Annotated in this window: 46 protein-coding genes, 1 pseudogene and 1 riboswitch (2 of these 48 only partly in view); of the genes and pseudogenes, 17 read left to right on the forward strand and 30 right to left on the reverse strand. The window is 71.5% G+C overall.

Translation table 11 applies throughout. The features are described from left to right. The 3 genes in view from IAG44_RS09775 to IAG44_RS09785 are tightly spaced (at most 16 nt apart) and all read right to left on the reverse strand, a layout consistent with a single transcriptional unit that may run on beyond the window. A protein-coding gene (locus tag IAG44_RS09775; protein WP_187746742.1) for an LLM class flavin-dependent oxidoreductase crosses the window boundary here: on the reverse strand, positions 1–514 show its 5' portion. Its footprint begins 347 nt before the window's first position; only the first 514 of its 861 coding nucleotides appear in the window; the start codon lies at positions 512–514; the stop codon falls past the left edge of the window. Positions 515–530: 16 nt separating this feature from the next. After that, positions 531–1,529, reverse strand: a complete 999-nt coding sequence (locus IAG44_RS09780; protein WP_187746743.1) for a methyltransferase — start codon at positions 1,527–1,529, stop codon at positions 531–533. Further along, entirely contained in the window at positions 1,526–2,929 is a 1,404-nt protein-coding gene (locus IAG44_RS09785) for an NAD(P)/FAD-dependent oxidoreductase (RefSeq protein ID WP_187746744.1), read from the reverse strand. Before IAG44_RS09785 ends, IAG44_RS09780 begins: the two co-directional genes overlap by 4 nt. A gap of 1,124 nt (positions 2,930–4,053) precedes the next feature. On the opposite strand from IAG44_RS09785, the gene IAG44_RS09790 reads away from it, so the two are divergent. Continuing rightward, complete coding sequence (locus IAG44_RS09790; protein WP_187746745.1) at positions 4,054–4,590, forward strand: VOC family protein; 537 nt, start codon at positions 4,054–4,056, stop codon at positions 4,588–4,590. Positions 4,591–4,659: 69 nt separating this feature from the next. On the opposite strand, the gene IAG44_RS09795 is transcribed toward IAG44_RS09790, so the two are convergent. Beyond that, a complete protein-coding gene (locus IAG44_RS09795; protein ID WP_187746746.1) occupies positions 4,660–5,853 on the reverse strand; it encodes an FAD-dependent monooxygenase in 1,194 nt (397 codons plus the stop codon). Positions 5,854–6,054: 201 nt separating this feature from the next. Beyond that, on the reverse strand, positions 6,055–7,638 hold the full coding sequence (locus IAG44_RS09800; RefSeq protein WP_187746747.1) for a multicopper oxidase family protein: 1,584 nt from the start codon (positions 7,636–7,638) through the stop codon (positions 6,055–6,057). Positions 7,639–7,884: 246 nt separating this feature from the next. Here IAG44_RS09800 and IAG44_RS09805 point away from each other — a divergent pair, with 246 nt between their 5' ends. Both IAG44_RS09805 and IAG44_RS09810 read left to right on the forward strand, forming a co-directional pair. Then, the gene (locus tag IAG44_RS09805) at positions 7,885–8,568 is read left to right on the forward strand and encodes an SDR family NAD(P)-dependent oxidoreductase (protein ID WP_187746748.1); all 684 of its coding nucleotides are present in this window, start codon (positions 7,885–7,887) and stop codon (positions 8,566–8,568) included. Between the two features lie 84 nt (positions 8,569–8,652). Then, positions 8,653–10,821 carry an MMPL family transporter gene (locus IAG44_RS09810; protein WP_187746749.1) on the forward strand — a complete coding sequence of 723 codons (2,169 nt, stop codon included), beginning with the start codon at positions 8,653–8,655 and terminating at the stop codon, positions 10,819–10,821. 60 nt (positions 10,822–10,881) lie between these two features. Here the strand turns inward: IAG44_RS09810 and IAG44_RS09815 are convergent, their stop codons facing one another. Continuing rightward, a complete protein-coding gene (locus tag IAG44_RS09815) occupies positions 10,882–12,072 on the reverse strand; it encodes a cytochrome P450 (RefSeq protein WP_187746750.1) in 1,191 nt (396 codons plus the stop codon). A 133-nt stretch (positions 12,073–12,205) separates the two neighbouring features. On the opposite strand from IAG44_RS09815, the gene IAG44_RS09820 reads away from it, so the two are divergent. Together IAG44_RS09820 and IAG44_RS09825 are read left to right on the forward strand one after the other, a co-directional pair. After that, a complete protein-coding gene (locus tag IAG44_RS09820; RefSeq protein ID WP_187746751.1) occupies positions 12,206–12,985 on the forward strand; it encodes an SDR family oxidoreductase in 780 nt (259 codons plus the stop codon). A 24-nt stretch (positions 12,986–13,009) separates the two neighbouring features. Then, positions 13,010–14,746: an asparagine synthetase B family protein gene (locus IAG44_RS09825; RefSeq protein WP_187746752.1), complete on the forward strand. Its 1,737-nt coding sequence runs from the start codon at positions 13,010–13,012 to the stop codon at positions 14,744–14,746. 47 nt (positions 14,747–14,793) lie between these two features. On the opposite strand, the gene IAG44_RS09830 is transcribed toward IAG44_RS09825, so the two are convergent. Then, a complete protein-coding gene (locus IAG44_RS09830; protein ID WP_187746753.1) occupies positions 14,794–15,108 on the reverse strand; it encodes an antibiotic biosynthesis monooxygenase family protein in 315 nt (104 codons plus the stop codon). A 161-nt stretch (positions 15,109–15,269) separates the two neighbouring features. On the opposite strand from IAG44_RS09830, the gene IAG44_RS09835 reads away from it, so the two are divergent. Further along, a complete protein-coding gene (locus tag IAG44_RS09835) occupies positions 15,270–16,769 on the forward strand; it encodes a peptide MFS transporter (protein ID WP_187746754.1) in 1,500 nt (499 codons plus the stop codon). A gap of 149 nt (positions 16,770–16,918) precedes the next feature. Then, on the forward strand, positions 16,919–20,296 hold the full coding sequence (locus IAG44_RS09840; RefSeq protein WP_187746755.1) for a type ISP restriction/modification enzyme: 3,378 nt from the start codon (positions 16,919–16,921) through the stop codon (positions 20,294–20,296). 39 nt (positions 20,297–20,335) lie between these two features. Here IAG44_RS09840 and IAG44_RS09845 read toward each other — a convergent pair whose 3' ends face one another. Together IAG44_RS09845 and IAG44_RS09850 are read right to left on the reverse strand one after the other, a co-directional pair. Further along, positions 20,336–21,688: a class I SAM-dependent RNA methyltransferase gene (locus IAG44_RS09845; RefSeq protein ID WP_187746756.1), complete on the reverse strand. Its 1,353-nt coding sequence runs from the start codon at positions 21,686–21,688 to the stop codon at positions 20,336–20,338. A gap of 338 nt (positions 21,689–22,026) precedes the next feature. Continuing rightward, positions 22,027–24,084 (reverse strand): APC family permease, encoded by a 2,058-nt coding sequence (locus IAG44_RS09850; RefSeq protein ID WP_187746757.1) that lies wholly within the window; start codon positions 24,082–24,084, stop codon positions 22,027–22,029. 333 nt (positions 24,085–24,417) lie between these two features. Here IAG44_RS09850 and IAG44_RS09855 point away from each other — a divergent pair, with 333 nt between their 5' ends. Then, positions 24,418–25,089, forward strand: coding sequence for a potassium channel family protein (locus IAG44_RS09855; RefSeq protein WP_055722519.1), 672 nt, complete (start codon positions 24,418–24,420; stop codon positions 25,087–25,089). Beyond that, positions 25,086–25,763: a potassium channel family protein gene (locus IAG44_RS09860; RefSeq protein WP_187746758.1), complete on the forward strand. Its 678-nt coding sequence runs from the start codon at positions 25,086–25,088 to the stop codon at positions 25,761–25,763. The genes IAG44_RS09855 and IAG44_RS09860 overlap by 4 nt, the downstream gene beginning before the upstream one ends. A gap of 205 nt (positions 25,764–25,968) precedes the next feature. Here the strand turns inward: IAG44_RS09860 and IAG44_RS09865 are convergent, their stop codons facing one another. The 6 genes from IAG44_RS09865 to dut form a co-directional block, all read right to left on the reverse strand. Continuing rightward, positions 25,969–26,691, reverse strand: coding sequence for a DUF3159 domain-containing protein (locus IAG44_RS09865; RefSeq protein ID WP_187746759.1), 723 nt, complete (start codon positions 26,689–26,691; stop codon positions 25,969–25,971). Positions 26,692–26,694: 3 nt separating this feature from the next. Further along, entirely contained in the window at positions 26,695–27,093 is a 399-nt protein-coding gene (locus IAG44_RS09870; RefSeq protein WP_187746760.1) for an OB-fold nucleic acid binding domain-containing protein, read from the reverse strand. A 41-nt stretch (positions 27,094–27,134) separates the two neighbouring features. Continuing rightward, the gene (locus tag IAG44_RS09875) at positions 27,135–27,848 is read right to left on the reverse strand and encodes a response regulator (protein WP_425508517.1); all 714 of its coding nucleotides are present in this window, start codon (positions 27,846–27,848) and stop codon (positions 27,135–27,137) included. Then, on the reverse strand, positions 27,848–30,469 hold the full coding sequence (locus IAG44_RS09880) for a sensor histidine kinase (RefSeq protein WP_187746762.1): 2,622 nt from the start codon (positions 30,467–30,469) through the stop codon (positions 27,848–27,850). The genes IAG44_RS09875 and IAG44_RS09880 overlap by 1 nt, the downstream gene beginning before the upstream one ends. Before the next feature lie 347 nt (positions 30,470–30,816). Beyond that, positions 30,817–31,587: a DUF3710 domain-containing protein gene (locus tag IAG44_RS09885; RefSeq protein ID WP_187746763.1), complete on the reverse strand. Its 771-nt coding sequence runs from the start codon at positions 31,585–31,587 to the stop codon at positions 30,817–30,819. Position 31,588: 1 nt separating this feature from the next. Continuing rightward, positions 31,589–32,146, reverse strand: a complete 558-nt coding sequence (dut, locus tag IAG44_RS09890) for a dUTP diphosphatase (RefSeq protein ID WP_187746764.1) — start codon at positions 32,144–32,146, stop codon at positions 31,589–31,591. Positions 32,147–32,558: 412 nt separating this feature from the next. On the opposite strand from dut, the gene IAG44_RS09895 reads away from it, so the two are divergent. Beyond that, positions 32,559–33,023: a DUF3093 domain-containing protein gene (locus IAG44_RS09895; RefSeq protein WP_187746765.1), complete on the forward strand. Its 465-nt coding sequence runs from the start codon at positions 32,559–32,561 to the stop codon at positions 33,021–33,023. A gap of 4 nt (positions 33,024–33,027) precedes the next feature. On the opposite strand, the gene IAG44_RS09900 is transcribed toward IAG44_RS09895, so the two are convergent. The 4 genes from IAG44_RS09900 to IAG44_RS09915 all read right to left on the reverse strand — a co-directional run bounded on the left by IAG44_RS09900 (position 33,028) and on the right by IAG44_RS09915 (position 36,583). Further along, entirely contained in the window at positions 33,028–33,957 is a 930-nt protein-coding gene (locus IAG44_RS09900; protein ID WP_187746766.1) for a hypothetical protein, read from the reverse strand. A gap of 13 nt (positions 33,958–33,970) precedes the next feature. Beyond that, positions 33,971–34,267: a DUF4193 domain-containing protein gene (locus IAG44_RS09905; protein ID WP_043504706.1), complete on the reverse strand. Its 297-nt coding sequence runs from the start codon at positions 34,265–34,267 to the stop codon at positions 33,971–33,973. Between the two features lie 396 nt (positions 34,268–34,663). Further along, entirely contained in the window at positions 34,664–35,860 is a 1,197-nt protein-coding gene (locus IAG44_RS09910; protein ID WP_246563973.1) for a sensor histidine kinase, read from the reverse strand. A 69-nt stretch (positions 35,861–35,929) separates the two neighbouring features. Then, positions 35,930–36,583 carry a response regulator transcription factor gene (locus IAG44_RS09915; protein WP_010353034.1) on the reverse strand — a complete coding sequence of 218 codons (654 nt, stop codon included), beginning with the start codon at positions 36,581–36,583 and terminating at the stop codon, positions 35,930–35,932. 445 nt (positions 36,584–37,028) lie between these two features. Between IAG44_RS09915 and IAG44_RS09920 the strand changes: the two genes are divergently transcribed. Beyond that, entirely contained in the window at positions 37,029–37,193 is a 165-nt protein-coding gene (locus IAG44_RS09920; RefSeq protein ID WP_187746768.1) for a hypothetical protein, read from the forward strand. 106 nt (positions 37,194–37,299) lie between these two features. Here the strand turns inward: IAG44_RS09920 and IAG44_RS09925 are convergent, their stop codons facing one another. Together IAG44_RS09925 and IAG44_RS09930 are read right to left on the reverse strand one after the other, a co-directional pair. Next, positions 37,300–38,121, reverse strand: coding sequence for an inositol monophosphatase family protein (locus IAG44_RS09925; RefSeq protein ID WP_187746769.1), 822 nt, complete (start codon positions 38,119–38,121; stop codon positions 37,300–37,302). An 8-nt stretch (positions 38,122–38,129) separates the two neighbouring features. Continuing rightward, positions 38,130–39,257 carry a ferrochelatase gene (locus IAG44_RS09930; RefSeq protein ID WP_187746770.1) on the reverse strand — a complete coding sequence of 376 codons (1,128 nt, stop codon included), beginning with the start codon at positions 39,255–39,257 and terminating at the stop codon, positions 38,130–38,132. A gap of 295 nt (positions 39,258–39,552) precedes the next feature. Between IAG44_RS09930 and IAG44_RS09935 the strand changes: the two genes are divergently transcribed. From IAG44_RS09935 to sepH, 3 genes are all read left to right on the forward strand, one after another. Then, positions 39,553–40,794 carry an MFS transporter gene (locus tag IAG44_RS09935; protein WP_187746771.1) on the forward strand — a complete coding sequence of 414 codons (1,242 nt, stop codon included), beginning with the start codon at positions 39,553–39,555 and terminating at the stop codon, positions 40,792–40,794. Further along, the gene (locus IAG44_RS09940; protein WP_187746772.1) at positions 40,754–42,073 is read left to right on the forward strand and encodes a D-arabinono-1,4-lactone oxidase; all 1,320 of its coding nucleotides are present in this window, start codon (positions 40,754–40,756) and stop codon (positions 42,071–42,073) included. Before IAG44_RS09935 ends, IAG44_RS09940 begins: the two co-directional genes overlap by 41 nt. A gap of 419 nt (positions 42,074–42,492) precedes the next feature. Beyond that, a complete protein-coding gene (gene sepH, locus IAG44_RS09945) occupies positions 42,493–43,512 on the forward strand; it encodes a septation protein SepH (protein ID WP_187746773.1) in 1,020 nt (339 codons plus the stop codon). Between the two features lie 243 nt (positions 43,513–43,755). Here sepH and IAG44_RS09950 read toward each other — a convergent pair whose 3' ends face one another. Next, positions 43,756–44,604, reverse strand: a complete 849-nt coding sequence (locus IAG44_RS09950) for a sulfurtransferase (RefSeq protein ID WP_187746774.1) — start codon at positions 44,602–44,604, stop codon at positions 43,756–43,758. Between the two features lie 272 nt (positions 44,605–44,876). On the opposite strand from IAG44_RS09950, the gene IAG44_RS09955 reads away from it, so the two are divergent. Next, a complete protein-coding gene (locus IAG44_RS09955) occupies positions 44,877–45,701 on the forward strand; it encodes a VOC family protein (protein WP_187746775.1) in 825 nt (274 codons plus the stop codon). A gap of 74 nt (positions 45,702–45,775) precedes the next feature. Further along, positions 45,776–46,228, forward strand: a pseudogene (locus IAG44_RS09960) (DUF4352 domain-containing protein); the annotation flags it as partial. 40 nt (positions 46,229–46,268) lie between these two features. Here the strand turns inward: IAG44_RS09960 and IAG44_RS09965 are convergent. From IAG44_RS09965 to IAG44_RS09980, 4 genes are all read right to left on the reverse strand, one after another. Further along, positions 46,269–46,916: a thymidine kinase gene (locus IAG44_RS09965; protein ID WP_187746776.1), complete on the reverse strand. Its 648-nt coding sequence runs from the start codon at positions 46,914–46,916 to the stop codon at positions 46,269–46,271. 61 nt (positions 46,917–46,977) lie between these two features. Next, complete coding sequence (locus IAG44_RS09970; RefSeq protein ID WP_187746777.1) at positions 46,978–48,156, reverse strand: alkaline phosphatase family protein; 1,179 nt, start codon at positions 48,154–48,156, stop codon at positions 46,978–46,980. Further along, positions 48,156–48,746 (reverse strand): DUF5998 family protein, encoded by a 591-nt coding sequence (locus tag IAG44_RS09975; protein WP_187752602.1) that lies wholly within the window; start codon positions 48,744–48,746, stop codon positions 48,156–48,158. Before IAG44_RS09975 ends, IAG44_RS09970 begins: the two co-directional genes overlap by 1 nt. Before the next feature lie 52 nt (positions 48,747–48,798). Beyond that, positions 48,799–51,894 (reverse strand): bifunctional acetate--CoA ligase family protein/GNAT family N-acetyltransferase, encoded by a 3,096-nt coding sequence (locus tag IAG44_RS09980; RefSeq protein WP_187746778.1) that lies wholly within the window; start codon positions 51,892–51,894, stop codon positions 48,799–48,801. A gap of 187 nt (positions 51,895–52,081) precedes the next feature. Between IAG44_RS09980 and IAG44_RS09985 the strand changes: the two genes are divergently transcribed. Then, on the forward strand, positions 52,082–52,363 hold the full coding sequence (locus IAG44_RS09985) for an HPr family phosphocarrier protein (RefSeq protein ID WP_187746779.1): 282 nt from the start codon (positions 52,082–52,084) through the stop codon (positions 52,361–52,363). Positions 52,364–52,577: 214 nt separating this feature from the next. Here the strand turns inward: IAG44_RS09985 and IAG44_RS09990 are convergent, their stop codons facing one another. From IAG44_RS09990 to IAG44_RS10005, 4 genes are all read right to left on the reverse strand, one after another. Then, a complete protein-coding gene (locus IAG44_RS09990; RefSeq protein WP_187746780.1) occupies positions 52,578–53,261 on the reverse strand; it encodes a GntR family transcriptional regulator in 684 nt (227 codons plus the stop codon). 193 nt (positions 53,262–53,454) lie between these two features. After that, the gene (locus IAG44_RS09995; RefSeq protein ID WP_187746781.1) at positions 53,455–54,207 is read right to left on the reverse strand and encodes a M23 family metallopeptidase; all 753 of its coding nucleotides are present in this window, start codon (positions 54,205–54,207) and stop codon (positions 53,455–53,457) included. A 14-nt stretch (positions 54,208–54,221) separates the two neighbouring features. Beyond that, a riboswitch (cyclic di-AMP (ydaO/yuaA leader) is annotated at positions 54,222–54,368 on the reverse strand. A 342-nt stretch (positions 54,369–54,710) separates the two neighbouring features. Continuing rightward, positions 54,711–56,099, reverse strand: a complete 1,389-nt coding sequence (locus IAG44_RS10000; protein ID WP_187746782.1) for a M16 family metallopeptidase — start codon at positions 56,097–56,099, stop codon at positions 54,711–54,713. After that, positions 56,096–57,212, reverse strand: partial view of a M16 family metallopeptidase gene (locus tag IAG44_RS10005; protein WP_187746783.1) — the 3' portion only. Its footprint extends 278 nt past the window's final position; 1,117 of the gene's 1,395 nt are visible here — the last part of the coding sequence; the start codon falls outside the window, past its right edge; it ends in the stop codon at positions 56,096–56,098. Before IAG44_RS10005 ends, IAG44_RS10000 begins: the two co-directional genes overlap by 4 nt.

The following is a 57,212-nucleotide window of genomic DNA, read 5'->3' on the forward strand; positions in this document are numbered from 1 at the left end:
CGTCGGCGTGGCGGGCGGCGCGGGCCATCGCGGCCGGGGTGTGCCCGCCCACGATCAGCTCGGGACGGCCGTCCTCGGCGAAGGCGGGGCCGATGCCGGGGACGGGGCCGCGGCCCGCCCAGGTCTCCTTCAGCTCGGCGATGATGCCGTCCAGGCGGCGGCCCCGGTCGCCGTAGGACGCCCCGGTGGCCCGGAAGTCGTCGTCCCGGCCGCCGGCGGCGACGCCCAGGGTGAGCCGGCCGCCGGAGAGGGCGTGGACGGTGGCCGCCTGCTTGGCGAGCACCGCCGTGCCCGGCCGGTAGGCGGCGATGAGGATGCTGGACGTGAGACGGATGCGCTCGGTCACCGCGGCGGCGGCGGCGAGCGAGGTCAGCGACTCGTAGTTGTCGTACACGAGCCGGTCGAGCACGCCGAGGCTCGCGAAACCCAGGTTCTCGGCCTCGCGGGCCCAGCCGGTGAGCCGGGCGCCGGTGACGTCCGGGACGGTGGTGGGCAGGCCCACTCCGGTCTCCATGGCGGCCTCCCTTCGCCTAGGCGGGTTTACGGGCGACGAGGAGCGTGTTGCCCAGCAGCAGCGGATGCCGGGTGACGTCGGTGAACCCGGCCACCCGCATCCACTGCTCGCAGTCACCGGGGTGGTAGCCGGCGCCGGCCGGGGTCATCACCAGCATGTGCAGGCTGGACACCAGCGCGGGCAGGTGCGGTTCGTCGCCCGGCATCGGGTCGTACACCAGCAGCGCGCCGCCGGGCGCGACGGCCTCGTACGCCTTCCCCACCAGCGTCTTGCGCTCGTCGACGGAGAAGTCCGCGAGGACGTGGCCGATGACGACGACGTCGGCGGGCGGCAGCGGGTCGGCGAAGAAGTCGCCGCCGGTGAACTCCAGGCGCCCCTCGACACCGAGCGCCTTGGCGTGCTCGGCGCACGGCTCGGCGTTCTGCGGACGGTCGAAGACGCGGGCGGTGAGGTGCGGCCGGGCCTGGAGGACGAGCCCGGCGAGGTTGCCGCGCGCGCCGCCGACGTCGGTGAGGGTGGCGTACCCGGTGAGGTCGAGGGCGTCGAGGAGCTGCGGGACGAGGGGTGCGCTGAGGGCGTCCTGCATCGCGAGGAACGTCTGGCGGGCGCGGGGGTCGTCGAGCATCGCCTCGAAGTCGCCCTCGGCCTGCGGTTTTCCGGTGCGCAGGGCCTCGGTGAGGCGGCCCCAGGCGGGGTAGAGGACGTAGTTCGCGCCGTCCAGGAAACCGCCCCGGAAGTTCTCGCCGCGCACCAAATAGCCTTGCGCGAGCGGGCTGTTGCGGTAGCGGCCCTCCGTCTTCTCCAGGAGGCCGAGGGCGACCAGGGCGTCGAAGAAGTCGGTGGCGGCGCGGGCGTGCAGGCCGGTCGCCGCGCGCAGCTCCTCCGTCTCGGCGCTGCCCTCGACGGTCTGCGCGAGGGCGGTGAAGACGCCGAGTTCCACGGCGCTCAGGAGGAGCTTGGAGACGGTGAAGCTGTGGGCGAGTCCGCTGATCTTGGTGAGGTCGTCGGGGGTCATCGGCCCTGGGTCCCTTCGGCGCGGCGCAGGCCCAGTTTCGGGCCGAAGGTGAGGTAGAGGCCGCCGACCGCGTTGGCCGGATTCATCGGGGCCTGCTTCTGCTCGTGCACCTTGTTGAGGTTGGCGAGCGGGTTGGGGTCGCCGCTCTCGGCGCCGTTGAGGTGGGCGTGGACGCTGGCGTAGACGTCCTGCGCGTCGTCCATGTCGGCGATGCCGGTGACGATGCGGTTGAACGCCTCCTGGAGGTTCAGGCTGTCGCGCTGGCTCTGGGTGAGGCGCTGGGCGTTGTAGAAGTGGTGCTCCTTGCCCCGGTAGCTCTCGTAGAACACGGAGACGAGGACCAGGAGACGTTCGTAGGCGTGCCGGTAGACGGTCTGGTAGAAGTCCCACGCCTCGTCCTCCTCTACCTCGCCGCGTAGGACGCTGCCGAGGGCCGCGGCGCTCAACATGCCGCTGTAGGTGGCGAGGTGGACGCCGGTGGAGAGCAGGGGGTCCAGGAAGCAGGCGGCGTCGCCGCTGAGGAGGTAGCCGGGGCCGCAGAACGCGTCGGCGGTGTACGAGTAGTCCTGCTCGACCTTCATGCCGGCGACCTGTTCGGCGCCCTCCAGCATTCCGGCGACCTGCGGGCACTCGGTGATGACCTTGTCGTACACCTCCTGGATGCCGCCCTGGAGGCGCTTCTTCTCGTTGAAGATGTCCCGGCCGGTGACCAGGCCGACGCTCGTCGTCCCGTCGTGCAGCGGGATCACCCAGAACCAGCCGTCGGGCGCGGAGCACACGGCGATCGCGCCGTCCGGGCCCCGGTCCAGGCGCTTGACGCCCTTCCAGTACGTCCACGCGGCGACGTTCTGGAACACCTCGTGGTACGTGCGGTTCTTCTGCTGCCGGGCGGCGATCAGGCCGGTGCGGCCGGAGGCGTCGATGACGTAGTCGAACGAGATCCGTCCGCTGCGCGAGGGGTCCTTGGTACCGGCCCAGCTCGCGGCGACGGGCCGCCCGTCCTCGAAGTGCACCTCCTTGACGGTGGTCTCCTCGACGACGGTCACGCCCAGCTCGGCCGCGTGGCGCAGCAGTATCTCGTCGAACTCCGAGCGGACGACCTGCCAGGCGTTGGTGCCGTCGGCGCCGAGCCCGTTGAAGTTCACTTCCCACTCCTCGGGCCCCCAGAAGAAGTACGCGCCCCCCTTCGGCTGGAACCCGTGCCGGTTGACCTTGTCCCAGACCCCCAGGTGCTCCAGGATCGGCCGGCACGACGGCAGGATCGACTCCCCGATGTGATAGCGCGGGAACTTCTCCCGCTCCACCAACGTGACCTCGAACCCCTCCTTCGCCAACAGCCCAGCCGCCGTCGACCCGGCGGGCCCTCCCCCGATGACCAGGATCTGCGTGGACTCGCGCATGAGTTCTCCCATCCCTACGTCCCCCAGGACGCGCTAGCGGGCCGAATTACCGTCCGCCACCGTGAGGGGCCTCTCTGGAAAGGGAGTTGAACCCCACTCAACGCTCCGCGCGGGGCCGAGCCCTTGGAGAAGTCGACGCGCACACCTATTCCGCACAGCACCAGCCGCACAGGGGGCAGGGCCAGGCGCGGCATGCGGAGCGGGCGGATTCGAGGGGCCCGGGGTCCACAGCGCCAGCCGCACGGGGGGCGTGCCCTCGGAGATGGGCAACTCGCACACCTATTCCACACAGCGCCAGTCACACGGGTGCAGACCACCATCACGGCCCACGCCGCCACGACGACCGACACCCACGCCACCAAGCCCCCGGCCCACCGGGTTCGACGCCCCGCGTACTCAACACCCCGGCCCACAAAGCACTCACCACCCCCCGGCCCCTCAACCACTCCACACCGGCCCATCCGGCCCGGCACACTCGGCCCCCGCCACAAGACTCAACCCCCAGCGGCCCCACGCCTCAACCCCCCGACACCTCCGGCGACTTCCCGGCCGCCCCACTCGCCAAAACCCCCACCCCTCCCCCACACACGCCGCCCTCCGCTCCTCAACACCCCCTCCCATCCCGCGACTTGGCGCACCCAACACCTCCCCACGCCCCACCGCGAGTCGCCTCTCCTCAACGCGCCCTCCAGCCCCACGGCTTCGCCCCCCGGCCCGCCAGGTTCGACACCCGGCGTGCTCAACACCCGGACCCTCGAAGCACTCGCCCCCACCACTCCACACCTGCCCGCCCGGCCCGCCCGGCCCGCCGCAAGGCTCAGCCCCAGTAGCCCCACGTCTCAACCCCCCGGCGCCTTCCCGGCCGGCCCGCTCGCCAGAACCCCCGCCCCTCCCCACGCGCGCCGCCCCCGCTCCTCAACACCCCCTCCCGCCCCACGACTTCGCGCCCCCGTCCCCCCGTCCGCTCCCCATCCCCGCCCGCGCACCACCCCCGCGGCCCCGCCCATTCGACCCCCCGTTCCCCCACCCCCTCGTTCGAGTGGTGTGCGAGGCTCGCCCGAGCGGGAATCGGCCAGGGTCTGGCTCAATCGTGCTCTGCACATCACGAGTACGAGGAGTGACCGATGAGGACGTCGTCGAACGCGCGAAGATGGGCCGCGAGCACGGGGGTCGCCGCGCTGCTGCTGGTGGGGCTGAACGGTGTGGGGAACGCGATGGCGGAGCCGGAGGCGGGGCAGACCGCGCCGGTGGCCGCAGCCGCGCCGGCCCGTTTCGGTCAGCCGAACCTCTACACCAGCGACGTCGACAAGATGCTGGACTTCTACAACAAGGCCCTGGGTTTCCAGGTGGACTTCCGGTTCCCGGCGGCGGGGACCGCGGCGTTCGGAACGGTCTCCAAGGGGAGCGCCTACTACATCACTTTCACGTCGTTCGACACGATCAAGCAGAACACCCCGCTGAAGCACATCGGCAAGTCCACGCAGAAGCAGTCGGACGTGGCCGTGCTCGTCGCGGACGTGGACGCCGCCTTCGCCACGGCGAAGAACGCGGGCGCGAAGGTGCTGATGGCTCCCAAGGACCAGCCCTGGGGCGAGCGCCAGGCGTACGTGGCCGACCCCGAGGGCAACCTCGTGCAGATCTCCACGCACTCCGACCACTGACGGCGTAAGAAAAACACCGGGAACCGGCAGGGCACGGCCCCTGCCGGTTCCCGTGGGCCGCCGCCCGGATCAGCGGGCGGCGGCCACGGCGTTCTCGGCCACCTTCTCCTCCCAGGAGACCCGGTAGGAGTACACGGGGATGGTCGCCTTGACGCCGAGCTTGAGGAAGAACGGCAGCACCAGGTCCCGCACGGCCCGCGCGAGCCCGTTGGGCGCGGCCTTCTGGTTCCCCGTCCTCCGCCCTTCCTTGATGATCTTCTCGACCCGGTCCTGCCGGATCGCCTGGAACGCGGCGAACGCCCGCTGCGGCGTCGGCAGATCCCGCAGGCACTTGGCCAGCACGATCGCGTCCTCCATGGCCATCGACGCCCCCTGCCCGACGTGCGGCGAGGTCGCGTGCGCCGCGTCGCCGACGAGACAGACCTTGCCCCGGTGCCACACCGGCAGCGTCAGCATGTCGTAGATGGGGTAGCCGATGATCCCCTCCGGCGTGGAGTCGATGATCGCCGACACCGGGTGGTGGTCACGCTTGTGCCGCTCCAGGAGCCGGGACTTCCACACGTCGTGCGGCGTGCGCTCGGTCTCGCCCCGGGCCGGCTCGACGGGCTCGTGGTAGTTCTCGAACCAGTAGACCTCCCCGCCGGGGATGGTCTGGTAACCGAAGAAGCCCTTGTAGCAGAAGGACATCCGCATCACGCCGTCCGCCGGCGCCGCGTCCCGCGAGCGGGTGTAGCCGGCGGTGCCGATCACCCCGGTGTACTCGGGGTGGGGGGCGTCGGGCATGACGGTGTAGCGGGTCTTGGAGTGGATGCCGTCGCAGCCGATGAGGATGTCCGCCTCGGCGGTGGACCCGTCGGCGAACCGGATCAGCACGCCGTCCGGCGTCTCCACGACCGTCTCGAAGAACTTGCCGTACTCGACCCGGATGCCGTGCCGCACGGCCGCCTCGCGCAGCCCCTTGTTGAGCAGGCCGCGCTTGAGGAGCAGGGTCTCGGCGGGGTTCTCGCCGAGCTTCTTGCCGTGGTGGTTGAGGAAGGCGGTGCTGGTGGTCAGGGCGCCGTACTGCTCGACGTCCTCCCGGATGCCGAGGGTGTCGAGGACGGCGAGGCCGTTGGGCGCGAGGTTGAGGAAGGCGCCCGCGTCGTCACGGGGTTCGGCGCTGCCTTCGTAGATGACGGCCTCGATGCCGGCCTTCCGCAGGAAAAGGGCCAGAACCGGTCCGGCGATACCGCAGCCGATGAGGGCCGCACTCCTGGTGTTCATCGCAGTGTTCCTCCTGGAACCTGGGCAACATTCGCGTCGGTGACACGCCTCTGGCGTTCCCCTTGAAGGTCGATCTTCTTGACGTTCAAGGCACTCCTTTATCTTGAGGGTCGAGAATCTTGAATGTCAAGTGAAGACTTCACTGGATGAAAAACGCCGCACCCAGGTCTCCCTGGATGCGGCGTCCGACGCCCCGGCCGGTCAGTGGTGCGACGCTTCGATGCTGCGCGGGGCACTGCCTTCCGTGCCCGGCTTCACGACCGTGAACTGCCCCATCATCCCCACGTCCTCGTGGCGCAGGATGTGGCAGTGGAACATGTACGGCGTCTTCGGGTCGGTGTACGGCGGCAGCGTGACCGCGAGCCGCATGGTCCCGCCCGGCGGCACCCGCACCGTGTCCTTGGGCCCCCGCAGCCAGGCGTCCGGCTTCTTCCCGTCGTAGTCGATGACGTTGAACGTGAGCCCGTGGACGTGGAAGTTGTGGACGACCTCCGCGTCCCCGCTCACCTCCCAGATCTCGGTCTTCCCGGCCGGGCAGACCTCGTCGATCCGGCTCATGTCCATGCCCTTGCCGTTGATCACGGTGCTGTTGAAGTCGAACGTCCGCACCCGCGCGTCCGCCGGCACCGCGATGGCGGCCTGCGCCCCGCGCAGCCGTCCGGGCAGCGGCGCCGACGCGGCGAGCCGGCTCTTGGCCCGCACCTCGATCATGTCGAAGGTGTCCTCCCCGCCCCCGAACCGCTTCGTCGGGAACGACAGCCCGAGCTCCGGCGGATAGCTGCGCAGGACGACCTTCTCCCCGGGCTTGAACGCGACGACGATCTCGGCGCGTTCCCCCGGCGACAGCTGCAACCGGCGCAGCGGCAGCGGCTGTTCGAGCAGCCCGTTCTCCTGGGCGACGAGGTGGAACTCGCGGCTGTCGGTGAACGCCAGGTTGTAGGAGCGGGCGTTGGACCCGTTCAGCAGCCGGAACCGGACGAGCGAGGTGGACACCTCGACGTGGGGGTTGTAGGTGCCGTTGACGAGGATCTTGTCGCCGAGGACGCCGGGGCTGCCGACCCCGGCGAGGCTCTGGAGGAAGGACGCGCCGCGCAGGTCGATGGAGCCGTCGTCGTCGAAGGCGCGGTCCTGGAGGATCAGCGGGATGTCGTCCACGCCGTAGTCGCGCGGGAGTCCGGCCCGGTCCGCCTCGTCGTCCTCGACGATGAACAGGCCGGCCACGCCGCGTGAGACGTGGTCGGCGGTGTTCTGGTGGGGGTGGGGGTGGTACCAGAGGGTCGAGGCGGGCTGGGCGATCTCCCACTGGGGGTTCCAGGTCTCGCCGGGGCGGACCATCTGGTGCGGGCCGCCGTCCATCTCGGCGGGCAGGTGCATGCCGTGCCAGTGGAGGGTCGTCGACTCGGGGAGCTTGTTGGTGAGGGAGACGGAGATCTTCTGGCCCCGGCGCACCCGGAGCGTGGGGCCGAGGAAGGCGCCGTTGACGCCCCAGGTCGGGGTCTTCTTGCCGGGCAGCAGTTCGCTCTCGCCGGTCTGGGCGGTGAGTTCGAAGACCCGGCGTCCCGAGCCGTCGTCCTTGCCCTCCAGGAGCGGGGGGACGCGCACCTTGTTCTCGAAGGAGAGGTCGCCGACGTTGCTGAGCTTGCGGCCCCGGTAGGCGACGGCGAAGTTGGCGGCGTAGGCGCCCGCGCCGAGCACGCCGATGCCGAGCAGGCCCCCGGTGAACAGCAGGATCCTGCGGCGGATGGTCCTGGGCCGCTTCGCGGGCGCCCCACCGCCGGGCTCCATGGCCGTACCGCTCTCCTCACTTCCCCTGTGAGGGTCGGTCGTGGAGCTTTTTTTACCAGTCATTGGGGAATTATGGGCGCGCCCACCGGAGCGCCGCCGGGGTCTTGCTCGATTCCTGCTCGATCGAGTACCCCGCGAACCGGTGAACCCGCACGTCAGACACGTGTCTTGAGGTTCGAGAGATTTTCCAGCAGACGACCGCATGCTGGGCGGCAGCCCGTGCCCACGCCCGGATCAGGAGTCGATATGCCCCCTTTCCGCACCGCTCTCGTGACCGGAGCGAACCGGGGTCTCGGCCTCGCGGTGGCCGCCGATCTGTACGCCCGGGGTCACCGGGTGCTGCTCGCGGCCCGTGACGCCGGCGCCGCCGCCGAGGCCGCCGGGAAGCTGGGCGAGCGGGCCGTGCCGCTCACCCTCGACGTCACCGACCAGGCGTCCGTGGACCGCGCTCTCGCCGACGCCGGCGCCGTCGACGTGCTCGTCAACAACGCGGGCGTGCAGCTCGACTGGGGCGAGGCGCCGTCCACGATCGCCCTGGACCGGGTACGGGAGACGCTGGACGTCAACCTCCTGGGCGCCTGGCGGATGGCGCAGGCGCTGCTGCCGGGCATGGTCGCGCGCGGGTGGGGAAGAGTCGTCAACGTCTCCAGCGGTGCCGCCTCCTTCGCGTACGGTCCGGCCGCGCAGTGCCCGGCGTACTCGGCGTCCAAGACGGCGCTGAACGCGCTGACGGTGATGCTGGCCAAGGAGACCGAGGGGACCGGGGTGCTGGTGAACTCCGTGAACCCGGGGCTGGTCAGGACCCGGATGCGGCCGGACGCGCCGCAGACGCCCGAGGACGCCGCGCGGCGGATCGCGGACGCCGCGACGCTGCCCGGTGACGGCCCGTCAGGGGCGTTCCTGCGGGGGGACGGCACGATGCCGTGGTGAATCTAGCGTGACTGTACGCGGACACTAGCGGCGTGTGCGTCCATGGCTCCCCTCATTTCTTCCACAAGGGGAATCACCACCACCATGTCTACTCGTCCACCCGAGGCCGCCTCCGCCGTCCGGCCAGGTCAGGCCGGTTTTTTCTCCCGGATCGCGGGGTTCGCCAACCGGCACCGATGGACCGCGCTGATCCTGTGGCTCGTCGTGCTCGTCGGCGTCTGGGCCGGCGCCTCGCAGGCGGGCGACCGCTACCGGGACGACTACTCGCTGCCCGGCACCGAGACCCAGCGGGCCCTGGAGATCCTGAAGGAACACGGCGCCGGGAACGCCTGGAACACCGTCGACATCGTCCTGCACGACAAGGACGGGCTGAGCGGTGAGGCCACCCGGAGCGTGGTCGCCGGAATGCTGAAGGAGGTCTCCGGGCTCCCCGGCGTCGTCGGGGTGCGCAGCCCCTACGACGACCGGTCCGCGCTCTCGGCGGACGGGACCGTCGCCTACGCGACCGTCGAACTGGACCGGCCCGCCGAGAACGTGCCGGTCGCCCAGAGCGAGAAGATCCTCGACACCGCGCGGGAGATCCAGAAGGACGGGCTCCAGGTCGAGCTGGGCGGGGAGGCCGCGCGCAAGCTCGGCGCGAACCAGGGCAGCGGGGCCGAGGGCGCCGGGATCTTCGCGGCGCTGCTGATCCTGCTGTTCATGTTCGGGACGGTGATCGCCGCGAGCCTGCCGGTCATCACCGCCGTGTTCGCGGTCGGGGCGACGCTCGGGATCATCGTGCTCGCCTCCCACACGTTCACCATCGCCAGCTACTCGCCGTACGTGATGTCGCTGGTCGGGCTCGGGGTCGGGATCGACTACGCGCTGCTGATCTTCGCGCGGTACCGGGCCGAACTCGTCAAGGACGTCGCGCCCGAGGAGGCCGAGCGGCGGGCGCTGGAGGGGGCCGGGCGGACCGTGCTGTTCGCCGGGTGCACCGTCATCATCGCGCTCCTCGGACTCGTCGCCCTCGGGCTCGGTTCGCTGCGCGGGATGGCGCTCGCGGTGGCGCTGACCGTCCTGCTGACGATGCTGGCCTCACTGACCCTGCTGCCCTCGCTGCTCGCGATCTTCGGGAAGCGGTTCGCGCGGCAGTTCAGCGCGCGGGCCCACAAGCGGGCCGCCCAGGGCAAGCCCGAGGAGGGGGCCCGGTGGCGGGCCTGGAGCGAGGCCGTCCAGCGGCGCCCCTGGGCCGCGCTGCTCCTGCCCGTCGTCGCGCTCGGCGCGCTCGCCGTGCCGGCGGCGGACCTGCGGCTCGGGCTCGCGGACGCCGGGAACGACCCCGACGGCACGACCAGCCGCGTCGCCTACGACCTCCTCGCGAAGGGGTTCGGGCCCGGCGTCAACGGGCCGCTGGTGATCGTGACCGAGGGCGACGACGCGGTGAAGGCGGCCGGGGCCGCCGCGGGCACCCTCCGGGACACGCCGGGGATCGCGCTGGTCAACGGGCCGATCCCGACCGAGGACGGCAAGGCCGCGATGCTGCTCGCCGTCCCGAGGACGGCGCCGCAGGACACGGCGACGACGGAACTGGTCCACCATCTCCGGGACGACGTGCTGCCGGGGGTCTCCCGGCAGACCCAGGCGAAGTACCTGGTCGGCGGGGCCACGGGCTCGGTCATCGACTTCTCCGACACGATCGGCGGAAAACTCCCCCTCTTCGTGGCGATCGTGATCGGCCTCTCCGTCCTCCTCCTGATGATGGTCTTCCGCTCGGTCCTCATCCCCCTCAAGGCCGCCGTCCTCAACCTCCTCAGCGTCGGCGCGGCCCTCGGCGCCGTCTCCCTCGTCTTCCAGCACGGCTGGTTCGGCGCCGAGGCCGGCCCCATCGAGGCGTTCATCCCCACGATGATCTTCGCCATCGTCTTCGGGCTCTCCATGGACTACGAGATCTTCCTCGTCTCCCGCATGCGCGAGGAATGGCTGCGCACCCAGGACGCCGGCCGCGCCGTCCGCGAGGGCCTGGCCCACACCGGCGCCGTCGTCACCGCCGCCGGCGCCGTCATGATCGTCGTCTTCGGCGGCTTCATGCTCAGCCCCGACCGCATGCTCCGCCAGTTCGGCTTCGGCCTCGCCGTCGCCATCCTCATCGACGCCGTCATCATCCGCTCCCTCATCCTCCCCGCCACCATGCGCCTCCTGGGCCCCCGAGCCTGGTGGCTCCCCGCCCCCCTAGCCCGCGCCCTCCCCGAGGTCCGCGTGGAATCCCCCTGACCAGGAGCCGTGCCCGGCGGCCCCTGACAGCCCCCGGGCACGGCCCCTCTCACAGCGCCGTCACCACTCCACCGGCAGCGACAGCAGCCCCCGGGACACCGGATGGTCCTTCCAGCGGATGCGGTGTTCGGGGATCGCCAGGCGGAGGGTGGGGATCCTGCGCAGGAGGGTCGCGAGGGTGACCTGGAGTTCCATGCGGGCCATCTGGGCGCCGAGGCAGCGGTGGATGCCGTAGCCGAAGGCGAGGTGGGGGTTGGGGGTGCGGGAGATGTCGAGCTGGGCGGGGGTGGGGAAGACGGCGGGGTCGTGGTTGGCGGAGCCGATCGCGGGGACGACCGCTTCGCCCGCGTGGATGGTGACGCCGCCGAGGGTGACGTCCGAGAGCGCGACCCGGGGCAGCGCCCCGCTGATCGCGGAGGGGTTGTAGCGCAGCAGTTCCTCGACGGCGTCCGGGATCAACTCGGGCCGCTCCCGCAGGAGATCGAGTTGGCCGGGGTTGAGGAGCAGCGTGAGGACACCGCTGGAGATGGCGTTGACGGTGCTCAGATACCCGGCGGTGACCAGCAGGAACGCGAACCCGACGAGCTCTCTCTCGGTGAGTTTCCCGCCCTCCCGCTCGGCGACCAGCGCCCCCAGCAGATCGTCCGAGGGCCGGGCCCGGCGCAGCGCGATCATCCCGGAGACGTACTCCTCCAGAGACCCGCGCGCGGCCTTGATCTCGTCCTGCGAATGCCTCGTCATGCTGAACGCGGTGTCGGTCCAGGCGCACAGCTGCGGACTGTCCTGCGCGGGCACCCCCAGCAGCTCCAGCACCAGCATGAGCGGCACGGGCAAGGCGAGCCCCGGCACGAGGTCGCCCGGCGGCCCCGCCGCCACGAGCGTGTCGAGCAGCGAGTCCGCGAGCGCCTGCGTCCAGGGCCGCAGCCGTTCCACCCGCCGGTTCGTGAAGTGCTTCACCGCGAGTCTGCGCAGCCGCGCGTGATCGGGCCCGTCCATCCCGAGCAGCACATCGGGCCCGGGATTGGACGCGCCCATCCGCGGCGCACCCGGCGCCTCGGCGGCGGCGCGGCTGAACCGCTCGTCGTTCAGCACGAGTTGGACATCGTCGTACCGCGTGACCAGCCACGCCTCGTCGCCGGTGGCCAGCACCACCCGCGCGACCGGCGCCTCCTTGCGCAGCAGCGCGAGTTCACGGGGCTGGGCGATGCCCGAGGGGAAGGCGAAGGGGAAGTCCAGTGGTTGTCCAGGCATCACGGCCTGTTCTCCTCCGTCGTGGGGGTTCCGGTCGAGCAGTGGACCACGCCCCGCTTCACATCGGCTCAAGAACCGTCGCGTTCGAGCAGCCCTCCACCACCCGTCGGGCGCTGTTGCCGACGATGCCCGTATGACTGTCATCGTGATCACCGGCGGCAGCCGGGGCATCGGACTGGGCCTCGCGCACGCGTTCGCCTCCCGCGGCTGCCACGTCGTGATCTGCGGCCGCGACGAGACGTCCGTGACGGCCGCCGCCGAGCAGAGCGGCGCCCTCGGCGTCCCCGCCGACGTCACCTCCCGCGCCGACGTCCGCCGCCTGTGGGACACCGCCACCGAGCGCTTCGGCCGCGTCGACCACTGGATCAACAACGCCGGCATCGCACTGGCCCCGCGCCTCCTGCACGACATCCCGGAGGACGACGTCCGCCGCCTAGTCGACGTCAACCTGGTCGGCGCGATCAACGGCTGCGCCGTCGCCGTCGAGCGGATGCTCGATCAGGGCGGCGGGTTCGTGTGGAACATGGTCGGCTTCGGCAGCAACGGCCGTGTCTCGCGCGGCATGGCGCCGTACGGGTCGACGAAGCGGGCCCTGGCGTACCTGCACGACACGCTGACCCTGGAGGCGAAGGGCACGCCGGTGCGGATCGGCCTGCTCTCCCCCGGCCTCGTCGTCACGGAACTCGTCGCCGGCAACGACCTCCGCTCCGACCTGCGGGGCCGCCGCCAGCAGGTGTACTACGAGGTCCTGTCGGACCCGCTGGACGTCGTCGCCCCCTGGCTCGCCACCCGCGTCCTGTCGGCGACCAGGAACGGCACCCGCGCGGAACGCCTCACCGGCCCCAAGGCGTGCGGACGCCTGGCGACGGCACTGCTGCGGGGCCGACTGCATCCGGCGCTGCGGGCGACCTGAACTTTCGAGACCTAGGGAGATCCCGTGTCAGAACTCGCAGGCTGGGTCGATTTCGAGCGGACGCTCCCCGAGGGGCGGGAGGCCGTCGTCGCGATGACCCGCGCCCTGCGCGCCGGGGACGCGGGCGGCGGACGGCTGTGGGGAGGTCCGGGCGCCGTCCTCGGCGTGCGGTCCGGCGTCGATCCCGCCGTGGAGGGCGACAGCCTCGGCACCGTCGCCGCCGTCGCCTTCGCCGGCCAGTGCGACAACCGCGCCGAACTCCCCCGCGCCGGCACCGACGCGCAGGCGGTCCTGCTGTCGTGGCTCGCCACGGGCCCGGCCGGCGCCGACCGCCCGCGCGGCTCGTACGCGTTCGCGGTGTGGGAGCCGCGCGCGGCCGAACTCACCCTGGTCCGCGACCGGTTGGGCACCCGCCCGCTGTACTGGGCGCGCACCCCGACCGGCGTGGTCTTCGCCTCCCGCCCCGACGCCCTCTTCGCCCACCCGGAGCTGCGCCCCCGCCTCGACGCGGACGCCCTGCGCACCGTCCTCGCCGGCATCAACGTCCCCGGCCGGACCGTGTTCGGGGACGTGTACGAGGTCCCGCCGGGCCACCTCGTCCGCTTCACCGCCGCCGGCCACACCGTCCACCGCTACTGGCGCCCGGAGGCCGCCGAGCACTCCGACGACGTGGCCACCACCGCCGTCCGCGTCCGCGAACTGCTCGCCGGCGCCGTCGCGGAGCACACCGGACGGGCGGGCACCCGGGTCGGCAGTCTCATGTCCGGGGGGCTGGACTCCAGCGCGCTGGCCGCGCTGCTCGCGGCGGGGGCGGAGGGGCCGGTGCCGACGTTCGCCGTCGACTACCAGGGGTACGAGGAGAACTTCCGCCCGCACATCGTGCGCCCCCAGCCGGACAGCCCCTTCGTCCGCGACATGGCCGCGCACCTCGGCTCCGACCACACGGACGTCGTCCTCACCACCGGCGACCTCACCCGCCCCGAGCTGTGGACGCACCTGGTCACGGAACTGGACCAGCCGCGCCTGTTCGCGGACACCGAGCCGTCCATGGCGCGGCTGTACGCGGCGGTGGGCGGCCGGGTCGACACGCTGCTCAGCGGCGAGGGCGCGGACGAACTCTTCGGCGGCTTCCCCTGGTTCCACCATCCGCGCTGGGCGCAGGCGCCCGACTTCCCGTGGACGCCGACGACGGACGAACTGGTCGGCACCCTGTTCGCGCCGGCGATGAAGGAGCTGGAGGTGCGGACGTTCCGCGCCGACCACTACGCGACCGCGCTCGCGGAGATCCCCGGGCTGCCCGGCGAGGATCCGCTGGAGCGCCGGATGCGCGAGGTGGTCTACCTCTTCACGACCCGTTTCCTGCCCGAACAGCTCGACCGCGCGCACCGCTTCGGCGCCGCCGCCGGCCTCGACGTCCGCCTCCCCTTCTGCGACCACCGCCTCGTCCAGTACGCCCTGAACATCCCCTGGTCGACGAAGACGTCGGACGGCTGGGAGAAGAGCACCCTGCGCGCGGCGGTCGCCGACCTCCTGCCGGCGTCGGTCCTCCAGCGCCGCAAGTCCGGCTACCCGATGACCCACGACGACGGCTACGACGCCACGCTCCGCACGCGCCTGGCCGCGCTGCCGGCGGACGCGCCGGTCCGTCCGCTGCTGGATCCGGCGGCGCTGCACGCGCCTCGGTTGAGCCGGACGGAGCTGGAGCTGGCGTTGAAGGTGAACGGGTGGTTGGAGAGGTACGGGTTGACGCTGCCGGGGTGACCCCCCAAGGGGCGCGTACCTTGCGGCACGCGCCCCTCCGCGCTCCCCTACCCCGCGCTCAGCACGCACACCGTCTGACTCAGCCGCATCTCCCCGCCCCGCCGGTACGGCTGGAGCCGGCGCCGGTTCTCCACATGCTCCTCGCTGTGCTCGAACCGGTGGAAACTCGCCGCGTCGACCCAGTCGGTGACGACGTAGTAGACGTCCTCCTCGTCGACGGCCCGCGCCAGCGCCTGCCCGAGGTTGCCGGCCTGCGCGGCGATTCCCCGCCCCACCTCCTCCCACACCTTCTCGAACTCGGCGCCCCGCCCGGGGACGGTCTCCATGCGCAGCATCACACGGAAGGGAAGCGAATCCGGCATCTGAACTACCTCCGAGACGGCCCGGGTCGGCAAAGGGAGCCCAGTCTCGGCACGCCTCCTCGACGTCCGCTCGAAGCCCCGCCCTTCGAGCCGTCCTCCAGAGCCTTTGGACAAGCGTTCGGCACCCTCGGCTCCCCCGAACCGTCCCCTTTGGAGGAGCCATGACCGCCCCGGCCAAGCCCCCCGCCCTCCAGCCGGCCGAAGGCACCGGCAGACGCGGCCCCCTCGGCTGGCCCCGCTGGTTCACCACCCTGTTCGGGACCGACATATGGGAGCGGTTCAGCTTCTACGGCATGACGGCGATCCTCGTCCTGTACGCGACGGAGGACACCGCGGACGGCGGCCTCGGCCTGTCGAACGACGACGCGACGCTGCTGTTCGGCCTCTACATGGCGTCGGTGTTCCTGTGCTCGGTGCCGGGCGGCTGGCTGGGCGACCGCCTGTTCGGCTCGTCGCGGGCGGTCCTGTACGGCGGTGTCCTGATCGGTATGGGGCACGTGTCGATGGCCGTGCCCGGCCGGTTCCTCTTCTACCCCGGTCTGCTGCTGATCGCGGCCGGCACCGGGCTCCTGAAGCCGAACATGGCCAACCTGCTGAGCGCGTTCTACGCCCCGCGGGACCGGGCCGGCCGCGACGCCGGGTTCGCGATCTTCTACATGAGCGTGCAGGTCAGCGCGCTGGCCGCGCCGGTGATCGTCGGCGCGGTGGGTGAGACGGTCGACTGGCACCTCGGCTTCGGCCTGGCCGCCGTCGGCATGGCGCTGGGCCTCGTGCAGTACACGCGCGGCATGCGTCACTTCGGCGGCACGGGCAGCGCCCCCGACCGCGCGGCGACCCCGGCCCAGCGTGCCCGCGTCCTGCGCCGGAGCGGTGCGGCGGCCGTCGTCCTCGCGCTGGTCTACGGCACGGACGCGGCGCTGGGCACCTTCGAGATCGTCCACGTCATGGGGCTGATCGGCGTGCTGACGGTCGTCGTCCCGGCCGTCTTCTTCTGGCGTCTGCTGCGCGATCCGGTCCTGACGGACGCCGAGCGCGTCCGGGTGAGGACGTACATCTGGCTCTTCCTGGCCTCCGCGCTCTTCTGGGCGATGTTCCTCCAGGGCGGCTCGGTGTTCTCCCTGTTCGCGAAGGAGTCCACCGACCGCGCGGTCCTCGGTTTCACCGTCCCCACGAGCTGGTTCCAGTCCGCGACCCCCCTCTTCGTCCTGGCCACGGCCCCGCTCTTCGCCGCCCTCTGGCGCCGGGCCGGCGACCGCGTCAACACGGCCGTCAAGTTCGGCATCGGCATGATCAGCACGGCGCTGGCCTTCATGGTCATGTCCGCGGCGGCCTGGCAGGCGTCCGCCTCCGACACCGGCCTGGTCTCCCCCTGGTGGCTGGTCGCGGCCTTCCTCCTCCTAGCGGCCGGCGAGGTCGCCTTCGCCCCCGTCGGCATGAGCGCCACCACCGCCATCGCCCCCGCCACCTTCGTCAGCCAGATGGTCGGCCTCTTCTGGCTCGCCGGAGCCCTCGGCGGCGGCCTCGGCGGCAACGCCCTCAAAGCCTCCGGCTCCTCCTCCCCCTCCCCCGCCTACTTCCTCACCCTCGCCCTCATCACCCTCACCACCGGCACCACCCTCATCCTGTCTCGCCGCCCTTTGGGCCACCGCTTGGGCGTCTGACCGGGGCTCACACTCCAACTCTCCTCCGCACACGGACCTTTGACCAGATGTCGTCAATCGACCTACATTCGCTGGCGTTTACCACTTAGTTTGTCATGGGCATTCTGTATAGGTCTGATCGTCGGCGTAGGTGCGACCTTGGGGGGCCGATGGCAAGAGGGGACGCCTGGGCGGCAAAGGGCACGACCGGATCAGTCGCGGATCTCGTCGCCCGGTTCGGCGAGGAGGTCAGGGCCAAGCTTCAAGGTCCCGCAGGGGCGGTCAGCAGCAAGGAGGACAGCCTGACCGCGCCGGTGGAGCAATTACTGCGCGGCATGGCCTCGCGGCAACGTCTCAAGCTCATCGCCCACGGCCAGAGTCGCGTCAAGGAACTCAAGATCCGGCCCGACTTCGCCATCTCCTGCGGCGGCAGGACCATCGGGCACGTCGAACTGAAGCCACCAGGAGCGGGTGCCGATCCGGAGCAGTGGTCGGTGAGAAGCCACAACCGGAGGCAATGGGAGAAGATCAAGGCCCTGCACAACGTGCTCTACACCGACGGGTACCAGTGGGCTGTCTACCGTTTCGGCGTACAGGTCGGCCCGACTGGAGTCCTGGTCGGGGACCTTGAATCCGGCAGCCGGCGACTCGCCGTCGCGGACACCGGTTTCGAGCGTGCCCTTACGCACTTTTTCCTGCCCGCCCCCATCGTCCACGGCAGCATCGCCGAACTGGTCAAGCGCATCGCGAAAATCTGCGCTCTGCTGCGCGATGAGGTCACCGAACGTCTCACCCGCGAAGAGCACGGGGAAGCCGACGCCGCGTTCGCGATCCTGGCCGACAACTGGAAGGACCTGCTCTTTCCTGATGCCCGCCCGGAGGAATTCGCGGACCAATACAGCCAGACATTGACCTTTGCCACGCTGCTGGCTCGCCTTGAGCACATTGACCTGAGCAGGCTCACGCTCCCCGAGGTCGCGATCCGGCTGGGCAAACGACATTCGTTGATGGGCAAGGCGCTGGCCGTGCTGACGGATGACGCCCTCGACGACCTGCGGGGCGTCATCGACCCGTTGATCGACGTCATATCGGCCGTCGACCCCGAGATGTTCAAGGACGAGACCGGAGACGCCTACCTTCACTTGTACGAGGGGTTTCTGACCGCCTACGACCCGGAACTGCGACGCCGGACGGGTACGTACTACACGGCCGGCGAAGTCGTCCGCTTCATGGTCCGCTTCACCGACGAGGTGCTGCGTGACCGACTCGGTCAGGAGGACGGATACGGAAGCGAGGACGTCACCGTCGTCGATCCGGCCATGGGCACCGGGACCTTCCTCATCAACATCATCGACCACGTCGCCAAGTCCCTGTCGCTGAAGTACGGCGGGACGCTCAAGTCCGGGCTGCTCCAGGAGCTCGCGGGCCGGCTGGTCGGGCTGGAGAAACAGACCGGGCCGTACGCGGTCGCGGAACTCCGGGTGCACCACGCCTTCCGGTCCCACGACGCCGACGTCACGCGCCGCCCGCCGAGGCTTCTGGTGGCCGACACGCTCGACGATCCCGCCGTCGAGCATCACCTGGGCTTCATGTACGAGGCGATCGCTCGCCACCGCCGCATGGCGAACAAGATCAAGGCGGACGAAAAGGTCATGGTGGTCATCGGCAATCCGCCCTACCTGCGGGGCGCACGGCAGTCAGGGGTCGGACGCTGGGTCACCGAGGGCAACCCGAACGACAAGGGCGCGATCCTCGCCCGCTTCCACCCGGAGGACAACGGACGCGTCGGTTACGCCCTCGACAACCTCTACGTCTACTTCTGGGCGTGGTCCACCTGGAAGGTCTTCGACCAGTTGACCGTCTCGGGAGCGCCGAAGGCCCCCAGCGGGATCGTCGCCCTCATCACCAACTCCGGATACCTGGACAGCGACGGCGCGGCCGGCATGCGCCACTACCTGCGCGAGGCCGCCGACGAGGGCTGGGTCATCGGCCTCTCCCCCGAAGGCGCCTACTCCGACCCGCGTACTCGTGTCTTCCAGGACGTCAAGCGGGAGATCTGCATCGCCGTCTTCGTCCGCCACGGCGCCCCGAACGCGGGTACACCGGCGCGGGTCTGGCGCCTCGATGTCCCCGCGGGCACGCGCGAGGAGAAGTTCGACTGGCTGGAAGGGCTTGGCCTCGACGGCCATCGCGGAGGGACCTCCTGGCAGCTCTGCCCCACACAGTGGACCGCGCCCTTTCACATCACGTCCGACTCCGAGTGGTCGGCCATGCCACCGGTGGACGCCCTGCTGCCCTGGACCAGCTCCGGCAACAAGAACAACCGCAGCTGGCCCGTCTCACCCAGCCGGGACGTTCTGAAGGCCCGGTGGCGCAGGCTCGTCCAAGCCCCGGCGGAGGACAAGGCCGCACTGCTGAAATCCACCCGGGACCGCCGTCCCGACAAACCAGAACCACCACTGCCCGGCCAGCGGGAAAGAAGCACCCTCGCTGCGGAGCAGGAGACGGTACCGGTCATCGTTCCCTACGGCCGGATGACGTTCGACAGGCAGTACATCATCGCGGACCGGCGAGTGATCGACTTTCCACGACCGGCCTTGTGGTTCGCCCACAACGACCGACGCCAGATCTACCTCTCCGAGCTGCATACGGAGTCGGGACGCATCGGCCCGGCCGTCGGGTTCACCGCTCTCCTTCCCGACATGCACCACTTCAAAGGCACCGAAGGTGGACGCGTCGCCCCTCTCTACCGCCACCCCCACCTGGCAGAACCGAACGTGACCCCTGGCCTGCTGCGGCTGCTCACCGAGACGCACGGCGTGACAGTCACCGCCGAGGACCTCTTCGCGTACATCGCGGGAACAGCCGGCCACAGCGGGTACACCCGCCGCTTCGCCGCGAACCTCGCCGAGCGGGGTGCCCGGATCCCTATGACGCGCGACCCGGCTCTTTGGGCGGAGGTCGTGGAAGTGGGCAGGCGCACGGTGTGGATCCACACGTACGGCCGGCGCTTCGCCTCCCACCACGGCAGTTCGCCCGGCACGCCCCCCAGGCTTCCCCCGGAGGAACGACCGGAATGCGTCGTCGCGATCGGAGAGGACGACGGGTTACCCGAGGCCATCTCCTACGACACGTCCACGCGGACCCTCACCGTGGGCACGGGCCGCATACGTCCGGTGGCGCCGGAGGTCTGGGACTACCGGATCGGCGGAGTGCAGGTGATCCGCAAGTGGTTCGGCTTCCGCAAGCGCAGGCCGGACGTGGAACGGCAGACCCCGTTGAACGAGATCCTGCCCCCGGCCTGGCCCGCCCGGTGGACCGTCGACCTGCTCGACCTCATCAACGCACTCGGGCTCCTCGTGGCCCTCGAACCCCGACAGGCCCGGCTGCTGGATGCCGTGAGCAGCGGCCCGCTCATCACCGTCGACGACTTACGGGGCGAGGGCATCCTGCCCGTGCCTGCCTACGCGATCAGGGAACCGAAACCGCCACGGAAGTCTCGACGCACCCCTGGTCCGGGTCAGGAGAGTTTCGACTTTCCTGACTGACGCCCACGACGTCGAGGGAAGCCGTACGCCATAGGCGCCCTACTTCACCGGCTCCAGAATCGCCACGCATTCGACGTGGTGGGTCATCGGAAACAGATCGAACGCCCGAAGCGTCCGCACCCGATACCCCCCCTCCCGGAAGTACCCCAGATCCCGAGCCAGCGCAGCAGGATCGCAGGCGACGTAAGCGATCCGCCGAGCCCCGAGGGAGGCGAGGTGCTGGACGGTGGAGCGCCCGGCGCCCGCGCGGGGCGGGTCGAGGACGATGAGGTCGACCTCGGTGATGCCGGTGCGAGGCAGGACGGAGTCGACCTTGCCCTGCTCGATGCGGACACGGGGGAACCCGGCGAGATTGTGCCGCGCGTCCTCGACGGCCCGCTTGCCGGACTCGATGCCGAGGACGGCGCCGGCCTCGCCGAGCCGGTCCGCGAGGGCGCCCGCGAAGAGCCCCACCCCGCAGTACAGGTCGAGCGCCATCTCGCCCTTGCGCGGCAGCAGCCCCTGCATGACCGCGAGGACGAGCGTGTCGGCCGCCTTGGGGTGAACCTGCCAGAAACCGCCGCTGCCGACCCGGTGCGTACGCCCGTCCGCACGCTCGCGGACGAAGGCCCGCCCGTGGACACGGTGCACACCCCCGTCCCGCTCCTCGACGCGCATGACGGAGACGGGCTTGTCGAGTTCGACGAGGGGCAGGCGGGCGCCGGGACGGGGCGTGAGGATGACCTGCCGGTCCTGGGAACCGGTCGCGGCGATCGCCTCGACGGACTCCATCCCGGCCCAGTCCCGCTTCTCGACGCCGAGTTCGCTGACCCCCGGCGCCGCGATCATGCAGTGGTCGACGACCTCGACCTCGTGGGACCGGTGCCGGCGCAGACCGGCGTTGCCGTCCGCGTCGACGGCGTACTGCACCCGCGTCCGCCACTGCGGGACCTCGCCCGCGGGCAGCTTGTCACCCTCGGCCGGCATGACCGTGCCGTCCCAGCCGACGTCCTCGGGGGTGAGCCCGGCGAGGCGCAGCAGCTGCTCGGCGATGACCTCGCCCTTCATGCGCCGCTGGGCGCCGGGCTTGGCGTGCTGCCAGTCGCAGCCCCCGCACTTCCCGGGCCCGGCGAAGGGGCACGGCGCCTCGACCCGGTCCTTGGACGCCGTCCGGATCTCGACGGCGTCGGCGCGCAGGAACCGTGCACCCTCCTCGCCCTCGGTGACCCGCGCGAGCACCCGCTCACCGGGCAGCGCGTGCCGGACGAACAGCACCTGGCCCTCGTCCGTGCGCGCGATGCAGTGCCCACCGTGGGCGACGGGGCCGATCTCGACCTCGTACTCACGGCCGACGAGCGAGACCCGCTCGTCGAGAGACTTCCCCGCCTGCTGTTTCTTCGGTTCTGCCTGCATGGCGGGGTGACTCCAGATCGGGGAGGTGAGGGGGCGCGGCGGCCTGCGGACCGCCGTACGACGACAGCCGTCCAGTCTAGGCCCTCGGCCAGGAAGCGACGACCGCCGCCGCACGGGAAGCCGACCGCCGTACGAGGCGCCCGGCCCGGTACCTGAAGCCCATCGCCATACGAGGAGCCCAGCCCGGTACGGGAAACCCACCGCCGCACGAGGAGCCCAGCCCGGTACGGGAAACCCACCGCCGCACGAGGAGCCCAGCCCGGTACGGGAAACCCACCGCCGCACGAGGAGCCCAGCCCGGTACGGGAAACCGCGCCCGCTCCCCTCCCCCGCCCCCGCTACTCGCCGCCCCCGCTAGTCTCCCGCGTCCGCTCAGGCGCCCCCGCCGGCCCCCGCCGCACAGCCCCCGGCGCGTTCCACTCCTGCCGCCGCCGGGCCCGCTGCTTGGCCGCCTCGGAGGACTGGAGCTGGTAGGGGACGGAGGTGACCATGATCCCCGGCGTGAACAGCAGCCGCCCCTTGAGGCGCAGCGCGCTCTGGTTGTGCAGCAGATGCTCGTACCAGTGCCCGACGACGTACTCGGGGATGATCACCGACACCGCGTCGCGCGGCGACTCCCGCCGCAGACTCTTGACGTACTCGATGACCGGCCGCGTGACCTCGCGGTAGGGCGAGTCGAGGACCTTGAGCGGCACATCGATCCCGCGCCGCTCCCACTCCTCGCGCAGCGCCTTCGTCTCGACGGGATCGACGTTGACGGTCAGCGCCTCCAGCGTGTCGGAGCGCATGAGCTTCGCGAAGGCCAGCGCCCGCAGCGTCGGCCGGTGGATCTTGGAGATGAGCAGCACGGAGTGCACCCGCGACGGCCGCACGCTGTCGTCGCTGGGCCCCTCGCTCGCCGCCAGCTCCGCCGCGACCCCGTCGTAGTGGCGCCGGATCGCCGTCATCGTCGCGAAGAAGATGACCATCCCGAGCAGCGCGACCCACGCGCCGTGGGTGAACTTCGTGACGAGGACGACGACGAGGACGAGCCCGGTGAAGAACGCGCCGAACGCGTTGATCGCCCGCGAGCGGACCATGTGCCGGCGCTTGGCCGGGTCGCTCTCGGTCGCGAGGTGGCGGTTCCAGTGCCGGACCATGCCGGTCTGGCTGAGCGTGAAGGAGACGAACACGCCGACGATGTAGAGCTGGATGAGGCGCGTGGAGTCGGCGCCGTAGATCCACACGAGGAGCATCGCGGCGCCCGCCAGCAGCACGATGCCGTTGGAGAACGCGAGCCGGTCGCCGCGGGTGTGCAGCTGACGCGGCAGGTAGCGGTCCTGCGCGAGGATCGAGCCGAGCACGGGGAAGCCGTTGTACGCGGTGTTCGCCGCGAGGAACAGCACGAGCGCGGTGGCCGCCGCGAGCACCACGAACAGGAAGCTGCCCTTGCCGAACACGGCCTCGGCGACCTGCGTGATCACCGGGTTCTGCACGTACCCGGCCCCGACCTCGACCCCGTTCTTCAGCAGGTCCGTCGCCGGGTGCTCCGCCATGCGGACGTCCGTGGCGAGCGCGAGGACGATGATCCCGCAGAACATCGTCACCGCCAGCAGGCCCATCGCGCTGAGCGTGGTGGCCGCGTTCCTCGACTTCGGCTTGCGGAAGGCGGGAACGCCGTTGGAGATCGCCTCGACGCCGGTCAGCGCGGCGCAGCCGGAGGAGAACGCCCGCAGCAGCAGGAACACCAGCGCGAACCCGGCGAGCCCCTGGTGCTCGGCCTTGATCTCGTACTGCGCGGTCGGCGCCCGCATGCTGTCGTCCAGCACGAGCCCCCGGAACGCGCCCCACGCGATCATGATGAAGACACCCGCGACGAACACGTACGTCGGGATCGCGAAGAGCTTCCCGGACTCCTTCACGCCGCGCAGGTTCATCAGCGTCAGCAGGACGATGACGGCGACGGCGCACGCCGTCTTGTGCTCGACGACGAACGGGATCGCCGAGCCCAGGTTCTCGATGCCGGAGGAGATGGAGACGGCGACGGTCAGGACGTAGTCGACGAGCAGCGCGCTCGCGACGGTCAGGCCCGCCTTGGGCCCGAGGTTGGTGGTCGCCACCTCGTAGTCGCCGCCGCCGCTCGGGTACGCGTGGACGTTCTGCCGGTAGGAGGCCACCACCGTGAACATCAGGACGACGACCGCGACGGCGATCCAGGGCGAGAAGTGGTACGCCGACACGCCCGCGATGGACAGGACCAGCAGCACCTCCCCGGGCGCATACGCCACGGAGGACAGCGGGTCGGAAGCGAAGACAGGGAGGGCGATGCGCTTCGGCAGGAGCGTTTCCCCAAGCCGATCACTGCGCAGAGCGCGCCCGATCAGGATCCGTTTGGGCACGTCGGTCAGTTTGGACACAACAGAGAATCGTAAGCCTTCGAACAGGCAGCCGCCCACCTCCCGGGCTCACCTTCATCACACGGCCACATGGAACCCTCCGCTCCGTCGCCGGGATGCCGATCTGGGGAAGGGCGCCCGAGTCCCCCTCCCGCGAGGCCGCCGCCGAGAGGGGCTACGTTGGAGGTGGGCAATCGACGGCAGCCCCCGGCCCTCGGCCGGCGGATTCCCGGGCATGATGTTTGCCTGGCGATCGCAATCAGGCCGCGACGCACCGCCCGAAGAGCCGAGAGAGGGACATGAGAACGACAGCGACGCAGGTCACCGTGCCTGTGGGGAGCGTGGTGTAGGGCCATGCACATCGTCATCATGGGCTGCGGCCGGGTGGGCTCCGCCCTCGCGCAGACCCTGGAGCGCCAGGGGCACACCGTCGCGGTGATCGACCAGGACCCGACCGCGTTCCGGCGCCTCGGCTCCTCCTTCGGCGGGCGCCGGGTCACCGGCATCGGCTTCGACCAGGACACCCTGCGCGAGGCGGGCATCGAGGAGGCGGGCGCCTTCGCCGCCGTCTCCAGCGGTGACAACTCCAACATCATCGCCGCGCGGGTGGCCCGCGAGATGTTCGGCGTGGAGAACGTCGCGGCGCGGATCTACGACCCCCGCCGCGCCGAGGTCTACCAGCGGCTGGGCATCCCGACGGTCGCCACGGTCCGCTGGACCGCCGACCAGATGCTGCGCCGGCTGCTGCCGTCCGGGGCCGAGCCGCTGTGGCGCGACCCCACCGGCGGGGTCCAGCTCGCCGAGGTGCACACCTCGCCGTCCTGGATCGGCCACAAGATCAGCACGCTCCAGGAGGAGACCGGGGTCCGTGTGGCCTTCCTCACCCGCCTGGGCGAGGCGATCCTCCCCACCTCCCAGACGGTCCTCCAGGAAGGCGACCTCGTCCACGTCATGATGCGCACCGACGAGGTCGAGAAGGTCGAGGCCGTGTTCGCCGAAGGTCCCCAGGAAGGCGGTCACCGATGAGGGTCGCCATCGCCGGAGCCGGCGCCGTGGGCCGCTCGATCGCGGGCGAGCTGCTGGAGAACGGCCACGAGGTGCTGCTCGTGGACAAGGCCCCCACCGCGATCTCGGTGGAACGGGTCCCCCAGGCCGAATGGCTCCTCGCCGACGCCTGCGAGATCACGTCCCTGGACGAGGCCGCGCTCCAGCGCTGCAACGTCGTGATCGCCGCGACGGGCGACGACAAGGTCAACCTGGTCGTGTCGCTGCTGGCCAAGACGGAGTACGGCGTTCCCCGGGTGGTGGCCCGGGTGAACAACCCCAAGAACGAATGGCTCTTCAACGAGTCCTGGGGCGTCGACGTAGCCGTCTCCACCCCCCGCCTCATGTCGGCCCTCGTCGAGGAGGCCGTCTCGGTGGGCGACCTCGTCCGTCTCCTGCGCTTCAGCCACGGCGACGCCAACCTCGTCGAGCTGACCCTCCCCGAGGAGTCGGCCCTGGCCGGCACGCAGGTGGGCGACGTCGAGTGGCCCGAGGACACGTCCCTCGTCACCATCATCCGCGGCACCCGAGTCCTCACCCCCACTCCGGAAGACTCCCTCGAACCCGGCGACGAACTCCTGTTCGTGGCAGCCCCGGCAAGAGAGGAACAGCTGGAGGACCTGTTGTCGGTCCGGAGGGAAGAGACGGACGCGTAAGGGTCTTGATGAGAGAAGTTGGGCCCCCTGCACATGCAGGGGGCCCAACTTCTTTTTGCTTTTAGCTTTTAGGGGCGCGGGGAACTGCGCGAACAACCACAGCGATCCCGCACCCGCCCCACAACCGACAAACCCCCCACAGTAGGCGAGGGGGGTCCGGGGGCACATCCCCGGGGTCGGGAAGGGAAGGGGCGGCGGGGGCGACCTACTCGCCCCCCCGAGCGGCAGCTTTCCGCTCAGCCTCAGCCTTCTCCTCCGCCTCCATCTCCGCGAACACATCAATAGGCGCCGGAGCCTTCGCAAGGAACACCCACGTCAACCACACCGCCAACAGGAACGGCGGAATCTTCAACGCGATGAGCACCCACCCCAACTGCGTGGTGTCCGCCCACCAGTACAGCGGAAACAGAATCGCGCACTTGGCGAGCAGAATGAGCCCCCAGGCCCAACTCGCCTTGGCGTACGCCTTCTTGCGCCCAGGATTCCGCGTCCGCCAGGACAGGTTCTCCTTGAACACGGGCCCGAGCATGAGCCCGATCAACGGCACCCCGCACAACGTCGTGACGATGTACGCGAGCGACAGCCCCAGCGTGTAGAGCATCCCCGGCAGATAGAAGTCCTTCGCATTGCCGGTCATCATCGCGAAGACGACCCCGAAGGCGACCCCGAACACCCCGCTGAACGCGTGCTTGACCGTCCCCCGCCTGGCCAGCCGCACCACGACCAGCACGATGGACACGGCCAGCGCGGCGATCGCCGACATGTGGAGATCTTGGTTGATCGTGTAGATCGTGACGAACAGCAGACCGGGCACAACCGTCTCGACCATGCCCCGCACACCGCCGAACGCCTCGAACAGCGCGGCCTCGGTCACCGCCCGAGCGTCCCGCGCCTGCGCTTCTTCGGTCGGCTTGTCGAGCGACGTCACCGGCTACTCCCTACCGAGGGGTCTCAGTTCGTACTTCGGATTGAACAGCACGCGCCGCCCCCGGCTCATCGACACCCTGCCGGACGCGATGAGCCGGCGTCCAGGCTCTATGCCGACGATGGAGCGCCGCCCCAGCCACACCACGTCCAACGCGGCGGATCCGTCGAACAGTTCCGCCTCCAGTGCCGGAACCCCGGCCCGCGGGCGCAGAGTGACCGTGCGCAACGTACCAGTAACCGTCACTATCTGCCGATCCTGGCAGTCCCCGATCCGCGTACACCCGGCGGTCTCGGCATCCTCCCGCAGCTCCTCGGACTCCAGGTCCTCCTGCGACGAGGAAAGCCGGTCGAGCATACGCCGGAACCGGCCCACCGGCTTCTCGGAATGCGGCACAGCACTCATACCTGAAAGCGTACCGGCCCCCACCGACACACCTCGCCCCCTCACCTCTCGAACCGGTATCCCATCCCCGGCTCCGTGATGAAGTGCCGAGGGTGCGCCGGGTCCCCCTCCAGCTTCCTGCGCAACTGCGCCATGTACACCCGCAGATAGTTCGTCTCCGTCCCGTACGACGGCCCCCACACCTCCTGCAACAACTGCCGCTGGCTGACCAGCCGCCCGGTGTTGCGCACCAGCACCTCCAGCAGATGCCACTCGGTGGGCGTGAGCCGTACGTCCTTGCCGCCGCGGTTGACCTTCTTCGCCGCGAGGTCGACGGTGAACCCCTCCGTCTCGACCAGCACCTCCCCCTCCCCCGGCCCCACCGGCTCCGCCCTGCGCACGGCCGCCCTCAGCCGCGCCAGCAACTCGTCCATCCCGAACGGCTTGGTCACGTAGTCGTCCGCCCCCGCGTCCAGCGCCTGCACCTTCTCGTCGGACGAGTGCCGCGCCGACAGCACGAGGATCGGCACCCTCGTCCACCCCCGCAGCCCCTTGATCACCTCGACCCCGTCCATGTCCGGCAGCCCCAGGTCGAGCACGACGACGTCGGGGTGCCGCGCCGCCGCCAACTGCAACGCGCTCGCCCCGTCGTGCGCCGCGTCCACCTCGTACTTGCGCGCCTTCAGGTTGATCACGAGCGCCCGCACGATCTGCGGCTCGTCGTCGACCACGAGCACCCTCGTGGGTCCCTGGGCACTCCCCCCACCGGAGCTCATCATGCGCCCTGCCTCTCGGACGTTCCCAACCGTTCTCCCGGCACACCGCCGCCGGCCCCGGACACCACGCTCCCGGACACCGCGCTCCCTGGCACCGCGCTCCCGGAGCCCCCCGCAGCCGGCCCTCCGCCCGCCGCCCGCAGCGTCAGCACCATCGTCAGCCCACCCCCCGGCGTGTCCTCGGCGGCCAGTGTGCCTCCCATCGCCTCGACGAACCCCCGCGCCACGGCGAGCCCGAGCCCGACCCCCGCACCACGCGGGGCGTCACCGTACCGCTGGAAGGGCGCGAAGATGCGCTCCTTGGCCTCGTCGGGCACCCCCGGCCCGCGGTCCACGACCCGCACCTCGACCCGGTCCGACAGCGCACTCGCGGCGACCAGCACACACTCCCCGGCCGGGCTGTACTTGACGGCGTTCTCCACCAGGTTGGCGACGGCCCGCTCCAGCAGCCCCGCGTCCACGGACACCATGGGCAGCGTCTCCGGGATGTCCAGCTCCACGCTGTCCTCGGGCACCCCGCCGAGCGCCATCGGCACCACCTCGTCGAGGTCGATCTCCCGCACGATCGGCGTGACGGTCCCCGTCTGGAGCCGGGACATGTCGAGCAGGTTCCCGACCAGGTGGTCGAGCCGGTCGGCGCCCTCCTCGATCCCTTCGAGCAATTCCGACTGGTCCTCCTCGGACCACGCCACGTCGTCCGAGCGCAGACTCGACACCGCAGCCTTGATCCCCGCGAGCGGCGTCCGCAGGTCGTGGCTGACCGCGGCCAGCAGCGCCGTGCGGATCCGGTTGCCCTCAGCGAGCGCCCTCGCCCGGTCGGCCTCCTCCTGGAGCCGTCTGCGGTCGAGGACGACGGCGGCCTGCGCCCCGAACGCCGCGAGCACCCGCCGGTCCTCGGCCGGCAGCACCCGCCCGGTCAGCGCGAGCGCCATGTGGTCGCCGACGGGTACGTCCACGTCGGCGTCCTCGGGCCGCTCCACCGCCCGCCCGAGCCCGACGCGCCCGGCGCAGGTCCACGGCGCGACGTCGCCCTCCCGCTCCAGCAGCGCCGCCGACTCCATCCCGAACGTCTCCCGCACCCGCTCCAGCAGCGCCTCCAGGCTGGTCTCCCCCCGCAGCACGTTCCCCGCGAGGAACGACAGGATCTCCGACTCGGCCCGCAACCTGGCCGCCTGGTGCGTGCGCCGCGCGGCGAGGTCGACGACGGACGCGACCGATATCGCCACCCCGACGAAGATCACGATGGCGACGATGTTCTTCGGGTCGGCGATCGTGAACCGGTGCAGCGGAGGTGTGTAGAAGTAGTTCAGCAGCAACGAGCCCAGCGCCGCCGAGGCCAGCGAGGGCAGCAGCCCGCCCAGCAGCGCGGCGGCCACCGTCAGCGCCAGGAACAGCAGCATGTCGTTGGCCAGCCCGAGGTGGACGGCGTTCAGCAGCAGCGCGAGCACCACCGGGCCGCCGACGCCCACGACCCAGCCCCACAGGATCCGGGCCCGCCCGAGCCGGGCGCCCCGGGCCACGGGCAGTCCACGCCCCTTGGCGACCTCCTCGTGGGTGACGATGTGCACGTCCAGGTCGGGACCCGACTCCCGGGCGACGGTCGCGCCGACGCCGGGGCCGAACATGTACTGCCACGCCTTGCGCCGCGACGACCCGAGCACGATCTGTGTCGCGTTCGCGCCCCGCGCGAAGTCCAGCAGCGCCGCGGGGATGTCGTCCCCGACGACGTGGTGGAACGTGCCGCCCAGGTCCTCGACCAGCGTCCGCTGCACGGCGAGTTCCTTCGGCGAGGCCGAGGTGAGGCCGTCGCTGCGGGAGATGTAGACGGCGAGCACTTCGCCGCCGGCGCCCTTCTCCGCGAGCCGCGCCGCCCGCCGGATCAGGGTGCGTCCCTCGGGGCCGCCGGTCAGCCCGACGACGATCCGCTCCCGCGAGCCCCAGATCGCCGAGACGCGGTGCTCGCTGCGGTACTGCTTCAGGTACTCGTCGACCCGGTCGGCCACCCACAGCAGCGCCAGCTCCCGCAGCGCGGTGAGGTTCCCGGGGCGGAAGTAGTTCGACAGCGCCGCGTCGACCTTGTCCGGCCGGTATATGTTGCCGTGCGCCATCCGCCTGCGCAGGGCCTGCGGCGACATGTCCACCAGTTCGACCTGGTCGGCCCGGCGCACCATCTCGTCCGGCACGGTCTCCCGCTGGCGCACCCCGGTGATCGACTCGACGACGTCTCCCAGCGACTCCAGGTGCTGGATGTTCACCGTCGACACGACGTCGATCCCGGCGGCCAGCAGTTCCTCGACGTCCTGCCACCGTTTGGCGTTGCGCGAGCCCGGCACGTTGGTGTGGGCGAGTTCGTCCACCAGGGCGACCGCCGGGGCCCGCCGCAGCACCGCCTCCACGTCCATCTCCGTGAACGCGGTGCCCCGGTAGTCGATCGTCCGGCGTCCGATCTCCTCCAGGCCGCGCAGCATCACCTCGGTACGCGGCCGGCCGTGATGCTCGACGAAGGCCACCACGCAGTCCGTACCGCGCTCGACCCTGCGGTGCGCCTCCGACAGCATCGCGTACGTCTTCCCGACGCCCGGCGCCGCACCGAGATAGATCCGAAGCTTCCCGCGCGCCATGCCCTCATTGTCTTCCGCCGACCACCATGTGTGCAGCGAAGACGTTACGACCCTTTCGTCAGACAAATCAGACACTCCCTTCGCCACCACCTCTCCTTTGACGCAACTCTGACGCTCTGCCGCCGCCCCGGCCGAGCCGCCGAGTCCTTCTGCCCCTTCATCGGACGAGGCCCGCCGATCGGTTCACGCCTCGCAAGATTTTTTTCCCGCCCCGTGAAACCCCGCCTCGTGAAACCCGACGTCGCGAATCCCGGCCTCGCGAAAACCGCGCAAAAACAAAGAAGGGCCGAATCCCCACGGGATCCAGCCCTTCCTCCGCCTCGCCTCAGTCTCGCGAGGAAACCCGCTCAGCGCACCTCGGTGATCTCCGGCCCACGCTGCAACTGCCCCATGCCACCGGAGAAGCGCGACCCTTCCTCCTCCTGCTGCTGCACGCCCTCGGGGACCATCTGGGCGTCGTTGGGCAGCTTGAGGACGATCGGGTCGCGGGGAGCCATCGGCCCCTCGCCGCGCACGACGACCGTGTCACGGAAGATCTGCTCCAGCAGCCCGGCGGCCTGCGGCTGCACCGCGCCCTGCCCGGAGATCACCCCGCGCAGGAACCACCGCGGCCCGTCCACGCCGACGAACCGGACGACGTGGAAGCCGCTCTGCCCGTCCGGCAGTTGCACCGGAACCTGTGCGCGCAGTTCCCAGCCCAGCGGACCCTCGACCTCGTCGATGATGCCGCCCTGCTGGGTGATGCCGGAGGCGATCTCCTCGCGCACCTCGCCCCAGATGCCCTCGCGCTTGGGCGCGGCGAACGCCTGGAGCTGGACCGCGCTGTCGCGCAGCACGACGGTCGCCGCGACGATCGCGTCGCCCGCGACCTCGACCCGCAGCTCCATGCCGTCGACACCGGGCACGAAGAGTCCGCCGAGGTCGACGCGGCCCTCGGCGGGGTCGCTCACCTCGGTGCTGTCCCAGGGGCCGTCGGGCCGGGGCTCGGGTTCGAGCCGTACGCGCTCGCGCGGGCCCGCGTCCGTCTCGTCCGCCTCAGTGTCGACGCTGTCGACGACCTGCTCGGCCTCGCCGGCCGCGCCCTCGGCGGCATCCTTCTTCTTGCGACGTCCGAACACGTCACTGTCCTTCCCGGTCGGATACGACCGAAGCGTATCGATTCCCACCCGTTGTGCCGCCCGTGGCGGCGTCACCGCTCGTACCGTCCGTCCCCACCGCGGCATGACCGCCGGTGGACCCGAAGCCCCCCTCGCCCCGAGCCGAGCCGGAGAGTTCCGCGACCTCCTGGAAGCGGACCCTCTCGACCTGCTGGACGACCAGTTGGGCAATCCGGTCGAAGCGCTCGAACCGCACAGCCTCGCGCGGATCGAGATTCACCACGATCACCTTGATCTCCCCACGGTACCCGGCATCAACCGTCCCCGGGGCATTCACGAGGGCGACTCCGCACCGGGCTGCGAGCCCGGAGCGGGGGTGCACGAAGGCCGCGTACCCCTCGGGCAGCGCGATCGCCACCCCGGTGGGCAGCACGGCCCGCTCGCCGGGCTTCAGCTCGCACGCCTCGGTGGTCCTGAGGTCGGCTCCCGCGTCACCGGGGTGCTCGTACGCGGGAAGCGGTACGTCCGCGTCGACGCGCCGGATCCGTACGGCGAGTTCTTCACGGGGTTCACGGCTCACGGGGTCACCTCGAAGGCGCGCAGGCGCCGCATCCGGTCCGGGCCGTCCTGTACGGCCCGGATCTCTTCCGCCCGCCCGCGGCCCGCGAAGCGCGCGGCTCCGGCCCGCGTGGGCAGCGCGCCCGCGCGGGAGGCCGGGTGCGGCCGGCGGGCCTGGTCCTCGCCACGTCCGAAACACTGTTCGCAGTGGGTACCGTGAAGCCCGCCGTGCGCGGGGGCGTCAGGGCGGCGCACCGGTCGCGGGGCGCCGGCCGGAGGCTGAGGAGCTGCGGAAGTACCACTCACAGCCGCAGACCTTACCCGCCTGTCCCTCACCCTCGGCCACCTCGTGCTCACCGCTCTTACCGACCGGTCACCTCCGCGCGTCCCGCCCCGGCCCCGGCACTGTCGGTCCCCCGTGCCAAGCTTGGCCCATGCAGCTCTCCACCGCCCCGTACGAAGAACGCCTCACCGCCCCCCGCTCGTGGTGGTTCCTGTCCTTCCTCGTGGGCGTCGCGATGGCCCTGATCATGCTGCCGTTCGGCACCCTGCCGCTGCTCGGCGGCCTGGTCGGGGGCACTGCGGTGGCGGCGGTCGTGGCCAGCGCGTACGGCTCCCCGCGCATCCGCGTGGTGGGCGGTTTCCTGATCGCGGGAGAGGCGAAGATCCCGGTGACGGCACTCGGCGAGGCCGAGGTGCTGGACCAGGAGGAGGCCCGCGCCTGGCGGACGTACAAGGCGGACACGCGCGCGTACCTGCTGCTGCGCGCGTACATCCCGGGCGCGCTGCGCGTCCTCGTCACCGACCCCGAGGACCCGACGCCGTACCTGTACCTGTCGACGCGAGAGCCCGAGCGGCTGGCCCAGGCCCTCAAGGAGGCCCGCGAGGCCGCCGTCTAGCGCGTCAGCGCCCCAGTTCCTCGCGGCCGGCCCGTTCCTCGATGGGGAGCGGGTCGGTCGGTTTCTCCAGGGGCGGGAGGGCCGGCAGAGCGTCCCAGGGGACCTGCCGCTTTCTGAGGTCGGCACGGAGTTTCGCGGCGAGTTTCCTGGTGTCTCTGCGGTTCATGACGGCGCCGACGGCGGCTCCGACCATGAACGGGACCAGGTTGGGCAGGTTGCGCACCATGCGTTTCATGATCTGCTGGCGCAGTTCGCGCTTCATCTGGCTGCCGAGCGCGGAGTTCACGGAGGACGGCTTGAGCACGTCGACGCCGCGTTCGCCGGACCAGGAGCGCAGGTAGGCGGTGCTGCGGTCCTTGAGGGTGCCGGGTGGTCTGAGGCCGTACACCTCGTGCAGTTCGGCGATGAGTTTCAGCTCGATCGCGGCGACGCCGGTGATCTCCGCCGCCAGTTCCGCGGGCATCGCGGGCGGGACGGGCAGCATGGCGGCGGCGCCCACGCCCGCGCCGACGGTCGCCGAGGCGTTCGCGGCGCCCGCCACGAGCTTGTCGGCCAGTTCCTCGGGTCCGAGACCGGGGAACTGCCCCTGAAGCGTCCTGAGGTCGCGTACGGGGATTCTGGGGGCGTTCTCGATGACCCGGTCCGCGAGGTACCCCAGGCCGGCCCTGGCCCTGTCACGGCCCTTGTGGACGCCGTCCCGGGCCAGGTCCCGGGCTCTGTCCCTGATCACCGCGGCCGACCGCCTGGCGACGGCCGCGGTGCCCCGTTCCGGTACCGGGAGCTCGCTCCCGTTCCCGGCCGGTTCGAGCGAGGCCGATCCGGTGGCGGATGAACCTCGCTCGTCGTCACGCACGCCGAGAGGGCCGTCGTGCGGCCCTTGGTCCGCTTTCCTCAGGGGGAAGCGGCGCTTCCGAGGAGGGGTCGAGCCAGTCACGGCCGACCCTCCCTCAGTCGCAGTCGCGGCAGATCGGCTGACCGTTCTTCTCGCGGGCCAGCTGGCTGCGGTGGTGCACCAGGAAGCAGCTCATGCAGGTGAACTCGTCCTGCTGCTTGGGCAGCACCCGGACGGCCAGCTCCTCGTTGGAGAGGTCGGCTCCGGGCAGTTCGAGGCCCTCGGCGGCCTCGAACTCGTCGACGTCGACCGAGGACGCCGACTTGTCGTTCCTCCGGGCCTTCAGCTCTTCAAGGCTGTCGGAGTCGACGTCGTCGTCGGTCTTGCGTGGGGTGTCGTAATCGGTTGCCATATTCGCTCTCCCCCTCTGGGTGAATGCGGTGTCTCCAGCGCACGTAACGCGTGAGAGGCCGGACTTGTGCCCGCCTTGAGCGGGAGATTTTGCCTCACATCAAGGTCTGTTACTCAATCGACACCCAACCGGCCCCCTCACGGGTGATCGGGTTGGATGGCGATCGGGACCGTACACGGTCCGAATGTCGCACTTCAAAGGCGCCCCACCGTGTACTTCCCGTCATCCGGACCCTCGAAAACCCGGATTTTCCGGGCCTTACGGCGGCCTCCATGATCACGGTGAGTAGATGGCCGGAAATTCGTCCTTGTGATCGATCACACACATGAGCACGGGGACGAAGCCCCGAAAATTCCGCGCAAAGCGAACGCCCCCGCGTGTGTCGGGCCCATGATCTCAGAGGGGCAGGGTGACACGCATCACCAGTCCCCCTCCCTCTCTCGGCTGAGCCGAGATGTGCCCGCCGTGGGCGCGCGCGACCGACCTCACGATCGACAGCCCGAGCCCCACCCCCTTGTCGCTGCCCGTGCGCTCCGTACGCAGCCGCCGGAACGGCTCGAAGAGGTTGTCGATCTCGTACGCCGGGACCACCGGACCGGTGTTCGACACCACCAGCACCGCCTGCCCGTGCTGCACCTCGGTGGTCACCTCGACCCAGCCCTCCTCGGGCACGTTGTAGCGCACCGCGTTCTGCACCAGGTTCAGCGCGATCCGCTCCAGCAGCACGCCGTTGCCCTGGACGACGGCGCTCTGCCGCTCGCCCCGGATCGTGACGCCCTTGGCCTCGGCCTCGCCGTGCGCCTGGTCGATCGCCTGCCCGGCCACCTCCGCCAGGTCGACCGGCTTGCGCTCGACGATCTGGTTGTCGCTGCGGGCGAGCAGCAGCAGCCCCTCCACGAGCTGTTCACTGCGCTCGTTGGTGGCCAGCAGCGTCTTGCCGAGCTGCTGGAGCTCCACGGGCGCGTTCGGGTCGGAGAGGTGGACCTCCAGGAGCGTCCGGTTGATCGCGAGCGGTGTACGCAGCTCGTGCGACGCGTTCCCGACGAACCGCTGCTGCGCCGTGAACGCACGCTGCAGGCGCGCGAGCATGTCGTCCAGCGTGTCCGCCAGCTCCTTCAGCTCGTCGTCCGGGCCGTCCAGCTCGATCCGGCGGGACAGGTCCGAACCGGCGACCGCGCGCGCGGTGCGCGTGATGCGGCCCAGCGGGGTGAGCACCCGGCCCGCCATCGCGTACCCGAAGGCGAACGCGATCACCGCGAGCCCTAGGAGGGCCAGCAGGGAGCGGCTGAGGAGGTTGTCCAGCGAGTCCTGGCGGCGCTCGTCCACACACGCGCTGATCGCCGCGTTGAACGTCGACAGGTACACCTCTCCGTCCGCGTTGGTCGCGGCGTTGACGGCCGGGCAGGACGAACTCGTCACTCTCATCGAGTTACCGGTGACGATCTTGAACGGCGGTTCGTTGCCGGTGTTGATCGCCTGGGCGGCCAGCAGGTAGATGATCGACAGCAGCAGGATGCCGGCGATCAGGAACATGCCGCCGTACAGCAGCGTGAGCCTTATCCGGATCGTCGGGCGCAGCCACGGGAACGGCATCTCGGGGCGGCGGGGGTCCCAGGTGGGTTTCGGGGGCGCCTTGGGGGGCGCGGGCGCGGCCACGGTGGATCAGATCCGGTAGCCGGAACCGGGCACGGTGACGATGACGGGCGGCTCACCGAGCTTGCGGCGCAGCGTCATCACCGTCACGCGTACGACGTTGGTGAACGGGTCCGTGTTCTCGTCCCACGCCTTCTCCAGCAGTTGCTCCGCCGACACCACGGCTCCCTCGGAGCGCATCAGGACCTCCAGCACCGCGAACTCCTTCGGCGCCAGCTGCACCTCGCGGCCGTCCCGGAACACCTCCCGGCGGTTGGGGTCCAGCTTGATGCCCGCGCGCTCCAGGACCGGCGGCAGCGGCACGCTCGTACGCCGCCCCAGCGCGCGTACGCGCGCGATCAGCTCGCTGAACGCGAACGGCTTGGGCAGGTAGTCGTCGGCGCCGATCTCCAGGCCCTCGACGCGGTCGCTCACGTCACCGGACGCCGTCAGCATCAGCACGCGCGTGGGCATGCCGAGTTCGACGATCTTGCGGCAGACGTCGTCGCCGTGGACCAGCGGGAGGTCGCGGTCGAGGACGACCACGTCGTAGTCGTTGACGCCGATGCGCTCCAGGGCGGCCGCACCGTCGTACACGACGTCGACGGCCATGGCCTCCCGGCGCAGTCCGGTGGCCACCGCATCGGCGAGCAGTTGCTCGTCCTCGACGACGAGTACGCGCACGTCGCTTGTCCTTCCTGTGTCCACCCGCGTAGCTCCATGAGGGCGCGCGGGCAGGGGTCCGCATGATGTGTGTGAACCCCATCCTGCCCTTTTCGGCCATAAGTCGGCTGTAAGGCGGGTGCGGGCCGGACGGGGGCGGGCCGGTGAGCGCCGGATGAAGGGAAGGTGTGAGACCCGGGAATGCCAGATTTTCTCGTCGGGTTGAGGTTTCCGTGGAAGGGAGCGGGGGGAGGAAGCGTTACACCCCGCGATCACACTCTGCCTGTGCCGCATCCCCGTGCGGTACGGCCGCTTTCGTTTCGTCTCGCAGAGCGGACGTGGGTGCCCGGCACCGTCGCCGCCCAGCGCGTCCGGTGTGCTGGGCATCTGCCGCAGACGTGATCGCCCCTTCCGACTGGCACACCCCCGTGCCATCGACCCACGACCCAGGACGAGGGGGCGCAGCATGGACGCTTTCACCACAGGACTCCTCCAGCGCATAAGGGCGACCGAAACCGACCTGAGCCGGGCTCGTGACGAGGGGGACGACTTCCTCGTCGAGGTGGAGCAGGCGGAACTCGACGATCTGCGGCGGCTGGCCGCGGAGCACGGGGTCGAGGTCGGCGCCTAGGGCGGCTTGAGGACGGCGTCCTGAGAAACGGTGTCTTGAGAACGGCATGACGACGAGAGCCCCCGGCGAATCCAGCGCCGGGGGTTCTCGCTGTCGTCGGCCCGGATCAGCCGCGCCAGGCTCCCAGGTCCTCCAGCAGCGCCTGGAGGGGCGTGAAGACCCCTTCGGGGGCGGCGATGGTCAGTTCCGTCGAGAGGGGGGTGCCCGCCCGGCCGCCGGTGAGCGCGCCCGCCTCCCTGGCGATCAGGTCGCCCGCCGCGTAGTCCCAGGGGTTCAGGCCGCGTTCGTAGTAGCCGTCCAGACGGCCGGCCGCCACGTCGCACAGGTCGATGGCCGCCGAGCCGCCCCGGCGGATGTCGCGGACCTGCGGGATCAGGGCCGCCGCCACCGCCGCCTGGGAGGTGCGGCGTTCGGTGGTGTAGCCGAAGCCCGTGGAGATCAACGCCCGCTCCAGGGGCGGTGCTTCGCGGACCTTCAGGGGGAGGGTGCTCTCCTGCTCGTCCGTGATCCAGGCGCCCCGGCCCAGGACGGCCTGGTAGGCCTCGCCGCGCAGGGGCGCGTGGACGACGCCCACGACCGTCTCGCCGTTGTGCTGCGCGGCGACGGAGACGGCCCAACTGGGGAGCCCGTAGAGGTAGTTGACGGTGCCGTCGAGCGGGTCGATGATCCAGCGGACGCCCGAGGTGCCCTCGACGGAGGCGCCTTCCTCGCCGAGGAAGCCGTCGTCGGGGCGGTGGTCCGATATCAGGCCGGTGATGAGTTTCTCGGCCGCGATGTCCATCTCGGTGACGACGTCGATGGGGCTCGACTTGGTGTGGGCGACCGTGAGGTCCGTGGGGCGGCCGTCACGCAGGAGGGCGCCCGCGCGCCGGGCGGCCTCCTGCGCGAGGCCGAGGAGTTCGTCGTACAGGGTCTCTGCGGCGGTCATGGGGCTCCTCACGCGTAGGGGCTGTCGGCGCCCGCGGCGGCGGGCTTGGGGGCACGGGTGGGGCAGCAGCCGATGGGGCACAGGTTCGCGGTGGCGCCCAGGCTGCCGAGGGCGCAAGGGGTGACCTCACGGCCGGATTCGGCGGCGGCGCGCTCCAGGACGAGGTCGCGGACGGCCGCGGCGAAGCGGGGGTCGGCGCCGACCGTGGCCGAGCGGCGCATGGGCAGGCCCAGTTCCTCAGCCTTGGCCTTGGCCTCGGTGTCGAGGTCGTACAGGACCTCCATGTGGTCGGAGACGAAGCCGATGGGGGCGATGACCACCGCGGGAGCGCCCGCGGCGTGCAGCTCCTCCAGGTGGTCGCAGATGTCGGGTTCGAGCCACGGGATGTGCGGGGCGCCGGAGCGGGACTGGTAGACGAGCTTCCAGGGGCGGTCGACGCCGGTGCGCTCGCGTACGGCGTCGGCGACGAGGCGGGCGGTCTCCAGGTGCTGCTCGACGTACGCGCCGCCCTCGCCGTGGGACTCGACAGGGCCGGAGGTGTCGGCGGAGGCGGTGGGGATGGAGTGCGTCGAGAAGGCGATGTGGGCGCCGTCGCGGACGTCCTCGGGAAGGTCCGCGAGGGACTGCACGACGCCGTCGATCATCGGGTCCAGGAAGCCCGGGTGGTTGAAGTAGTGGCGCAGTTTGTCGACCTTCGGCAGGTCGAGGCCCTCGGCCTCCAGGGTCGCCAGCGAGTCGGCCAGGTTCTCGCGGTACTGGCGGCAGCCGGAGTAGGAGGCGTAGGCGCTGGTGGCGAGGACGAGGACGCGGCGGCGGCCGTCGGCGGTCATCTCGCGCAGGGTGTCCGTCAGGTACGGGGCCCAGTTGCGGTTGCCCCAGTAGACCGGCAGGTCCAGGCCGTGCTCGGCGAAGTCCTTGCGCAGGGCGTCCAGCAAGGCGCGGTTCTGGTCGTTGATCGGGCTGACCCCGCCGAAGAGGAAGTAGTGCTGCCCGACTTCCTTGAGGCGTTCGGTGGGGATGCCTCGCCCGCGCGTCACGTTCTCCAGGAACGGGACCACGTCGTCCGGACCTTCGGGGCCGCCGAAGGACAGCAGGAGCAGGGCGTCGTAGGGGGTGGCATCGAGCGCGTCTGACATGGGTCGATCCTGCCACCCGCCGCTGACAACCGGGAAACGGCGGGGTGCCTCGGAGAAGTTCCCGAAGCCGGGAAGTGTGGTGCGTTCGGGTGACCCGGCCCGTAAGCTGTATAGGCCGCGTAAGCACCTTACGATCTCGGTACGGCCCTCGGGCGCGGGCCGCCGGGACCGATCCGCCGCCCGAGCCGGGCCGACCGCTCCCCGGTCCGCCTCCCCGCACCACCGCAGAGCCGCCACCGTCCGCACCGTGCCGAGCCGTCGGCCGGGTGCGGCCACCGCTTGACCGGAGACCGCCTTGGCCAGCCCTTATCGCGCACTGTTCGCCGCTCCCGGCACGAAGGGTTTCGCCGCCGCGGGGTTCGTCGGGCGGATGCCGCTGTCGATGATGGGCATCGGCGTGGTCACGATGATCTCCCAGCTGACCGGGCGCTACGGGCTCGCGGGCGCGTTGTCGGCGACCATCGCGCTGTCGGCCGCGCTGATCGGCCCGCAGATCTCCCGGCTGGTGGACCAGCACGGCCAGCGCCGGGTGCTGCGCCCGGCGACCCTGGTGGCGCTCGTGGCCTCGGCGGGGATGCTTCTGGCGGCGCACTTCTCGTGGCCCGACTGGGCGCTGTTCGTGTGCGCGGCGGGCATCGGCTCGGTGCCGAGCCTCGGGGCGATGGTCCGCGCGCGGTGGGCCGCGCTCTACCGGGGGACTCCGCAGCTGCACACGGCGTACTCGTTCGAGTCGGTGGTCGACGAGGTGTGTTTCATCTTCGGGCCGATCATCTCGATCGGGCTGTCGACCGCCTGGTTCCCGGAGGCGGGGCCGCTCCTGGCGGCCGGTTTCCTCGCGGTCGGCGTGTTCTGGCTGACCGCGCAGCGGGCCACCGAGCCGAAGCCGCACCCGCGCGGGCGCCGGGGCGAGGGTGGTTCGGCGCTGCGCTCGCGCGGCCTCCAGGTGCTGGTGGCGACGTTCGTGGCGACCGGGGCGATCTTCGGGGCGGTGGACGTGGTGACCGTCGCGTTCGCGGACGAGCGGGGCCACAAGGCGGCCGCGAGCGTCGTCCTGGCGGTCTACGCGGCCGGGTCCTGCGTGGCGGGGCTGGTGTTCGGCCTGCTGCGGTTCTCCGGGGCGCCCCAACGCCGTTGGCTGCTGGGCATCTTGGCGATGGCCGTGAGTATGATCCCCCTCCTACTGGTCGGAAACTTGCTGTTTCTGGCCGTGGCGCTCTTCGTCGCGGGCCTGTCCATCGCTCCCACGATGATCACGACGATGTCCCTGATCGAAGAGCACGTACCACGCGCGCAGCTCACCGAGGGCATGACCTGGATCAGTACCGGGCTCGCGGTCGGGGTGGCGCTCGGTTCCTCGGTGGCCGGATGGGTGATCGACGCGGCCGGGGCGCGCGCGGGGTACGGGGTCTCGGCGGTGTCCGGGGCCGTCGCGGTCGTGGTGGGTTTCCTGGGGTATCGCCGGCTCAGCAGGCCGGCTACGGGTCGGGGAGGCACCGTTGAGCAGCACAGCGAGCGGGAAGAGCGGCACGTGGCGTAACTGGGGCGGCAACGTCGTCGCGCGTCCCGCGCGGGAGGTCGAGCCCGCCTCGGTGGAGGAGCTGGCCGCGGCCGTGCGGCGGGCCGCCGAGGACGGCCTGAAGGTGAAGGCGGTCGGTACGGGGCACTCGTTCACGTCGATCGCCGCGACCGACGGCGTGTTGATCCGCCCTCAACTGTTGACCGGTATCCGCAACATTGATCGCGACACCATGACGGTCACGGTGGAGGCCGGCACTCCGCTCAAGAGGCTCAACATGGCTCTCGCGCGCGAGGGCCTGTCGCTGACCAACATGGGCGACATCATGGAGCAGACCGTCTCCGGCGCCACGTCCACCGGGACGCACGGGACGGGGCGCGAGTCCGCCTCGATCGCCGCCCAGATCAAGGGACTTGAGCTGGTGACGGCGGACGGCTCGGTGCTCGTCTGCTCCGAGAAGGAGAACCCGGAGGTCTTCGCGGCGGCCCGGATCGGCCTGGGCGCCCTGGGCATCGTCACCGCGATCACGTTCGCCGTGGAGCCGATCTTCCTGCTCACCGCGCGCGAGGAGCCGATGCCGTTCGAGAAGGTGCTCGCCGAGTTCGACGAACTGTGGGCCGAGAACGAGCACTTCGAGTTCTACTGGTTCCCGCACACCGGCAGCACCAACACCAAGCGCAACAACCGCAGCGCGGGCCCGCGCCGGCCGGTGAGCCAGGTCAAGGGCTGGGTCGAGGACGAGCTGCTGTCCAACGGCGTCTTCCAGGTGGCCCAGTGGGTCGGCCAGGCGGTGCCCGCGACGATCCCGGCGATCGCCCAGGTCTCCAGCAAGGCACTCTCCGCGCGCACGTACACCGACATCCCGTTCCGGGTGTTCACCTCGCCGCGCCGGGTGCGGTTCGTGGAGATGGAGTACGCCGTCCCGCGCGCGGCGGTGACCGAGGTGCTGCGCGAGCTGAAGGCGGCCGTCGAGCGCTCGGGGCTGCGGGTCAGCTTCCCGGTCGAGGTGCGCACCGCCCCGGCCGACGACATCACGCTGTCCACGGCGTCGGGCCGCGACAGCGCCTACATCGCCGTCCACATGGTCCGGGGGACCGCGTACCAGGCGTACTTCACAGCAGCCGAGCGCATCTTCACCGCGCACGAGGGGCGCCCGCACTGGGGCAAGATCCACACGCGTGACGCGGAGTACTTCGCGCGCGTGTACCCGCGCTTCGGGGAGTTCACCGCGCTGCGGGACCGGCTGGACCCGGACCGGCTGTTCCAGAACGACTATCTGCGCCGCGTTCTGGGCCAGTAGAGGCGGCGGGACGAAACCGACAGTTCCGGTTCCGGACGATGCGTGAGGTACGCCACGTTCAAGATCCCGGGGACGGGGTAGCGGGCGGCCAAGTCGCACCTCTCGCCAGAAGTTGAGGGGCGCGGCAATCCACGCACGTGGGCCAAATGGAGTACTGTTGCGAGCCCTGGGCCCGGCCTCCCTACAGGGTGTCCGGGGCCTTGCTGGACCGCCAGGAGGGGAACTAGTTGCACAGGGTGACGGGGTCAGTCACTTAGCGTGGCGAATAGGTAACCGTGCCATAACGGCGATCCAGGGCCCGAGCCCGACACGCCGGGCAACTCGGCAAGGTTGTGGCAGGCTGCACCCGGGCAGGCCACACTCGACTAGCGGAAGCAGCGACGCACGTGACGTCGGCAGGCACCACCCGGGAGGTCCCCATGCCCGAACTGCGGGTCGTGGCCGTCTCGAATGACGGAACACGGCTGGTGCTGAAAGCTGCCGACTCCACGGAGTACACACTCCCCATCGACGAGCGCCTGCGCGCGGCCGTGCGCGGCGACCGGCCCCGGCTCGGCCAGATCGAGATCGAGGTGGAGAGCCACCTCCGCCCCCGCGACATCCAGGCGCGTATACGCGCGGGTGCCACCGCGGAAGAGGTCGCGCAGCTCGCCGGGATCCCCGTCGACCGCGTCCGCCGCTTCGAGGGCCCCGTCCTCGCCGAACGCGCCTTCATGGCCGAACGCGCCCGCAAGACCCCCGTACGCCGCCCCGGCGAGAACGCCGGTCCCCAGCTCGGCGAGGCCGTCCAGGAGCGACTGCTGCTGCGCGGCGCCGAGAAGGACACCGTCCAGTGGGACTCCTGGCGCCGCGACGACGGCACCTGGGAGGTCATGCTGGCCTACCAGGTGGCGGGCGAGCACCACTCCGCGAGCTGGACGTACGACCCGCCCCGCAGGCTCGTCCAGGCCGTCGACAACGAGGCCCGGTCCCTGATCGGCGAGTCCGACGACCTCGCCGCGCCGGAACCCAGCTTTCCGTTCGTGCCGCGTATCGCGCGCCTGCCCCGGGACCGCCCGCTGGACCGCGAGCGCCCCGCCCTGCCTGCCCCGGCGCCCGAACCCGCCGAGGAGGCGGTGGGCGAACGGGACTCGCTGACCAGCCTGTTGGAGGCCGTACCGAGCTTCCGGGGCGACATGGTCGTGCCCGAGCGCCCCGCCGAGGACGCCGAGGAGACCGAGCAGGAGGCCGACGTCGAGGAGCCCCCGGCGCCCGCCGCGTCCGCCGGTTCCGCCTACGCGGACGTCCTCATGCCGCGCTCCGTGGGCAGCCACCGTGACCGCCTCGTCGGCGCCACCGACCGCCAGGCCGAGGCCGACGGCGTCCGCCCCGGCCGCCGGGCGGCCGTCCCCAGCTGGGACGAGATCGTGTTCGGGACGCGGCGGAAGAAGCAGGAGTAGCGCGCCGGGCGGCGGAAGCACTGGGGGCTGCTGTCGGGCGCCGGCTTCGCCGTGTGCGTGTACCCGACGCGGAAACAGCCCTCCCGCGCGTGGGCGTCGGCGCCCCTCTCTGAGCGCGCCGTCCACAGCTCCCGGGTCCACACGCCCGGCGCCCGCGCGGCGCGAAGTCCCGTCGCACGGCGGGGTCTTCGGCGCGCGGGCGGCTCGTTCGGCCGGGAGAACCGTACGGCTCTCCCGGGCGTCCTACTGCGGGTCCAGGCCCACCGCGACCGGGCGGGACGGGTCGGCGGACCACTCCGACCAGGAACCCACGTACAGGGCCGCCGGGATGCCCGCCACCGCCAGCGCAAGGACCTCGTGCGCCCCCGAGACGCCCGAACCGCAGTACACGCCGACCTCGGTGCCCTCGGCGGCTCCCAGGCCCCGGAAGCGGTCCTTCAGCGCCTCGGCGGGCAGGAAGCGTCCGTCGGGGCCGACCGTCTCGGTGGTGGGCGCGGAGACCGCGCCGGGGATGTGGCCGCCGACCCGGTCGATGGGCTCGACCTCGCCCCGGTAGCGTTCACCCGCGCGTGCGTCGAGGAGCAGGCCGGAGCGGGCGAGGGCGGCGGCGCCGTCGGCGTCCAGGAGGCCGGTGGCGCCGGGGACCGGTGTGAAGTCGCCTTCCGCGGGCGCGGGCAGGTCGGCCGAGATCTCCCCCTCCCAGGCCGGCAACCCGCCGTCGAGGACCCGCACGTCCGGGTGACCCGTCCAGCGCAGCAGCCACCACGCGCGCGCGGCGGCCCAGCCCTGCCCGCCGTCGTACACGACCACTGGGGTCGCCGCCGAGACGCCCGCCCGGCGCATGGCCGCGCCGAACCCATCGAGGTCGGGCAGCGGATGACGGCCCGAGGCACCCGGCGCGCCCGCCAGTTCACGGTCCAGGTCGACGAAGACGGCGCCCGGGACGTGCCCCGAGGCGTAGGCGGCGTGCCCGTCGAAAGGCGGTCCGTCGGCCTTGGCGAGGGTGAGCTGCCAGCGGACGTCCAGGACCACCGGCGGGTGGTTTCCGGCCAGTTCGGCCGCCAGGTCGGATGCGGAAATGATGGCGTTCATGGCGTCCATCCTTGCGCACGGGGTGGCCCCGCCGCCCGCGTCCGGCTACTCTGCCCGCCGGACAGACTCGATCACCAGGTGTACGGGATCGAGCACACCGAGTACAGCCGATCAACACGTGACGGCAATCAATGTGAAACGGGCGCGTCACCGCCGCCCCCGCGCGGCGGTGCGCTCCGGGACGCGGGGCCGCACGGGTGGTGCGAGCATCGGCACGGGGGTTCCAGGGCGGAACGGCACGGCCACCTCCGGGGGCCGAGGAGAGAGTGACGATGACCGAGGCACAAGGTTTTGAACCGCACGGCGAGACGCACGACCGGTACGCGCCCGGTACGCCCTGCTGGGTCAGCCTGATGGTGCACGGACTGACGGCGACCCAGGAGTTCTACGGCGAGCTGTTCGGCTGGGAGTTCCTTCCCGGGCCGCGTCAACTGGGCGCCTACGCGCGCGCCTTGCTCGACGGCCACGACGTCGCGGGCATCGGGCAGCTCCCGGCGGACCGTCATCTCCCGGTCGCCTGGACGCCCTACCTCGCCTCCGACGACGTCGACCGGGACGCCGAGCGCGTGCGCCTGTGCGGCGGCACCGTCGGGGTCGGCCCCCTCGACGCGGGCGACGCCGGCCGCCTCGCCATCTGCTCCGACCCCGCCGGTGCCGTCTTCGGCCTCTGGCAGGCGTCCGCGCACCTCGGCACCACCGTCGCGGGCGCGCACGGAACGCCCGCCTGGAACGAACTCCTCACGTTCGACACGGAGACCGTGACCAAGTTCTACGAAACGCTCTTCGGCTACGACACCACCCCTGCCGCCGACGCACCCTCCGCCCCCGACGCGGACGCCGACATCGACGCCGTCACCCTCCGCCTCGACACCCACCCCGTCGCCGCCCTCCGCGGCCTCGGCCCCGCCCTCCCACGCCACCGCGGTCCCCACTGGCTGACCTACTTCCAGGTCACCGACACGGACACGGCCCTGGCCCGTGTGACGTCCCTGGGCGGCCACACCCTCACCGACCCCGCCGACACCCCCCTGGGCCGCGTAGCAACAGCCTCCGACCCCGAGGGCGCCCCCTTCGCCCTCCTCCAACGCGCCTCCTGACAACTCGGCTCGCCGACCTCGCGGTCCGGGCGGACGATGGTGACATCTGCCGCTCCGCTACACCGGGAGGAGCGATGCGACGTCGTACCGCGCCCTTGCTGATCTGTCTGCCGGCGGTGTTCACGCTGGCTCTGGCGCCTGTGTCGTCCGACGGGAGGGTCGGGGACACGCTGAGCCTCACGGGTAACTCGGACGGGGAGAAGCTTGACGTGACGGTGGTCAAAGTGGTGGACCCCGCGCGCGCGAAGGGCTCCTTCTCCTCGCCGGACCCCGGCAACCACCTCGTTGCCGTCCAGTTCCGTCTGAAGAACACCGGCACCGCCGTCTACAACGACTCGCCCTCGAACGGCGTGAACGTGATCGACCAGGACGGCCAGCGTTTCGACACGGCCTTCTTCTCCGGCACCACGGCCGGCGCCGAGTTCCCCGGAAGCATCACCGTCCTGCCCGGAAGGAGCGCCCTCGGCTACCTCACCTTCGAAGTGCCGGACACCTCGCGTGTGGTGACCGTCCAGTTCTCGATGAACAGCGGCTACTCCGACGACATCGGCGAGTGGACGACGTCCGCTACACCGCCTGAACCGGCAGCACATCAGGCGACAGCGCCGCGGCCTTGGCCGACGCCGCTGTCATCCTCCGCCGATGATGCCGCCGGCACAGCACCTCGTACCCGATCGTGTCCGCCTGGTTGACGTCGCCGACGACGACCTGGGCGCCTTCGACGACCATGACGCCGCCGACGGTGCGGGCGTTGTGGGTGGCGCGGGCGCCGCACCAGCACAGGGCCTCGACCTGAAGGACCTCGACGCGGTCGGCGAGTTCGACGAGGCGCTGGGAGCCGGGGAAGAGCTTGGAGCGGAAGTCGGTGGTGATGCCGAACGCGTAGACGTCGAGCCCGAGATCGTCGACCACGCGCGCGAGCTGGTCGATCTGCTCCTCCGCGAGGAACTGCGCCTCGTCGGCGATGACGTAGTCCGCGCGCCCGCCGTGGGAGAGGTGGTCGACGAGGTAGGCGTACAGATCCTGCCCGTCCTCGATCTCCACGGCGTCGGTGACGAGACCGAGGCGGGAGGAGAGCTTGCCCCGGCCCGCGCGGTCGTCACGGCTGAAGATCATCCCTTTGAGCCCGCGAGCCGATCGGTTGTGCTCTATCTGGAGCGCCAGGGTCGACTTCCCGCAGTCCATGGTTCCGGAGAAGAACACCAACTCGGACATGGCGAGGTGAGCACCTTTCGGCGAGACGGCCCCACAGGGGCAGAGAAACGGTCGGAATCGGTCAGGAGCGTACTTCGAGCAGAGGCACGAACTGCTCAGCCGGGGTCATCGAGCCGTGGTTGCCGACCATCGCGGACTCCTTGGGTTCCCGCTCGGAGGCGATGATCAGGACGTCGTCCCGCGCGGCGGCGATCACGTCGCCGAGCCGGTCGTACACCCGCTCGTCGACGTGCGGACCGAACCACCCGGCGGCGATGGCCTCGTCCCGGGAGGCGACCCAGAACTGTTCGCCCAGGACCTCGCGCCAGCAGGCCAGGACGTCACCGGCGGCACCCGGCACGGCGTACACGTGCCGCGCGCGCCCCTCGCCCCCGAGGAGGGCGACCCCGGCGCGCAGCTCCCAGTCCTCGTCGAAGTCGATGCGGTGCTGTTCGTCGAAGGGGATGTCGACCATGCCGTGGTCGGCGGTGACGTACAGCGCGCTGCGCGGCGGAAGCTGCTGCGCGAGCCGCTGGACGAGCCGGTCGACGTACATGAGCTGGCCGCGCCAGGTGTCGGAGGCGATGCCGTAGCGGTGCCCGGCGCCGTCGAGTTCGGCGTAGTACGTGTAGACGAGGGCCCGGTCCCCGGCGGCGAGCTGCGCCGCGGCGAGGTCCATGCGCTCCTCGCCGGTGAGCCGCCCGTGAAACGTTCCGCCGCTGAGCGCGATCTTGGTCAGCGGGGTGTTCTGGAAGGCGGGCGAGGAGACCTGCGCGGTGTGGACGCCGGCGGCGTCGGCGAGCTGGAAGACCGTCGGGTAGGGCTGCCAGACCTGCGGGGAGGTCCAGGGCTGCCAGCGGAGCTGGTTCATCAGCGCGCCGGTCGCGGGGTCGCGCACGGTGTAGCCGGGCAGTCCGTGGGCGCCCGGCGGGAGGCCGGTGCCGACGGAGGCCAAGGACGTCGCCGTGGTGGCCGGGAAGCCTGCCGTGAGATGGCCCGTGGAGGCCGTCAGGAGGCCGTACAGGTACGGAGCCTCGTCCGGGTGGGCCCTGACCTGTTCCAGGCCGAGACCGTCGACGAGGAAGACGCACACGCGGTCGGCGGGGACAAGGCCGTCGATCGTGGCGGTGAGTCCGGGTACGCCGAGCCCGGCGGCCACGGTGGGGAGCAGGTCGGCGAGGGAGCCGGTGCCGTAGCGCGGGACGGGCGCGGAGTCGACGCGGAGGGGTTCGGGGTGGTCCCAGGGGGCGAGCTGGGACATCAGAGGGCCGCGGTCGCCTCGGAGAGCGACTGCGCGAAGGCGAGCGCCTGACGCACCGTCTCCGGGCCGTCGCCCGCCTCGCTGACGCGCAGACTCAGGTCGTCCGCCGTCGAGTTGCCCGTGTAGCCGTGGTCGGCGTCGCAGTTGGGGTCGCCGCAGGCGGCGGGCTCCAGGTCGATGCGGGAGACGGCTCCCCAGCCGATCGTGAGCATCACCTCGCGCGGGAGCGTGCCGGGCGCGTACGACTCCGGGTTGGCGACGACGCGGCTGACGACGACGGAGGAGATCCGGCCGAGCTTCACGGACTCCGTGGAGGTGGTCGCGTACGGCGTCGGCGACGTCGTGTCGGCGGCCTGTTCGTCGGTGTGGCTGACGATGAAGCGGTTGCCGGTGAGCACGAGGACGGTCACGTGCCTGCGGACCTCGTTCTGGTCGAACGTGGTCTCCTGATGGACCAGGTACGACCGGATCGGCTCGCCGCCCACGGCGGCCTCCACCGCCTCGGCCACGAGGGCCGGGTAGTAGCCGCTGCGCTCGATCGCCGCGCGAAGCCCCTGGGTCGTCGTACTGGTCTTGGCCATGCCCTCCATCCTACGGGGGCCCACTGACTGCGAGGGACCCCGCACAGGGCGGCACGGGCTCTCAGTATGCGGGCAGGGTGCGCGGGCCGAGGTCGTCGCGGGCGGGCGGCGGGGCGAGGCGCACGGAGGCGCCGAGGACGCTCACGCCGTGCGGGGCGACGACGACGGGCTCCAGGGTGACGGCGACGACCTCGGGGTGGTCGTCGACCAGGCGGGAGACACGCAGGAGGAGTTCTTCCAGGGCCGGGGTGTCGACGGGGGTGGAGCCGCGCCAGCCGAACAGCAGGGGCGCCGTGCGGATCGAGCGCACCAGGGACGTCGCGTCCCGGTCGGTGACCGGCACCAGGCGGTGTGCCATGTCGCCGAGCAACTGCGAGGCGGCGCCCGCGAGTCCGAAGGACAGCACCGCTCCGGCGGCCGGGTCGATCACCGCGCGCACGACGGTGTCGACCCCGCGCGGGGCCATCGCCTGGACGACGGGCCGCAGTTCCTGGGGCGCCCCGAACAGCTCGGTCAGCTCACCGTACGAGCGCCGCAGCTGCTCCTCGTCCGTGAGGTCGAGGCGGACGCCGCCGAGGTCGGCGCGGTGGCGCAGGTGCGGGGCGGTCGCCTTCAGGGCGACGGGGTAGCCCAGGGCGCGCGCGGCCGCAACGGCGTCCTCGGGGGTGGGCGCGGGGAGGGCCCGGCGGACGTCGACGCCGTAGCGGCCCAGGAGTTCGCAGGTCTCCTCGGCGCCGAGGGTGAGGCCCTGCCCGCGCGCGAGGAGGCCGCCGATCAGCCGTGCGGCGCCCTTCTCGTCGATGTCGTCGTACTCGGGCACTTTGCCGGGGTCGGCCGCCTCCCGGCGCCACTGCGCGTACTTGACGGCCTCCGCGAGGGCCCGCACGGCGCGTTCGGCGGCCGGGTAGGCGGGGATGAGGCGGGGGCCCTGCGGGGGCGTGAGGGGGGCTTGTGGGGCTTTGCCGGGGGACGGAGCGGGCTGCGGGGCCGAGGCGGCCGCCGGGGGCTTCGCGGGGGTGTGCGGCGGCACCTGGGGCGCAAGGGCCTCGGAGGCCGGGGCTTGGGCGGGTGCCGGGCGGGCCCCCGAGATCGACTGCGGTTGCGGCTCGTCCCTGGGGCTCGTGCCCGATGTGCCGCTCGGCTGCGCCTCTCCAGCCGTTCCGGATCGCGACGACGGCGACAGACGCGCGCGTACCGCGTCCATCGCGCTCGCGCTGAAGCCCGCGCCCGCGACCACCGTGTGCCCCACCACCCCGGCACCCTCCGGCCCCGCGCCAGTCCCCGCCCCCTGCGGTGCCGTGCTCATGGCCGCCGACAACGCCGCCGCCAGTCCCCCGAGTTCCACATGGACGACGAGGACCGGCTTGGCGGGCACCTCGGCGGCGGCTGACCGCAGGGCCTCGGCGAGTTCGGCGTCGTCCGCGGACGCCTCGCCGATGGCCGGTATGGCGGTGACGACGACGGCGTCGCAGGTCTCGTCGGCGAGCGCGCGCGTGAGGGCGTCGCGGAAGTCCTGCGCGGAGGCGCCGGTCGTGAGGTCGAGGGGCCGCAGCGGGCGCAGGCCCTCGGAGAGGCAGGCGTCGTAGGTGAGCAGCCCCAGGGACTCGGAGTTGCCGAGGATCGCCACACGCGGGCCCGCGGGGAGGGGCTGGCGGGCGAGCAGGAGGCCCGTGTCGACGAGTTCGGTGATGGTGGCGACGCGGATCACGCCGGCCTGGCGCAGGAGCGCGGAGACGGTGGCGTGGGGCAGCCGCGTCGCGCGGACCGCGTGCCCCTGGGGTGCCGATCCGGCGCCCTGGACGACGACGAGGGGCTTGGCCGCGGCCGTGCGCCGGGCGAGGCGGGTGAACTTGCGGGGGTTTCCTATGGACTCCAGGTACATGAGGACGACGTCGGTGTCCGGGTCGTCGTACCAGTACTGGAGGACGTCGTTGCCGGAGACGTCCGCGCGGTTGCCGGAGGAGACGAACGTCGACACCCCGGTGACGCCGGTGACGCCGCCGCCCCGGCGGTGCAGCCGGGAGAGCAGGGCGACGCCGATCGCGCCGGACTGGGCGAACAGCCCGATGCGGCCGGGGCGGGGCACCTCGGGCGCGAGGGAGGCGTTGAGCCGTACGCCGGGCGCGGTGTTGATGATCCCGAAGGCGTTGGGGCCGATGATGCGCATCCCGTACGCGCGTGCGAGGCGGACGAGTTCGCGCTGGCGCTCGCGCCCGTCGGGGCCGCTCTCGGCGTACCCGGCGGAGACGACGACCAGCCCCTGGACGCCGTGTTCCCCGCACTCGGCGACGACCCCGGGCACGGCGTCGGCGGGGACGGCGACGACCGCGAGGTCGACGGGGCCCGCGATGTCGCGCACGAAGCGGTGGGCCGGGACGCCGTCGAGCTCCTTGACGCCGTCCGGGAGCGCCTTGTTGACGGCGTGCAGGGTGCCCGTGAAGCCTGCCGCGCGGAGGTTGGCGAGGACCGCGCGGCCGACGCCTCCGGGGGCGCGTCCGGCGCCGACGACGGCGACGGATCCGGGGGCGAGCAGCCGGCGTACGGAGTGGGCCTCGGCGCGCTGTTCGCGGGCGCGCTGGACGGCGAGGGAGCGTTCGGTGGGTTCGAGGCCGAACTCCAGGCGGACGACGCCGTCCTCGAAGCTGCGTTTCTGGGTGTAGCCGGCGTCGGTGAAGACCTTGATCATCCGGGAGTTGGCAGGCAGGACCTCGGCGGCGAAGCGGCGGATCCCCCGCTCGCGCGCGACGGCGGCGATGTGTTCCAGGAGGGCGGAGGCGACGCCGCGGCCCTGGTGGGCGTCCTGGACGAGGAAGGCGACCTCCGCCTCGTCGGCGGGGCCGGTGGCGGGCAGGCCGTCGGGGCCGATGCGGTCATAGCGTACGGTGGCGATGAACTCGCCTCCGACGGTGGCGGCGAGTCCCACCCGGTCCACGAAGTCGTGGTGCGTGAAGCGGTGGACGTCCTTCGCGGACAGGCGCGGGTAGGGCGCGAAGAAGCGGTAGTACTTCGACTCGTCCGACACCTGCTCGTAGAAGCTGACCAGGCGCTCGGCGTCGTCGGCGGTGATGGGCCGCACGCGCGCGGTACCGCCGTCGCGCAGCACCACGTCGGCTTCCCAGTGGGCGGGGTACTCGTGCCGCTCCTGCGCGCTCTGCATGGGGCCCAGGGTACGGCTCGCGTCCGACAACGGCGCGAGGCAGTCTGGGGGACGGAAGACGGCACGAGCCGGACCGAGGCCGCGGTCCGGACAAGCCGCCTCGGAGGGGCCGTCGCGCCTGCTCCGGGGACGCTTCACGTGTGGAAAAATGGTCTAGACAACCCTGAACACCGAAGGGCAGCATCACATGGCTGAGCGCCGCGTCACCATCGGCTGGGCGGAGGGCCTTCACGCCCGCCCCGCCTCCCTCTTCGTCCGAGCCGCCACGGCCACAGGCGTCCCGGTCACAATCGCCAAGGCGGGCGGCAGCCCCGTCAACGCGGCGTCCATGCTGGCCGTCCTCGGCCTCGGCGCCCAGGGCGGCGAGGAGGTCGTGCTGACCGCCGACGCCGAGGGCGCCGACGCGGCCCTCGACCGGCTGGCCAAGCTGGTCTCCGAAGGTCTCGACGAGCTTCCCGAGACCGTCTGAACCGGCGCTCCACGCGCGCGTGAGCCGCGCCGCCCCACCGGGCGGCGCGGCTCCGCCGTTTTCCGGGAACCCGGGAATGAATTGCCCCGCGCAGGATTAGGGCCGCGTGAACACATGCGGAGGGCGTACGCCGGGGAATTCACGGCGCACCCGGGAAAAGGGCAGCGGAAATACACCTCCGCCGAATATCTCTTCTTTGTATACGGCGCCCGTGTTAATGCCGCAGGCCGGACATGTTTACGGCGTGTTGCGAAGTCCTCACACGGTCGGCGCCGGCGAAGCGCAGCCGGTGCGCGGCCGTGGAGCGCTCGGTGTGCAGCGCGGTGACCGCCCGCGCGCGCTCGGCGTCCCCGCGCGCGACGGCGTCCACGATCGCTCCGTGCTCGGTCCAGGAGTCGACAGGGCTGGCCGGCGGCTCCACGGCGTACATCCAGGCGATCTTGTGGCGCAGCTGGGTCAACGTCGAGGTCAGGGCATGGCTTCCGCACGCCTGGGCCAGCGTCTCGTGGAACCAGCCGCCCAGGGAACGTAGATCCTCGCTGTTGCCCCTCCTGGCGCGCTCCTGGCCCAGCCTGACGAGTCCGCGCAGCACCTTCAGGTGGGCCTCCGTGCGCCGCTGCGCGGCACGGGCGGCGCCCAGCGGCTCCAGCAGCAGGCGCATCTCCAGCAGGTCGGCGGCCTCCTGCTCGGTCGGCTCGGCCACGCACGCGCCCGCGTGGCGCCGTGTCACGACGAACCCCTCGGCCTCCAGCGTGCGCAGCGCCTCACGGACCGGGACGCGGCTGACGCCATACCGGCGCGCGAGAAGTTCCTCGGTGAGGCGGCTGCCACGCTCGTAGACACCCGCGACGATGTCGTCCCGGATGGCCGTGCACACCGAGTGCGCCGGAATACGCATGACCGACCTCCGCCTTAATCCCCGTGAAACGCCGCCGAACGCGCCGATCGACGTGTGTTCCGTGACTCTATTGCAATGAGCGGGAATTTCCGATGGCGAGCCGGAATCCAGGGATATTTTTTGGACAGGAGAGCGTGCGAAACGCCGAAAGCCCCGGCTGGAGGAGCCGGGGCTGGACGATCTCGCGCAGAGGTCAGACGTCGACGCCGTGCGCGCGCAGATAGGCGACCGGGTCGATGTCGGAGCCGTACTCCGCCGTCGTGCGCGCCTCGAAGTGCAGGTGCGGGCCCGTCACGTTGCCGGTCGCGCCCGAGTAGCCGATCAGTTCGCCGGGGGTGACCGTCTGGCCCACCGCCACGGAGATCGCCGACAGGTGGCCGTACTGGGTGTACGTCCCGTCGTGCATCCGGACGACGACCTGGTTGCCGTAGGCGCCGCCCCAGCCCGCCTCGACGACGGTGCCGAGGCCCACGGCGTGCACCGGGGTGCCGGTGGCGGCGTGGAAGTCGATGCCCGTGTGGCTGCCGGAGGACCACAGGGAGCCGCCGCTGCGGTAGCCGGTGGAGACGTAGGAGCCGGTGATCGGCGCGACGAACGCGTTGAGCCGGGCCCGTTCCGCCTCGCGCGCGGCGCGTGCCTCGGCCGCGCGAGCCGCCCTCGCGTCCTCGGCTGCCTGGGCGCGCAGAGCCTGCGCCTGCGCGCGTACGGCCGCCTGCTGGACGGCGTGCTGCTGCGCGTCCGCGCGGTCGGCGGCCTGCTCGGTGACGTCGAGGCGCATGGTGACCGTGTCGTCCGCGAGCGTCATGGCGTTCGCGGCCGTCGGTTCGGGGGGAGAGCCGGCCGCCAGTGCCGACGTCGTCAGCGCCGCTATGCCGGCCGCGCGGGCCGTCGTGCGCTGGATCCGGGTCGCCTTGCGGCGCTTCCCGGTGGCGCAGGTGAACGCCATGAGGTCGAGTTCGTCCTTTCCTTCCCTCTCGCCTACCGGGTTAGCTGACGGGTTCGGAGCAGGAAGGTCTCCTACGGGCGCACGCGCCCGATTCACCCCAGGGACTGTGGGTCCCCGGCTCCCCTGGCTCGCGCCGTGCGGGGACTCGGCGATCGCTGTCCGGTGCCGCGGTGTGCGGCGCACTGCCCGACGAACAGCCCGGACGACGCTAGAGGGGCACACCGCCGATTCCCAAACGCACAGCGGTTTTTGTAGCGCAGACCACAGGGCAGAGGTGCACCCTCCGGGCGAAAACGGTCATCCCCGAGGAACGTTTCCGGGCAGGGTGTCGATGTGCGAACAGGCGAACGAGGCAGGGCGGGGGGAAGGTTCGGCGCACGCGCGCGGGCCGGTACGACGGAGCCGCCGCCCGGAGATGTCTCCGGACGGCGGCCCAGGGCGCGCACGGCAGTGGTCCCACACGCGCGTGCCCGAACGGTCGCACCCGCGCGTACGCCGGCCGGCTACTCCGCCGTCACCACCTGCACCGGCCCGATCCCCAGGGCCTCGACCGGCTCGCGGATCTCCTTCGCGTCGCCGACCAGGACGGTCACCAGGCGGTCGACCGGGAAGGCGTTGACGACGGCGGCGGTGGCCTCGACGGTCCCGGTGGCGGCGAGCCTGCGGTACAGGGTCGCCTGGAAGTCGTCGGGCAGGTGCTGCTCGACCTGGTCGGCGAGGGTCCCGGCGACGGCCGCGGCGGTCTCGTACTTGAGCGGCGCCACCCCGACGAGGTTCTGGACGGCGAAGTCGCGCTCGGCGTCCGTCAGGCCCTCGGCGGCGAGCGTGCGCAGGACGGTCCACAGGTCCGCGAGGGCGGGCCCGGTGTTGGGCGTGTCCACGGAGCCGCTGATGGCGAGCATGGACGCGCCGGTGCCGTCGGGGGCGGAGCGCAGGACCTGGCCGAAGGCGCGCACGCCGTAGGTGTAGCCCTTCTCCTCGCGCAGGACGGCGTCCAGACGGGACGTCAGGGTGCCGCCGAGGCAGTACGTGCCGAGCACCTGGGCGGCCCACACGCGGTCGTGCCGGTCGGCGCCCACGCGCCCGATCAGCAGCTGCGTCTGGACGGCGCCGGGCCGGTCGACGATGACGACGCGCCCGGTGTCGTCGGCGGTGATCGGCGGGACGGGCCGGGGCTGCGCCGGGGTACCCGTCCAGGCGCCCAGGGTCTCGCCGAGCAGCGCGTCGAGGTCGACGCCGTCCAGGTCGCCGACGACGACCGCGGTGGCCGTGGCGGGGCGCACGTGCCGGTCGTAGAAGGCGCGGACGGCGGCGGCGTCGATCTTCTCGACGGTGTCCTCGGTGCCCTGGCGCGGGCGCGACATGCGCGCGGTCGCCGGGAACAGCGCCTTGGAGAGCTCCTTGGCGGCCCGCCGGGACGGGTTGGCGAGTTCGTGGGGGATCTCGTCGAGGCGGTTGCGCACCAGCCGTTCGACCTCGCCCTCGGCGAACGCGGGCGCGCGCAGGGCGTCGGCGAGCAGCCCGAGCCCCTTGGCGAGCCGGGAGGCCGGGACCTCCAGGCTGAGGCGGACGCCGGGGTGGTCGGCGTGCGCGTCGAGCGTGGCGCCCGCGCGCTCCAGCTCGGCCGCGTACTCCTCGGCGGAGTGCCGGTCGGTGCCCTCGGAGAAGGCCCGCGCCATGATCGTGGCGACACCGTCCAGGCCGGTCGGCTCGGCCTCCAGGGGCGCGTCGAGCAGGATCTCGACGGCGACGACCTGCTGGCCGGGGCGGTGGCAGCGCAGGACGGTCAGACCGTTGGCGAGGGCGGCGCGCTCGGGCGCGGGGAACGCCCACGGCTTGGCCTCGCCCGCCTGGGGCTGCGGGTGGAAGTCCATCGTGGCGAGCTCGGTCACTTGCCCGTCTCCTCGTTGTCGTCGGCAGCCTCTACGGTCGCTTCGCGCGCGGGGTCCCCGGGGACGTCGGCGTCCTCGGCGTCGTCCGGGTGCTTGGGCTCGTAGACGAGCACCGCGCGGTTGTCGGGCCGCAGGCGGGCCTTGGCGACCTCCTGGACCTCCTCCGGGGTGATCTCCAGCACACGCTGGACGGCCGTGAGGGCGAGCTGCGCGTCGCCGAACAGGACGGCGAAGCGGCACAGTTCGTCCGCGCGGCCCGCGACCGTGCCGAGCCGGTCCAGCCACTCGCGCTCCAGCTGCGCCTGCGCGCGCTCCATCTCCTCGGCGGTGGGTCCCTCGGCGGCGAACCGGGCCAGCTCCTCGTCGATGGCGGCCTCGATGACGGGCACCTCGACGTCCCCGGACGTCTTGACGTCCAGCCAGCCCAGGGAGGGCGCGCCGGCCAGCCGCAGCAGGCCGAACCCGGCGGCGACGGCCGTCCGGTCGCGCCGTACGAGGCGGTTGTAGAGGCGGGAGGACTCGCCGCCGCCCAGGACGGTGAGCGCCAGGTCGGCCGCGTCCCCCGCGCGCGTGCCGTCCTCGGGGAGCCGGTAGGCGGCCATCAGGGCGCGCGCCGGGACCTCCTCGACGACGACCTCGCGCAGTTCCTCACCGATGACGTCCGGCAGGGAGCCGTCGCGCGGTTCGGGCTTGCCGTCGTGCGCGGGGATGGAGCCGAAGTACTTCTCGACCCAGGCGAGCGTCTGCTGCGGGTCGATGTCGCCGACGACCGACAGGACGGCGTTGTTCGGCGCGTAGTACGTGCGGAAGAACGCGCGCGCGTCCTCCAGGGTCGCCGCGTCCAGGTCGGCCATCGAGCCGATGGGCGTGTGGTGGTAGGGGTGGCCGTCCGGGTAGACGAGGGCGGTCAGCTTCTCGAACGCGGTCCCGTAGGGGACGTTGTCGTAGCGCTGGCGGCGCTCGTTCTTGACGACGTCGCGCTGGTTCTCCATGGACTCGTCGTCCAGGGCGGCCAGCAGGGAGCCCATCCGGTCGGCCTCCAGCCAGAGGGCGAGCTCCAGCTGGTGCGCGGGCATGGTCTCGAAGTAGTTGGTGCGCTCGAAGCTGGTGGTG

The sequence above is a fragment of the Streptomyces roseirectus genome (assembly GCF_014489635.1).
GTDB classification, from domain to species: Bacteria; Actinomycetota; Actinomycetes; order Streptomycetales; family Streptomycetaceae; genus Streptomyces; species Streptomyces roseirectus.

Excerpts from the sequence above, each read along its gene's own strand:
- IAG44_RS09870 (WP_187746760.1), bottom strand. The coding sequence starts at position 27,093 with ATGAGTGCTGTGCCGCATTCCGAGAAGCCGGTGGGCCGGTTCCGGCGT.
- IAG44_RS09955 (WP_187746775.1), top strand. The coding sequence starts at position 44,877 with ATGACCGAGGCACAAGGTTTTGAACCGCACGGCGAGACGCACGACCGG.
- IAG44_RS09990 (WP_187746780.1), bottom strand. The coding sequence starts at position 53,261 with ATGCGTATTCCGGCGCACTCGGTGTGCACGGCCATCCGGGACGACATC.
- IAG44_RS09845 (WP_187746756.1), bottom strand. The coding sequence starts at position 21,688 with ATGCAGGCAGAACCGAAGAAACAGCAGGCGGGGAAGTCTCTCGACGAG.
- IAG44_RS09860 (WP_187746758.1), top strand. The coding sequence starts at position 25,086 with ATGAGGGTCGCCATCGCCGGAGCCGGCGCCGTGGGCCGCTCGATCGCG.
- IAG44_RS09840 (WP_187746755.1), top strand. The coding sequence starts at position 16,919 with ATGGCAAGAGGGGACGCCTGGGCGGCAAAGGGCACGACCGGATCAGTC.
- sepH (WP_187746773.1), top strand. The coding sequence starts at position 42,493 with ATGCCCGAACTGCGGGTCGTGGCCGTCTCGAATGACGGAACACGGCTG.
- IAG44_RS09930 (WP_187746770.1), bottom strand. The coding sequence starts at position 39,257 with ATGTCAGACGCGCTCGATGCCACCCCCTACGACGCCCTGCTCCTGCTG.
- IAG44_RS09905 (WP_043504706.1), bottom strand. The coding sequence starts at position 34,267 with ATGGCAACCGATTACGACACCCCACGCAAGACCGACGACGACGTCGAC.
- IAG44_RS09835 (WP_187746754.1), top strand. The coding sequence starts at position 15,270 with ATGACCGCCCCGGCCAAGCCCCCCGCCCTCCAGCCGGCCGAAGGCACC.
- IAG44_RS09815 (WP_187746750.1), bottom strand. The coding sequence starts at position 12,072 with ATGCCTGGACAACCACTGGACTTCCCCTTCGCCTTCCCCTCGGGCATC.
- IAG44_RS09925 (WP_187746769.1), bottom strand. The coding sequence starts at position 38,121 with ATGACCGCCGCAGAGACCCTGTACGACGAACTCCTCGGCCTCGCGCAG.
- IAG44_RS09910 (WP_246563973.1), bottom strand. The coding sequence starts at position 35,860 with ATGCCGTTCCCGTGGCTGCGCCCGACGATCCGGATAAGGCTCACGCTG.
- IAG44_RS09810 (WP_187746749.1), top strand. The coding sequence starts at position 8,653 with ATGTCTACTCGTCCACCCGAGGCCGCCTCCGCCGTCCGGCCAGGTCAG.
- IAG44_RS09805 (WP_187746748.1), top strand. The coding sequence starts at position 7,885 with ATGCCCCCTTTCCGCACCGCTCTCGTGACCGGAGCGAACCGGGGTCTC.
- IAG44_RS09920 (WP_187746768.1), top strand. The coding sequence starts at position 37,029 with ATGGACGCTTTCACCACAGGACTCCTCCAGCGCATAAGGGCGACCGAA.
- IAG44_RS09785 (WP_187746744.1), bottom strand. The coding sequence starts at position 2,929 with ATGCGCGAGTCCACGCAGATCCTGGTCATCGGGGGAGGGCCCGCCGGG.
- IAG44_RS09975 (WP_187752602.1), bottom strand. The coding sequence starts at position 48,746 with ATGGAGGGCATGGCCAAGACCAGTACGACGACCCAGGGGCTTCGCGCG.
- IAG44_RS09985 (WP_187746779.1), top strand. The coding sequence starts at position 52,082 with ATGGCTGAGCGCCGCGTCACCATCGGCTGGGCGGAGGGCCTTCACGCC.
- IAG44_RS09880 (WP_187746762.1), bottom strand. The coding sequence starts at position 30,469 with ATGGCGCGCGGGAAGCTTCGGATCTATCTCGGTGCGGCGCCGGGCGTC.
- IAG44_RS09790 (WP_187746745.1), top strand. The coding sequence starts at position 4,054 with ATGAGGACGTCGTCGAACGCGCGAAGATGGGCCGCGAGCACGGGGGTC.
- IAG44_RS09855 (WP_055722519.1), top strand. The coding sequence starts at position 24,418 with ATGCACATCGTCATCATGGGCTGCGGCCGGGTGGGCTCCGCCCTCGCG.
- IAG44_RS09970 (WP_187746777.1), bottom strand. The coding sequence starts at position 48,156 with ATGTCCCAGCTCGCCCCCTGGGACCACCCCGAACCCCTCCGCGTCGAC.
- IAG44_RS09995 (WP_187746781.1), bottom strand. The coding sequence starts at position 54,207 with ATGGCGTTCACCTGCGCCACCGGGAAGCGCCGCAAGGCGACCCGGATC.
- IAG44_RS09820 (WP_187746751.1), top strand. The coding sequence starts at position 12,206 with ATGACTGTCATCGTGATCACCGGCGGCAGCCGGGGCATCGGACTGGGC.
- IAG44_RS09965 (WP_187746776.1), bottom strand. The coding sequence starts at position 46,916 with ATGTCCGAGTTGGTGTTCTTCTCCGGAACCATGGACTGCGGGAAGTCG.
- IAG44_RS09800 (WP_187746747.1), bottom strand. The coding sequence starts at position 7,638 with ATGGAGCCCGGCGGTGGGGCGCCCGCGAAGCGGCCCAGGACCATCCGC.
- IAG44_RS09950 (WP_187746774.1), bottom strand. The coding sequence starts at position 44,604 with ATGAACGCCATCATTTCCGCATCCGACCTGGCGGCCGAACTGGCCGGA.
- IAG44_RS09980 (WP_187746778.1), bottom strand. The coding sequence starts at position 51,894 with ATGCAGAGCGCGCAGGAGCGGCACGAGTACCCCGCCCACTGGGAAGCC.
- IAG44_RS09795 (WP_187746746.1), bottom strand. The coding sequence starts at position 5,853 with ATGAACACCAGGAGTGCGGCCCTCATCGGCTGCGGTATCGCCGGACCG.
- IAG44_RS09780 (WP_187746743.1), bottom strand. The coding sequence starts at position 1,529 with ATGACCCCCGACGACCTCACCAAGATCAGCGGACTCGCCCACAGCTTC.
- IAG44_RS09875 (WP_425508517.1), bottom strand. The coding sequence starts at position 27,848 with ATGAGCTCCGGTGGGGGGAGTGCCCAGGGACCCACGAGGGTGCTCGTG.
- IAG44_RS09895 (WP_187746765.1), top strand. The coding sequence starts at position 32,559 with ATGCAGCTCTCCACCGCCCCGTACGAAGAACGCCTCACCGCCCCCCGC.
- IAG44_RS09830 (WP_187746753.1), bottom strand. The coding sequence starts at position 15,108 with ATGCCGGATTCGCTTCCCTTCCGTGTGATGCTGCGCATGGAGACCGTC.